A 56,392-nucleotide genomic window follows, 5' to 3' on the forward strand; every position below is an offset into this window, starting at 1 on the left:
GCCGTGCGCCCACTGCATCAGCGAGGGGATTTCCTCCTCGTTCATGTTCTTGAGCGCCACCGCGTTGATCTTCACGGCGAGGCCCGCGGCGCGCGCGGCTTCGATGCCGGCCAGCACCTTGTCGAGATCGCCCCAGCGGGTGATGGCGCGGAATTTTGCCGCGTCGAGCGTATCGAGCGAGACGTTGACGCGGCGCACGCCGCAGTCGCGCAGCTCGCCGGCGAAGCGCGCCAGTTGCGAGCCGTTGGTGGTCAGCGTCAGTTCATCGAGCGCGCCGGATCCGAGATGCCGCGACAGCGAGCGCACCAGCGTCATCACATTGCGCCGGACCAGCGGCTCGCCGCCGGTGAGGCGGATCTTGCGCACGCCCTTGGCGACGAAGGCCGTGCACAGCCGGTCGAGCTCTTCGAGCGTCAGCAGATCCGCCTTGGGCAGGAACGTCATGTCCTCGGACATGCAGTAGAAGCAGCGCAGATCGCAGCGATCGGTGACCGACACCCGCAGATAGCGGATGGTTCGGCCGAACGGATCGACCATGGGGCGGAACAACAGATCGGGAGAATTCAACACAGGTCCGCTCATCGATGGGTGCTTTGCTGGCGTGCCTTGTTCGGCGCGGGGGCCGCGACGTCGAGACTCCCGCTAGCACAATCTAGGCACGTTGCAAGGCAGCTACAACAAGCCGCACACGATGTGCAGCTTTTTGGTGCGGTGCGGCGCATCGGGCGATTTGGAAAACCGATCAGCGGGTTGCGGGCGCGGTTGCGGGGGCAGGAGCCTGGGCCGGGGCAGGTGTCGTATCCGGGAACGGCGACGCGGCGTCGGCGGGGGCCGCCTTCGGCTTCTTCGGTTTTTTCGGCCGCATCGGCTTTCGCACCTTCGGCGGCGGCGCGGCCGGCTTCAGTTCGGCAAATACCGGGCTCGGCTCGATGGTGGTGGAGGCGGGGTTGGCGAAATCGCCGGGGCTCCGGATCACTTGGACGGGAACCGTGACCGGCTGGAACCTGGGCAGCGCGAAGGTGACGGCGAAGCCGGCGTCGGGCGCCGGCACGGTGACCGAGCAGGGTGTCTTGCAGCCGGGTCCGAGCGAGGTGGTGGCATCGGCGCCCGGCGGCGTCGATTCGAGCTGGACCTGGACCGGTGGCGGCGTCGGCTTGAAGGAATCGAGGGAAAACGAGGAGCAGCCGGCGAGGCTGATCCCGGTAACGGCAATCGCGATAACACGACGCATGATCGGTCACTCTACTGTGGCAATCCGCCACAATCCCCTTTTGGGACCATAGGAGTGCCGGAACAGAGCTGCAACCGCGCCGGGCGAAATCGTTAAAGGATGGTTAACGCTGGAACCGGACGCTCGCATATCTGCGCATCGATTCAGAGGGTTAAAGCGTTTTCGAGCGAAGTGGACACCGGTTCGCGTGAAGAAAACGCGTCAAAACCTAGGGGCGGGACATGGCCCCGGTCAGGCTATGGACGGCCTCCGGCAGGTCGCGAAAGTGCCCGATCAGCCGGTCCGGCTTCAATTCGGCGATCGGGATATCGGTGTAGCCGAATTCGACCCCGATCACGGGGATTCCGGCCCGCCGGGCCACGCCGACATCGGGGCCGGCGTCCCCGACCATGATGGCCGACGACAACTGCCCGCCCGCCCGGGCCAGCGTCTGCTGCAGGATCACGGGGTCGGGTTTGGCGACGCCGAACGTGTCGGCGCCGCAGATCGCCGCAAATCGCTTGCTCATGCCGAGCTGGTCGAGCAGGCGTTTGGACAGCCATTCCAGCTTGTTGGTGCACACCGCGAACTGAAATCCCTGGCCCTGCAGGTGGTCGAGGGCGGCTTCCAGCCCCTCGAACGGACGCGATGCGTCGGCGATATGGTCGGCATAATAGTCGATGAAGTCCTTGGTCAGCCGGTCGAGTTCACCGACGCCGATGGTGCGGCCGTCGACCTCGAGCCCGCGTTCGAGCAGCTTGCGGGCGCCGGCGCCGATCATGTTGCGCGCCTTGTGCAGCGGTACCGGCGGCAGGCCTTCGCGGTCGAGTACGAAATTGAGCGCCGCGATCAGATCGGGCGCGGTGTCGACGAGGGTGCCGTCGAGATCGAATACCAGCGTGCGGGGAAGCGTCATCTGGAATTCGCTATCCGTGGCGGCGGCTTCATGCAAGTAGGGAAGTTCCAATCGCGGGAGGAACTGCCATGCGGGAGCTTGCCGGCAAGACGGCCTTCGTGACCGGCGGGGCCGGGGGAATCGGGCTTTCGATGGCGCAGGCGTTCGCGCAAGCCCGTATGAAGGTGATGATCGCCGACATCGAGACCGGTGCGCTCGGCACCGCCGTCGAGAGCCTGCGCCGGATCTCGCCCGACATCGCCGGCACCGTCTGCGACGTCTCTGACGCCGCCAGCGTCGAACGGGCCGCGCAGGCCACATTCGCCGCGTTCGGCAACGTCCATGTGGTCTGCAACAATGCCGGCGTCGCCGCCGGCGGCGGCATCGACCATATCTCGCTCGATAACTGGCGCTGGGTGATCGACGTCAACCTGATGGGCGTGCTGCACGGCATCCGAAGCTTTCTGCCGCATATCCGCGCGCATGGCGAAGGCGGCCACATCGTCAATACCGCCTCGATGGCGGGGATGCAGGGCGGCCTCGGATTCAGCCCCTACGGCGCCAACAAGTTCGCGGTCGTCAGCATGTCGGAGGGGCTGCACGCCCAGCTCAGGCCGCACGGCATCGGCGTCAGCGTGCTGTGCCCGAGTTATGTCCGCACCCGGATCGGCGAGAGCGGGCGCAACCGCCCGCCGCGTTACGGCGCGTCGCAGCCGCTCGATCCGGCGAGCCCCGCGGCGGCCATGGTCGCCGAAATCGCCAAAAATCTGCAGGCCGGGCTCGATCCCGCCGACGTCGCCGCCCGCGTCATCACGGCCATCCGCGACGACCAGCTCTACATCTTCACCCATCCCGGCATGCGCGCCGAGGTCGAGGACCGGTTTGCCGCGATTCTGGCCGCCATGGATGCGGTCACGGCCTCATAAATCGCCCAGCGCAAAATCCACCCGCGCAAAATCCACCTGTAGAAGGCTGTTCCCGGGGCCAAAACGACGCTAGAGAAGCCCCCACCGGCGGGGTTCCCCCCGCAGAGAGCCCAGTTTCTCGAGAGGCATTGTTTTCACGTGGATATGGACGCACTGAAACGGCAGGCGGCGGCTAAGGCGCTGGAGCATGTCCGCGACGGCATGCAGCTCGGGCTCGGCACCGGCTCGACCGCCAAACACTTCGTCGAACTGCTCGGCGAGAAGGTCGCCGCCGGCATGAAGGTGATCGGCGTGCCGACCTCGGAAGCGACGCGCATCGACGCCGAGCGCTGCAAAATTCCGCTGACCACGCTGGACAAGATCGACCGGCTCGATCTTACGGTCGACGGCGCCGACGAGATCGATGGCGCGCTCAACCTGATCAAGGGCGGCGGCGGCGCGCTGCTGCGCGAAAAGATCGTGGCCGCGGCCTCGGATCGCATGATCGTGATCGCCGACGAGACCAAATGGGTCGATGTCCTCGGCCGTTTCCCCCTGCCTGTCGAGGTGATCCCGTTCGGACTGGCGGCGACGCAGCGGGCGATGGCCAAAGCCTTTGCGGAAAGCGGCATTTCCGGGCAAATGGTGGTCCGGAAGGGCAAGGACGGCCACGTTTTTGTCACCGATGGCGGCCACTGGATTATCGACGCCCATCTCGGGCGGATCGCCGATGCGCCGCGCCTGGCGGGGCTGTTGAACCCGATCCCGGGCGTCGTCGAACACGGCCTGTTCATCGGCCTGGCCACCACGGCCGTGCTGGCGGGCGCGCAGGGAATTCGCGTGGTCGCAAGAACCTAGTTGCAGGAAATTCGCGTAGCTGAAGGCGGTAACGCCGCACATCGAGGAGAATTGGAATGAAGAGCTTTTCACGGATCTTGTCGGCTGCCGGCCTCGCGCTGGGACTGGCGCTGTCAGCTGCGCCGGCGAGCGCGCAGCAGAAGGATGCGCCCGCAGCGCAGCCGCTGAAGCCGGCGTCGCCGGCTGCCCTCGCGGCGGCCAAGGAAATCCTGACGATGAAGAACGCGGCCGCGATGTACGCCAACGCCGTTCCCAATCTCGTCGAGCAGACCAAGAACGGCCTGATCCAGAACAACCTCAACTACCAGAAGGACCTCGGCGAGGTCGCGGTGATTGTCGCCAAGTCTCTCGCCGGTAAGGAAAAGGAAATCGGCGACGGCATGGCGCAGATCTACGGCAACGAGTTCACCGAGCAGGAGCTGAAGGACCTGGTGACGTTCTACAAGTCGCCGCTGGGCACCAAGCTGCTGGTGACCGAGCCCCGCGCCATCCAGTTCAGCATGTCCTACATGAACCAGTGGGCGCAGCAGTTCGCGGCTACCGTCGATGCCGCGTTTCGTACCGAGATGAAGAAGCGCGGCAAGCCGATCTGAGCGAGCTATCGCGTGATCCAAACGATACTATATTAACTGGAGCCCGGTCCCTGGATCGGGCTTCATTTCTTGAGGGCAGAGCCATGGCTGAGTTCGACGTCGATCTGTTCGTCATCGGGGGCGGCTCGGGCGGCGTGCGCGCGGCGCGCATCGCGGCCGGCTACGGCGCCAGGGTCGTGGTCGCCGAGGAATACCGGATGGGCGGCACCTGCGTGATCCGCGGTTGCGTCCCGAAAAAGCTGTTCGTGATCGGCTCCCACGTCAGGCACGAGATCGAGGACGCCGCGGGCTTCGGCTGGACCATCGGCGAGGTCTCCTTCGACTGGCCGACGCTGGTCGCCAACAAGGACAAGGAGATCGCGCGGCTGGAGTCCATCTACACCACCAATGTGGAGAACAGCGGCGCCAAGGTGGTGAAGACCCGCGCGGTGCTGGAAGACGCCCACACGGTGCGGCTTGCGACCGGCGAGAAGGTCACCGCGAAGTACATCCTGATCGCGACCGGCGGCGCCCCCAACCACGGCGCGGCGTTTCCCGGCATCGAGCACGTGATCTCCTCCAACGAGGCGTTTCACCTGAAGCAACTGCCGAAGCGCATCGTGATCCAGGGCGGCGGCTATATCGCGCTGGAATTCGCCGGCATCTTTGCCGGCTACGGTTCCGACGTCACGGTGGTCTATCGCGGCGACAACATTTTGCGCGGTTTTGACGAGGACGTCCGCAGGCACGTGCGGGCGGAGATGGAAAAGCAGGGGATCACCATTCTCACCGGTTGCACCGTCAACAGGATCGACAAGCACGGCCAAGAGTTCACCAAAGAGTTCACCACGCACCTGTCGAACGGATCGAGCATCGCCTCCGACCAGGTGATGTTCGCGATCGGGCGGCATCCGAACGTCGGGCGTCTCGGGCTGGAAACCGCCGGCGTCGCCATCAACCCGAGAAACGGCGGCATCGCCGTCGACGGCTGGTCAAAGTCGTCGGTCGACAACATCTATGCGATCGGTGACGTCACCCACCGCCACAACCTGACGCCGGTGGCGATCCGCGAGGGCCATGCCTTCGCCGACACCGTGTTCGGCAAGCGCCCCGTGCAGGTCGACCACGCCACCATCCCGACCGCGGTGTTCTCGCAGCCCGAAGTCGGCACCGTCGGGCTGACCGAAGCCGAGGCCCGCGCGCAGTTCTCGCATGTCGATATCTACAAGACCGATTTCCGTCCGATCAAGGCGACGATGTCCGGTCGCGACACCCGCATGCTGATGAAGCTCGTGGTCGACGGCGCGACCGACCGCGTCGTCGGCTGCCACATCGTCGGCGAAGCCGCCGCCGAAATCACGCAGGCGGTCGCGATCGCGGTGAAGATGAAGGCGACCAAAGCCGATTTCGACGCGACGATCGCGGTGCACCCGACGGCGGCCGAGGAACTGGTGACGATGCGGACGCCAACGGCGAGGTATGTGCGGGAAGCGGCGGCGGAGTAGGAGGGCTAGCGGGTTTTCTTTTGGCGGGCGTCCTTTGCTTCTTTGGCCCGCTGCTGCTCCGGTGAAAGTTTCGGTGAGGAAGGTGGTCTCTGAGGCTGCGATGGTTTGGCGGTTTGGCGCACTTGAAGGAGAGCTTTATTCTGTCTTGCAATTGGTTTCAAAAATCGCTCCGGAAACGTCGAGGATTTTTTTCTGAGAAATTCACCAAGGGCTGAAAGCTCCTCTCGTATATATTGACAATCCTCGATAAAATTCGGGAAGTCGCGCTCTGTAAGAGTTTTGAATGGCCTTCCCGGTACGGGGTGTCCCAGTGCATGTGAGTAATAGGTCTTTTCCGGATCTGATTTGCTAAGGTACTAGGTCTATTTTTTCGCTCGTCACTCGTGTTGTCTTCGTTCTCGCAAGTGCCTCAGCATATTTTATTTTCTCTTCTCCTGAGAGCAGGTCGCTCACTTGGTCAAGGAGGCCGTCTATTATCTCTTCAACAATTCGTCTGTAATATGCGAAGGCGCCAATCCCGTACCCTTGGGATTCGCATATCAATCCCCGCTTGAAATAACTGGCATGCGTCCCCAGCAGTTTTTCGACTCCCGGATCGCCCTTGACGTCCCAAGCTGGATACTGTCCGATCTTAACAATCGACTGGCAACCTTCGTTGATCCGGATGACGAATACGCGCTCGAAATCTGAGCAGTGTTCGCATCGATATCTCAGCTGGACGGTGGTATTTTGCGCCGGATAGTTGATATAGCCGGCGGCAACTAAGTATTCGTTGTAGTACTCACTCGTCATATTGAAGGTCTGAGAGCTTCGGCAAACCGAGCAATTCATGTTTATTGAAACTTTGGGCCACTGATTGAGCGTGCTCGGGCCCTTAAAGGCGAACGATCGATAGAGCGGATATTCGATAAGGAATGTTCGATCAGGCATCGATCTACTACCCTTGTGGTTCGCCGACGCGGAGGGAATCTTTCTCGCCCGAGAGGGCAGTTAAGCCTTAACTTGTGAGATTAGCAATTTCAATCCTAAGATGTCGACGTGGCGATATGGCCGGGCGACATGCTTTGCGATGTTGCAGCTGCTATCGGTTATTGTGGAGAGGCAAGTTGGCTATGCTGAAATCGAAACCTATTCCGGCATTCAATGCGCGGTTTGCGGCGGCCCTCAATCACTTCGGTGCCGCGCTACTGGAGACCAGCGCTGTTGGCCACTCCGGTATCAAGGGAACGAAGCGCGAAGATGCTTTCCGACTCTTCTTAGAGCAGCGTCTTCCCAAGCGATATGGTGTGGCCAGTGGTGAAGTTGTAGACCAGCTCAACACGGTGGGGCCCCAACTCGACGTACTAGTGTTTGACCAGACACGAGATTTTTCATTCAGTGACGGTGCTATCCATATTCTTCCCGCTGAGGCCTTGCTGGTTAGTATCGAAGTGAAATCGAAGCTGAACGCAAATGAGGTAAAGAAGAGTTGTGATGCGGCGAGAAAATTACGGTCGCTGCGGCCGTTTAAGCTAGCTCTTGCAGGAATTGACATCGGTACAGGAAATGAAAGTAAGAATCTTGTGCGTTACTTGCACTGTGTGTTCGCCTATGAATCGGACCTCGTGGCGCCCACATGGCTGCAATCCGAAGCCAAACGCTTTCAGGCGAATTGCGACAAGGGCGAGCATCTGATCGACAATGTGTACGTGCTAAATCGTGGTTTTGTGAATCTAAACCACAATCGCGGTCGCCTTGAGGACTCCAACGGTAGCGCGATTACTAGTTTTTACTTCACAATCCTAAATTTCATAGAGCGGGAAGCCGGTCGGCGCAAAGAAACTCCGTATCAAGATTACGCGAGCCTATTAAGTGGCACTTGGACGTCTCTGTCCTAGGCTCGTGAACTGACAGTCGGTGCCGCGACTGCTCAGACAAAAAAAGCAATTTGGACTTTGCAATTCCAAACTGTCTTTCTCTCTGGTCTGGGAGTAGGCCGAAACACCGCATCACCGCTCCTCGCTCGGATGCACCCACTTGTACGGCGTGATTTCCAGCGACTCCGTCAGCTTGATCATGTGCACCGGCGGCGCGTAGCGGCAGTTGCGGCAGTTGCGGCATTTCAGCGAGGCCTCGAGTTTCCACAGCGGCGTGTTGCGCGGCCGGCGGAAGGCGTCGAGCAGCAGGCCCGCGCGGGTCTTGCAGCGGTTGCACTCCACTTCGAGCCAGCGCAGTCCGCCGTTGAGGCATTGGCCGATCGTGGGCGAGGGCTGCGCCGGGCCGCCATAGCCTTCCATCGGGGACCGACCAGGCATAGGCCTCCGCGTGGTCGGCCTCGCGGATCTCCTTCTTCGTGCTTGCAGGGTGCTTGCAATGGGCTACCGATCCCCGCCGCCCTCTGCTAACGCTATCCGCCAGCACAGGGATAACGGAGTTACCAAAACCATGATTGAGAAAATCGGTATCGTCGGCGCGGGCACGATGGGCAACGGGATCGCGCAGGTCTGCGCGGCGGCGGGGCTATCGGTGATCATGACCGATATTTCCGAGGCCGCGCTGGCGCGGGGCATGTCTGTCGTGACCGGCAGCCTGGAGCGGCTGGTCAACAAGCAGAAGATGACCGACGCCGACCGCCAGGCCGCGCTCAAGCGCATCGCCACCACCACGGACAGCGCCAAACTCGCCGATTGCGACCTGGTGATCGAGGCCGCAACCGAGAACGAGGATCTGAAGATCAAGATCCTGAAGGATCTCTGCACCAAGCTGCGGCCGTCGGCGCTGCTTGCCACCAACACCTCCTCGATCTCGATCACGAAGCTTGCCGCCGCGACCGACCGGCCGGATCGCTTCATCGGCATGCATTTCTTCAATCCGGTGCCGCTGATGGCGCTGTTGGAATTGATCCGGGGCCTGCAGACCTCCGACGACACCCACGCCAAGGCCGCCGAATTTGCAAAACGGGTCGGCAAGGTCGCGATCACCGCGAAGAACAGCCCGGGCTTTGCGGTCAACCGCATCCTGTGCCCGATGATCAACGAGGCGATCTTCGCGCTGCAGGAGGGCATCGCCACCGCCGAGGATCTCGACGCCGGCATGAAGCTCGGCTGCAACCACCCGATCGGGCCGCTGGCGCTGGCCGACATGATCGGGCTCGACACCATGCTGTCGGTGATGGAAGTCTTCTACGAAGGCTTCAACGATCCGAAATACCGCCCGGCGCCGCTCTTGAAGGAAATGGTCGCCGCCGGCCATCTCGGCCGCAAGACCGGGCAGGGGTTTTACAGTTACGGGAAATAACGGCTGCGGCCGCTGCGTAGGGTGGGTTAGCCGTAAGGCGTAACCCACCCTCTTCGCGCGGCAAGGCGGCCGGATTACGCTTTCCGCCGTCGTTCTTCGAGCTAAGGCGGACAAGTCGCTAATCCGCCTTGCGGACAAATGTTCATTGTAAAGCACTGCTTGACAGTTGTAAGGTGTTGCTTTACATTTGGTCATGATCCGCTCGTTCCGGAACAAAGCCCTTGAACGGTTTTTCGCGACCGGAGACGGGCGCCGGCTCAGCGTCCAGAATGTGAGTCGGATAGCAAATATTCTACGGGCTCTGGATGATGCCTCGCGCCCGGAGGACATGAATTTGCCGGGCTTCCGTTTTCACGCGCTTGTTGGTCGCGACAAGGGCCGTTACGCGGTCAACGCCAGCGGAAACTGGCGCATTACTTTCGGTTGGATCGAAGGCGATGCCATCGATGTCGATCTGGAAGACTATCACTGAGGACGGACTCATGACCAAGAAGCTCCCGAAGCGAGGCTTGCCACCCATGCATCCCGGTGAACTTCTTCGCGAGGAGATTTTGCCGGCGCTTGAGCGGCCCAAGACGGAAATCGCCAAACTGCTCGGCGTCTCGCGTCAGGCGCTTTATGACGTCTTGACGGAAAAGCAGCCGGTTACTCCTGTCATGGCGCTACGGCTTGGGAAACTGTGCGGAAACGGTCCTGACCTCTGGCTCAATCTGCAGAAGCGGTACGATTTGTATCAGGCTGAACAAGAGCTCGGAGACAAGATCAAGAACATTCCGACATTGGAAGTTGCCTGAAGGCACGCTCCAGCCATCCTACATAACGGCCATCCAAGGAACACGTCATGCGTATTGCGGTTGTCGGCGCCGGCGGCGTCGGAGGCGGATTTGGTGCGGCGCTGGCGAAAGCTGGCGCCGACGTCACCTTCATCGCGCGGGGCGCGCATCTCGCGGCCATGAAAAGCCAAGGCCTGAAAATTGAGGGCGGCCGCGGCGAGACCCATGTGGTGCCGACGCAGGCCACCGACGATCCCAAACGCGTCGGCGCGGTCGATGTGGTGCTGTTCTGCGTCAAGCTCTGGGACGTCGAGAGCGCGGGCGAGGCGATCAAGCCGCTGGTCGGTGCCGATACCGCGGTGATCCCGCTGCAGAACGGGATCGACGCCGCCGAGCGGCTGTTGCCGATCCTCGGCCCCAAGGCGGTGATGGGTGGCGTCGCCCAGATCAGCGCCTCGATCACCGCGCCCGGCGTCATCACCCAGGTCGGCACCTTCATGCGCATGATCTTCGGCGAGCTCGACGGCAGGCGCAGCCAACGGGCCATGGATTTCCTCGCGCTCTGTCAGAAGGCTAGCTTCGACGTCACCTTGAGCGAGCAGATTGTCACCGAACTCTGGATGAAGTTCGTGCTGCTCGCCAGCAATGCCGGCATCACCGCCTCGACGCGGCAGCCGATCGGCAGACTGCGCGACGATCCCGATATTCGCCCGGTGATTTTGGCCGCGTTCCAGGAAGTGATCGATGTCGGCCGCGCCAAGGGCGTGCCGCTGCCGCCGGATGCGCTGGCGAAGATCACCGACTTCATCGGCCACGCGCCGCCGGCCATGAAGGCCTCGATGGCGCTCGATCTCGACCGCGGCAACCGGCTGGAGCTGCCCTGGCTCAGCGGCAAGGTGGTCGAACTCGGCCGCCAGCTCGGCGTGCCCACCCCGACGCACGGCACGATGTATGCGATGCTGAAGCCGTACGTCATGGGCAAGCCGGCCTGAGTGTTTGCTGTCGTCACCCGCGTAAGCGGGTGATCCAGTATTCCAGAGGCGTTTATGATGAAGCCGATAGGCCGCGGCGTACTGGATCGCCCGGTCAAGCCGGGCGATGACACTCAGGTTGCGTCGTCACGGCGTGCGCGGATACCGAGTCGGGTCGCCGCGCAACGGCGAATTGAAGCCGCGTGGTGTGACAAAATAACCCGACGGGCAAATCACAAAAAGTATGTCCAGTCCTTCGCGCAAAAATATTTCGCTGGCCTCGTCGGGCAAATCAACTCCACAACTCCCGCCATCCTGTCCCACCAAGGGGCGTAGGCCATCGTCGCAAACGAGGGACAGGGAGCGGTGGACGCGAAGGTTGTGACTGACGAGCGCGACCACAAGCGTACGGTGAAGTCGTGTGGGCCTGACGCCCCGGTGCTGGCGTCAAGTCGTGTAGAGGCGAAAGCCTCTCACGGTGATGGTGGCAAGAAAGCCGGTCACCAGGGCGAACTCGTATAAGCCGTAAAGCCATTGCGCAGGGAAGGCCGGGTGTTCTCCGCTGAACCTGTATGCTCGTGTGCGCATTCTTCGATGCACATTGCACGCGAGACCGCGGGTGCAGCGCGCACCCGGTCTTCCCTGCGCCCTCTGATTTTCGGGAGGGTGAGGATTTCCAGCAAAACTCCGGGCGCATCGCGCCGCGAGACCAATTTCCGCTGTCATCGTCCGCGAAGGCGGACGATCCAGTATCCCAGAGGCGTCAGTGATAGAATCGATAGGCCGCGGCGTACTGGATCCCCCGCATGCGCGGGGGATGACGGTGTCGGGAGCTTCGCTCTCTCCTCTGTCATTGCAATGACGGTGTTAATCACCTTCAAAGAAAGTGGAGACCTACTCCCCCGCCTGAATCCATTCCGCGGCGCCACGCCACAGCGTGTCGCGGTGTTCGCTTCGGAAAAAACCCATGTGGCCGATCGAGGTGACGCCGGTGTCGGCGGGCGTTACGGTGATGATCTCGGGCTTGATCGAGGTGAAGCCCGAGCACAGCAATTCGACCGCCGGCCGTGTCGCCCAGGGATCGTCGGACAGGCACAGCGCGCGCAACGCGCCGTGGTAGTTCGGAAAATTCTGCAACGCCTCGAGTTTGGAATCGAAGAGATAGCGCGGGCTCATTACCCAGGAGACCCATTGCAGGAACGCATCCTTTGGCAGGTCCATGCCGAGCCCAGCCTTGCCCGGCATGTAGCCGAGCGCGCGGGTGAGCGGCAGGCCGATGAAATTCAGCAGCGCATAGACGCGATAGCGTTCCGGCGCCGTCATCAGCTTCCAGTAGCCGGCCTGCGCCGCGATCAACAGCGCGCGCGAAATCTCGGTATTGTTCGGCAGCAGCCCGAGCGCCTGGCCGCCGAAGGAGTGCCCGACATAGGCGAACGGCATGCCGTGATAGCGCTGGCGCATCCACGCCACAGCGGCGGTGATATCCTGCGCCGCCCAGTCCGACATCGAGGCCTTGAAGCCGACCAGCGACTTCGGCTGGTTGCCGGTCGGCGATTTCTGCCTGGAGTCCCCCGTGCCGCGATAGTCGTAGGTCAGAACCGCGCAGCCGCGCTTGGCGAGGTAGCCGGCAAAGCCGCGGTAGAGTTTGCGGGGTACGGCGGTTGCCGAATTGATCAGGACGGCGTTGCGCTTGGTGCCGCGCGGCAAAAACAGCGTCGCCGCCAGCGGATAGCCATCGGCCGCCGGCAGCGTGATATCATCGACAAAGACGTCGTCCAGACCCGGCTCGGCCACCGTGTCTCCTCCTTGGGGCATCTCGCGAGCGCCACAGCAAATGCGAATTCGGCTTTTCTCGCAAGGGCTTGACGAAACAGCCGGAAATCTGGCTGGCGGTTGGGTTGCGGCCTGTGTATAACGCGGCCCTTCGCGACTTTCCGGTAAGTAGCGGTTTTTGCTCAGGAGTTAACCCCCATGTCCGAGCGGTGGACACCCGACAGCTGGCGCACCAAGCCGGTGCTGCAAATGCCCAGTTATCCCGATGCCAAGGCATTGGCGGATGTCGAGGCCCAGTTGGCCACGTTTCCGCCGCTGGTGTTCGCCGGCGAGGCCCGCAATTTGAAGAAGGCGTTAGGCCGCGTCGCGGCCGGCGAGGCCTTCCTGCTGCAGGGCGGCGATTGCGCCGAGAGTTTTGCCGAGCACGGCGCCAACAACATCCGCGATTTTTTCCGCGTGCTGCTCCAGATGGCCGTGGTCCTGACCTATGCCGGCGCGCTGCCGGTGGTGAAGGTCGGCCGCATCGCCGGGCAATTTGCCAAACCGCGCTCGTCGAACACCGAAAAGATCGATGGTGTCGAACTGCCGAGCTATCGCGGCGACATCATCAACGACATCGCCTTCACCAAGGAAGCGCGGGTCCCGGATCCGCAGCGGCAGTTGAATGCCTACCGGCAGTCGGCGGCGACCTTGAACCTGCTGCGCGCGTTCGCCACCGGCGGCTTCGCCAATCTCGGCAGCGTGCATCAGTGGATGCTGGGCTTCCTCAAGGATTCGCCGCAGTCCCGTCGCTACAAGGAACTGGCCGACCGCATTTCGGATGCGCTGAACTTCATGCGCGCCTGCGGCCTCGACCTCGAAAGCCATCCCGAACTGCGCGCCACCGATTTCTACACCAGCCATGAAGCGCTGCTGCTCGGCTACGAGCAGGCCTTCACCCGGGTCGATTCCACCACCGGCGACTGGTACGCGACCTCGGGCCACATGATCTGGATCGGCGACCGCACCCGCCAGCTGGACCACGGCCATGTCGAATATTTCCGCGGCATCAAGAACCCGATCGGCCTGAAATGCGGCCCGTCGCTGAAGCCGGACGAGTTGCTGAAGCTGATCGACATCCTCAACCCCGACAACGAACCGGGACGGCTGACGCTGATCAACCGCTTCGGCGCCGACAAGGTCGGCGATCACTTAGGCCCGCTGATCCGTGCCGTGAAGCGGGAAGGGCGCGTGGTCGTGTGGTCGTGCGATCCGATGCACGGCAACACCATCACCTCCACCTCGGGCTACAAGACCCGCCCGTTCGACCGGGTGCTGTCGGAAGTGAAGTCGTTCTTCGCCATCCACGCCGCCGAAGGCACCCACGCCGGCGGCGTGCATCTGGAGATGACCGGTCAGGACGTCACCGAATGCATCGGCGGCGCGCGCGCCATCACCGACGAGGACCTCAACGACCGCTACCACACGGTCTGCGATCCCCGCCTCAACGCCGAACAATCGATCGATATGGCCTTCCTGATCGCCGAACTGCTCAAGCAGGAACGTGCGGGTAAGGAAAAGCCGATGCCGGCCGCAGCAGGGCTCTGATTTGCTGCGACTCTGGCGGGCCACGGTCAACACGCGTAACGGGCTCGCCTTTGCGATCCGGTCGGAGCAGGCTGTCCGCGAGGAGCTGTTTGCGCTGGCGCTGTCGTTGCCGCTGGCGTGGCTGGTCGGCGCCACGGCGATGCGCCGGTTCGAACTGGTCGCGGCGGTGGCGTTCGTCCTCGTCGTCGAGCTGCTCAATACCGCGATCGAAAAGCTCGCCGACCGCCTGACCACCGACCACGATCCGCAGATCGGCTGGGTCAAGGACATGGGATCGGCGGCCGTGGGCGTGGCGCTCCTGATGGCCGGCGGGTTCTGGCTGTTCGCCCTCGCCGAACGCATGGGCGCGATCTAAATCAATCGATTGAAGTCTGCTGCGCTGCAAGGCACCATCGACCCATGACCGAACCGACATTCACGATCACGCTGGCACAGTTGAACCCGACGGTCGGCGACGTCGCCGGCAACGCCGCCAAGGCGCGCGCCGCGCGCGACCAGGCCAAGGCCGACGGCGCCGACCTGCTGGTGCTGCCGGAATTGTTCATCACCGGCTACCCGCCGGAAGACCTGGTGCTGAAGCCCGCCTTCCAGGCCGCCTGCCGCGCCGCTATCGAGGAACTGGCGCGCGAGACCGCCGGCGGCGGCCCCGCCGTACTGATCGGCACGCCCTGGGTCGAGGACGGCAAGCTCTATAATGCCTGCGCGCTGCTCGACCAGGGCCGTATCGCCGCCCTTCGCTTCAAGGCCAACCTGCCGAACTACGGCGTGTTCGACGAGAAGCGCCTGTTCGCCCGCGGCCCGGCCGCGGGTCCGGTCACCGTCCGCGGCATCCGGGTCGGCGTTCCCATCTGCGAGGACATCTGGCTCGAAGAGTCAGAGGAATACGAGAACGTCGTCGAATGCCTCGCCGAAACCGGCGCGGAAATCCTGGTGGTGCCGAACGGCTCGCCCTATGCGCGCGACAAGAACGACCTGCGGCTGTCGATCGCGGTCGCCCGCGTCACCGAAAGCGGATTGCCGCTGGTCTATCTCAATCAGATCGGCGGTCAGGACGAATTGGTGTTCGATGGCGCCTCGTTCGCGCTGAACGCTGACCTGTCGGTCGCGGCGCAATTGCCGGCGTTCGAGGAAAACATCACCACCTTGCGCTGGACCAAGAGTGCGGATGGCTGGCGCTGCAAAGGCCCGGTGGCGCCGTTGCTCGACGGCGACAAGGGCGATTACGCGGCCTGCGTGCTCGGTTTGCGCGATTACGTCCGCAAGAACGGATTTCCGGGCGTGCTGCTCGGCGTCTCCGGCGGCATCGATTCCGCGCTGTGCGCGGCGATCGCGGTCGATGCGCTCGGCGCTGAAAAAGTACGCGGCGTGATGCTGCCGTTCCGATTTACCGCGCAGGTGTCGCTCGACGATGCCGCCAAGCTCGCCAAGGCACTCGGCTTCCCCTACGAGGTGCTGCCGATCGCCGATGCCGTCAACGGCTTCGAGAAGATTCTTTCGGTGCCGTTCGCGGGCCTGCCGCGCGATATCACCGAAGAAAACCTGCAGGCGCGTACCCGCGGCACGCTGCTGATGGCGATTTCGAACAAGACCGGCGCGATGGTGGTCACGACCGGCAACAAGTCGGAAATGTCGGTCGGCTACGCCACCATCTATGGCGACATGAACGGCGGCTTCAATCCGATCAAGGACATCTACAAGACCGAAGTGTTTCGGCTCTCGAGCCTGCGCAACGAATGGAAGCCGGACGGCGCGCTCGGGCCTTCTGGCGAGGTCATTCCGGTCAACATCATCATCCGGCCGCCGACCGCGGAATTGCGCGAGAACCAGACCGACCAGGATTCGCTGCCGCCCTACGACATGCTGGACGGCATTCTCGAACGTCTGGTCGAGCGTGAGGAGCCGTTGGCTGCGATCATCGCCGCCGGTTTCCCGGCCGACGTCGTGACGCGGATCGACCGGCTGCTCAACGTCGCCGAATACAAGCGCCGTCAGGCGGCACCCGGCGTGAAGGTGACGGAGAAGAATTTCGGCAGGGATCGCCGCTATCCCATCACCAACCGTTTTCGCGATAACGGCAAGGCATTGCCCGAGCCCGACGACAAGCTCGTCGCCCGCGCCGGGCGCGCGTCAATCGAAGCGCTCGAAGGCTAGCTTTCGAACGCTATTGTTTCGGCGGAATGAACGTCGGGCCGACGGTGCGGATCGGCTTTTTCTCATCCGCCGCGCCGCTTGGCTCGGCGGCAGGCGCCGGTGTTGCAGGCGGCGGGGCGGTAGCCGTGGTGGCAGCGGGCGCCGCGCCCTTTTTGGCCGGCGTGGTTTTAGCCGCCGGCTGTGCGCGCTGCTGCATCTTCCGCGCGCTTTCCTCGGTGACGATGATGTCACCCTGCTGTTCGGCCGCGGCCTTGTCCTCGACCGATTTCAGCGCGTCGGACCAGGTCTGGCCCGCGGCCTTGCAGGCGCAGGACGGGTTGAACTCGCTGCGGAACTTGAACGCGTTCGGAAGTGACGAGTAAGGCTGGCCGCTGACCGAGACCGCCTGGTTGATGTCTTCGCCGGGGTTGCGGTAGGTGAACAACGACGCCTCCGTCGCCGGGCACAGCGCCTTGCAGGTCTTCTCGTCGTCGGGAAACCGCGCCTGCACCGTCGCGAACGAGACCGGGAAATAGGCGCCGTCGCAGGTGCGGACGCAGACGGTGCGGAAGGTGCCGGACTGCGGACCGAACTCGGCAGCCGGCGGCGGGATCTGGTTGCCGTTGTTGCCGAACAGATTGTCGATGAAGTTGCCACCGCTGCGCGCGGCGGCGGCGTATTGCGGGCCGCAATTGTTCTGCGCCAGCGCCGTCAGCACCGAGCGGCGCTGGTTTTCACGATCGGCGCCGCCGATGCCACCGCTGCGTAGCCGTTCAAGGCTGGTGGTGATCTGGTCGAGATTGCCGCGCATCTGCTGGATCTGGTTGTTGACCGGTCCGCACTGCGCCGACTGGCCGTTGAACAGCGAGAAGAAGCCCGAACTTTCGCAGCCCATCCGCTTGGCCTGCATCGTGACGCGATCGAGTTCGGCCTGCTGCTTGGCGGCGGCATCCTGGTAGCGGCGGATCTGCTCGTCCTTGGCGGGATCGCCGCTGCCGGCGCCGCGGTCGATGGTCGCCAACTGGCCTTCGAGCCGGACGCACATCGGATTGGACTGCGGATTGGACTGCGCGGGACCCGCCTGCGGCGCGCCTTGCTGGGGCGGCGGGGCGCCCTGGCTCATCTGTGCAAACGCCGGCGCGCTCACGGCGATGAGGCCGAGCAGCATGGCGCCAGTCAATATCCAGCGGGAGGAGGCAGCGTCAGGTATTTCGAGCATATCCGGCCATCGAGAGGTTCCGCGCGGCTCGGGAGCCTTGAGGCGCGGCCATGGCGGCATGGTGCGGCCAAGGCCGCATCACATACCTGCTTCTCGGGGCAGCGTCACGTCGTTTCCGGGGCACCGGTGTGGCAAACCGCCCCTTGATTCGCAGCGGAAAGACCGTTTCAGCGCTGGCAGGTAATGGCGACGTATTCGTTGCAGCCGTTGCCGCTGCATTTCTCATTCCCGGCCTTGGGAACCGAGCCGGTAATTTCATCGGGATCGACGCGGCGATAGGCGGTGGCCTGTGCAAATTCCCGTGACTGGCAATAGGAGCGGGCCGCATGCGCTCCGCACTTGTCGCCTTTGGCGAGGCACTGATCGACGCCGTAGCCGTCGGCCTGGTTGGCGACGATGAAAACGCGGCTGTCGGCATGCGCGGCCGAGACGGCGAACAGCAGTCCGCAGACCAGGAGCGCATCGAAAATGAATGCTGACGAAATTCGCATGGGCAACACCAGTGAGGAGAATTAGGACCGCCCCAGAGGGATAAGCCCAAAGTGTTAATAATGATTAACCATGAAGGCCCGGGCGCGTCGGGAGGCGGCGGGGGCGGTCAATTCGGCCCCAAATCGGGCACAACCAAGGCCTTGACGCCGTGCCCCGGGCTGGGACATGGTGGAACCATGAACGGTCTCCTCGCCATCTGCAGCATTTGCCGCGAGATTATTAGCTAGCGATTCGCTGGCTGAGGCCGTCTTTTCTCAACATGAGATCACTCGACGCCCGGCCGCAACGGACGGGATATCCATGCAATTGCGCCTCTACGATACGTTGACCAAGGAGAAGCGGCCGTTCACGCCGCTCGATCCCTCGAATGTCCGCATGTATGTCTGCGGGCCGACGGTCTACGACTTCGCCCATATCGGCAATGCGCGCCCGGTCATCGTGTTCGACGTGCTGTTCCGGCTGCTGCGGCACCTCTACGGCACCGAGCACGTCACCTATGTTCGCAACATCACCGACGTCGACGACAAGATCAACGCGCGGGCGGTGCGGGATTTTCCGGGTCTGCCGCTGAACGAGGCGATCCGCAAGGTTACCGAAGTGACCGCTAACCAGTTTTACGCCGACGCTGCGGCATTGGGCTCACTGCCACCGACGTTCGAACCCCGCGCGACTGACTTCGTGCTGCCGCGCGCGGACGGCAAGACGGATATGGTGACGCTCATCAAGCAGTTGATCGCGCGTGGTCACGCTTATGAAGCGGGCGGCGAAGTTCTGTTCGATACGGCGTCGATGCTGGACTATGGCGCGCTTTCGGGCCGCAAGCTGGACGAGCAGCGACCGGGTGCGCGCGTCGCTGTCGATGCGCACAAGAAAAATCCGGGCGATTTTGTGTTGTGGAAGCAATCGTCCGGCGACGAGCCGGGATGGGAAAGCCCGTGGGGTAGGGGCCGCCCGGGATGGCACATCGAATGCTCGGCCATGAGTGCAGCCTATCTCGGCGACGTGTTCGACATCCACGGCGGCGGCCTGGATTTGATCTTTCCGCATCACGAGAACGAAATCGCGCAATCGCGTTGCGCGCATGGCACACCCGCGATGGCGAATTACTGGATGCACAATGAATTCGTGCAGATCGAAGACACCAAGATGTCGAAGTCGCTCGGCAACTTCGTCACCATCCGGGAACTGCTGGCCGATTGGCCGGGCGAAGTGCTTCGCCTCAATATGTTGAAGGCGCATTACCGCTCGCCGATGGACTGGACGTTGAAGGGATTGGAAGAAAGCGCAAAAACGCTCGACGACTGGTATTGGGTCGCCGCCGACATCAAGGGCGGACAGCCTTCCGATGCCGTCATCGCGGCGCTGTCGGACGACCTGAACACGCCGCAGATGGTCGCGTCGCTGCACGGTTTGCGGAATAGCGCTGCTTCCGGAAACGATGGGGATCGCGACCAGTTCGCCGCTTCCTTGCGCCTTCTCGGCTTCCTCTCCGAGAGTGCCGCCGCATGGAAGGGCCGAAAGCAGCAAGCCAGCGGCGTCGATGCGACGCAGGTCGATCGGCTGATCGCGGAGCGTGCCGCCGCGCGGGCGCGAAAGGACTTCAAGGAGTCCGATCGTATTCGCGACGAACTCGCCGCCATGGGCGTTGCCATCAAGGACGGCAAGGATGCCGAAGGGAAACCCGTGACCACCTGGGAGATCGCGTGATGGGACAGACCTTGCCCAAGCCCGCGCTGCGGCCGTTTTTGCCGGAGGATACGCCGATTCTCGCGGCGATCTTCGTGGCCGCGATCCAGGAATTGACCGGCGATGACTACAGCGAAGCGCAGCAGGAAGCCTGGGCCGCGACGGCCGAGGATGAGGAGCAATTCGGCAAACGTCTCGCAGGCCAGTTGACACTGATTGCGACGTTGCAGAATTCGCCGGTGGGTTTCGCCTCGCTGAAGGGGCCCGACCACATAGACATGCTGTATGTGCATCCGAGCGTGGCAGGGCAGGGCGTCGCTTCCATGTTGGTCGACGCGCTGGAGAAGCTCGCCGGCGCCCGCGGCGCAAAAATCCTCACGGTCGACGCCAGCGACACCGCGGAGAGGTTTTTCCAGAAGCGCGGCTATGTCGGCAAGCAGCGTAACACCGTCACCATCAACGGCGAATGGCTCGCCAACACCACGATGCAGAAGACGCTGGCTGCCAACGCCGCGCCGGGAGCGCCATCATGAGCCGCGAACGCCTTTATCTGTTCGACACCACGCTGCGCGATGGCGCGCAAACCAATGGCGTCGACTTCACCCTGCATGACAAGCAGATCATCGCCGGCATGCTCGACGAACTCGGCATCGACTATGTCGAGGGCGGCTATCCCGGCGCCAATCCGACCGATACTGAATTTTTTGCCAAGAAGCCGAAGCTCGACCACGCGAAGTTTACCGCGTTCGGGATGACGCGGCGTCCGGGCCGCTCGGCCTCGAACGACCCCGGCCTTGCCGCGCTGATCGAAGCCAAGGCCGATGCCATCTGTTTTGTCGCGAAATCCTCCGCCTACCAGGTGCGGGTGGCGCTCGAGACCACCAACGAGGAAAACATCGCCTCGATCCGCGACAGCGTTGCCGCTGCGAAAGCCGCCGGCCGCGAGGTGATGGTCGATTGCGAGCACTTCTTCGACGGCTACAAGGAAAACGCCGATTTCGCGCTGGCCTGCGCCAAGGCCGCCTACGAATCCGGCGCACGCTGGGTGGTGCTGTGCGACACCAATGGCGGCACCATGCCGCACGAGGTCGAGACCATCGTCGGCAATGTCATCAAACACATCCCCGGCGGACACGTCGGCATCCATGCCCATAACGACACCGAACAGGCGGTCGCCAATTCGCTGGCCGCGGTTCGCGCCGGCGCACGGCAGATCCAGGGCACGTTGAACGGGCTCGGCGAACGCTGCGGCAACGCCAACCTGTGTTCGCTGATCCCGACGCTGCGGCTGAAGCACGAATTCTCCGACGCCTTCGAGATCGGCGTGACGCCTGAGAAGATGGCGACCTTGATGACGGTGTCGCGCGCGCTCGACGACATGCTCAACCGCGCGCCGGACCGCCACGCAGCCTATGTCGGCGAAAGCGCGTTCGTGACCAAGACCGGCATTCATGCCTCCGCCGTGATGAAGGACCCGCACACCTACGAGCATGTGCTGCCGGAAACCGTCGGCAACCATCGCAAGGTGCTGGTGTCCGACCAGGCCGGCCGCTCCAATGTCATGGCCGAGCTCGACCGCGCCGGGATCCCCTATGAAAAGAGCGATCCGAAACTGGCGCGGCTGGTCGAGGAGTTGAAGGAGCGCGAGGCGGCCGGCTTTGCCTATGAGTCCGCCAATGCCTCGTTCGATCTGCTGGCGCGGCGCACGCTTGGCCGGGTGCCGGAGTATTTCCGGGTCGAGCAGTTCGACGTCAATGTCGAGCAGCGCTACAACGCCAACGGCCAACGTGTCACGGTGGCGCTCGCGGTGGTGAAGGTCGATGTGGCTGGCGAACACCTGATCTCGGCAGCCGAAGGCAACGGTCCCGTCAACGCGCTCGATGTCGCCCTGCGCAAGGATCTCGGCAAGTACCAGAAGTATATCGACGGCCTGAAGCTGATCGACTACCGCGTGCGTATCCTCAATGGCGGCACGGAAGCGGTGACGCGGGTGCTGATCGAGAGCGAGGACGAGCAGGGTGAGAGCTGGACCACGGTCGGCGTCTCGCCCAACATCATCGACGCCTCGTTCCAGGCGCTGATGGATTCGGTGATCTACAAGTTGGTGAAGTCCGGCGCGCCGGCGTGATGAACTGTCATTCCGGGGCGCGCAGCGAACCCGGAATCTCGAGATTCCGGGTCTGGTGCTCACGCACCATCCCGGAATGACGGAGACTGAGAGGCGCACCTTATGATCGACCACATCTCCGTCGGCGTCAGCGACCTCGAACGCTCCGCGCGGTTCTATGAAGCCACGCTGGCACCGCTCGGCCTCTTGCGTCTGGTGACGCGTCCCGCGACCATCGGTTTCGGCAAAAATTATCCGGAGTTCTGGATCAACCTTCGCGCCGGCATGGCGCCGGTCTCGCCCGAAAGCGGCACCCATATCTGCCTTCGCGCCAAATCCACCGGCGACGTCGATGCGTTTCACGCCGCAGCACTGGTCAGCGGCGGTCGCTCCGACGGCGCACCCGGGCTGCGCCCGCATGATCGTGTGCGGTATTACGCGGCGTTCGTGACCGATCCCGATGGCAACCGCATCGAGGCCGTGACATTTCCGGACGAGTGAAGACGAGCGCGCCTAAAGCCGTCGCGCCACTTCCGGCGCCATTTCCTGGGTGCCGGTGGGTGCGCGCGCGGCGGCGGCGCGCAGGCGCGGCAGGATATCCTCGACCCGTTCGGCCTTGAGAATGTCGATACTTAGCCCCGGGCGAATGAACTCGGTGGCGCGCATATGCGAGAGCAGCGACAGCAGCGGTTCCCAGAAATTGTCGATATTGGCAAGCAGGACCGGCTTGGTGTGGCGGCCGAGCTGCTGCCATGTCATCTGCTCGACCAGCTCCTCCAGCGTGCCGATCCCGCCCGGCAAGGCGACGAAAGCGTCGGAGCGTTCGAACATCAGCCGCTTGCGCTCGTGCATGTCGGGCGTAACGAGCATCTCTTGTACGCGCGCCAAGGCGTTTTCCTTGGCCCGGAGAAACTCCGGAATGATCCCGGTGACGGAGCCGCCGTGATCGAGGACGGACTTGGCGACCGCGCCCATCAACCCGACCGATCCGCCGCCATAGACGAGCCGGACATGGTTCTCGGCGAAGACCTTGCCAAGGGCCACGGCTGCTTCGACAAAGCGGGGATTGGATCCGGAGCCGGAGCCGCAATAGACGCAGACGGTTCTGATTTGGTTCATGCTATTTATGTGGCACTGCAGCGAAAAAAGCTCAAGTCTGGCGATGCCGGGGACCGGAGCGGAATTGGCCCGGAAATGCCTCCAAAACGGGAAAGTTTTATTTTTCAAGGCTGTACGCGGCATTCAAACGCTCTATATGACGGGCATATGCGAGCCCCTGAAAAACATCTGATTGCGAACCGGTGCGCCCTCCTGTTGCGGGCGCTGAACTGATGGCCCATACCGATTCGCACCCGCGGGCCCAAGAGGTCCCGTCGCCCGCCAGTCCTGCCGACAAGGCCACGCTGATCGGGACGCTGGTGCATTTGTGGCCCTTCATCTGGCCGGGTGATCGCGCCGACCTCAAAATGCGCGTGGTCTGGTCGGTGGTGTTGCTGCTGATCGCAAAAGTCGCGACGCTGTCGGTACCCTTCACCTTCAAATGGGCGATCGACGCGCTCAGCGGCACCGGCAGCGCGCCGGTCGAGCCGTCGAACTGGGCGCTGTGGCTGGTTGCGTCGCCGTTGCTGATGACCCTCAGCTATGGCGGCATCCGCGTGCTGATGGCGGTGCTGACGCAGTGGCGCGACGGCATCTTCGCGCGGGTGGCGATGCATGCGGTGCGCAAGCTCGCCTACATCACCTTCGTTCACATGCACGAATTGTCGCTGCGCTTCCATCTCGAGCGCAAGACCGGTGGATTGACGCGCGTGCTGGAGCGCGGCCGCTCCGGCATCGAGGTGATCGTGCGGATGGTGATCCTGCAACTGATCCCGACCGTCGTCGAGGTCGCGCTGCTGGCGGGCGTTCTGCTGTGGCAGTTCGACTGGCGCTACGTCGTTGCCGTCCTGCTCACGGTCGTCGTCTTCATGTATTTCACCTATGTCGCGACCGAGTGGCGGATCGAGATCCGCCGCAAGATGAACGATTCCGACACCGAGGCGAACACCAAGGCGATCGACTCGCTCCTGAACTACGAGACGGTGAAATATTTCAGCGCCGAGCAGCGCGAGGCCACGCGCTACGACCACTCGATGGAACGCTTCGAAAGAGCGAGCGTGAAGACCTATACGTCGCTGGCGGTTCTCAATACCGGGCAAGCCATCATTTTCACCGCCGGCCTTACCGCGACCATGCTGATGTGCGTATCCGGCATCCGCAACGGCACCCATACGGTCGGCGATTTCGTCATGATCAACGCCATGATGATCCAGCTTTATCAGCCGCTGAATTTCATGGGCATGGTCTATCGCGAGATCAAGCAGGCCATCATCGACATCGAGAAGATGTTCGAGGTGTTGTCGCGCAATCCCGAGGTCAAGGATATCAAGGGGGCCGTGCCCTTGATCGTGAGTTCGGGCAACGTGCGTTTCGACGACGTGCGTTTTGCCTATGATGCCGAGCGGCCGATCCTGAAAGGCCTCAGCTTCGAGGTGCCCGCCGGCAAGACGGTCGCGATCGTCGGCCCTTCCGGCGCCGGCAAGTCGACGATCTCGCGGCTGCTGTTCCGCCTCTATGACGTCTCCGGCGGCAGGATCCTGATCGACGGCCAGGATATCAGGAACGTCACGCAGGGCTCGTTGCGGGCTTCGATCGGCATGGTGCCGCAGGATACCGTGCTGTTCAACGACACCATCCGCTACAACATCCGCTACGGCCGCTGGGACGCCAGCGACGCGGAAGTGGAGGAAGCGGCGCAACTGGCGCAGATCGACAGTTTCATCAAGATGTCGCCGAAGGGCTATGAGACCCAGGTCGGCGAGCGCGGGCTGAAATTGTCGGGCGGCGAGAAGCAGCGGGTCGCGATCGCGCGCACGGTGCTCAAGGCGCCGCCGATCCTGGTGCTCGACGAGGCGACCTCGGCGCTCGACAGCCACACCGAGCACGAGATCCAGGAGTCGCTCGAACGCGTCTCGCGTGGCCGCACTTCGCTGGTGATCGCGCACCGGCTCTCGACCATCGTCGGTGCCGATGAAATCATCGTGCTCGATCAGGGCCGCATCGCCGAACGCGGCACCCACGCACGGCTTTTGGCTTCCGGCGGACTCTATGCCAGTATGTGGAACAGGCAGCGTGAGGCTGAGGAGGCGCGGGAGAAACTCGCGCAGATCGACGACGATAACGAGGCGCCGAACCGCGCTCCGCCACAGGTCGATGATCAACCCGGCGGTCCCGCGAAAGATCCGATAGCGACCGCCGCGGAATAATCGTAAGTAAGCGTCGCCTCCCGGTGCGGCATTGTGACAGACAACAGCGAGCCATCATGTCGATTGTGAATTCCATCCGCGCCCAGATCCCGCCGATTCATCCGGAGGGCTATCCCTTCATCGGCGGCTTTGCACTGGCCAGCCTGATCCTGTTCTGGATCTGGACCCCGCTGGGGTGGATTGGAACGGTCCTGACGATCTGGTGTGCGCTGTTCTTCCGCGATCCCGTTCGCGTGACGCCGGTGCGCGAAGGCATCGTGGTGGCGCCGGCCGACGGCCGCATCTCGATGATCGGGCAGGTGCTGCCGCCGGCTGAACTCGGTCTCGGCGACCGGCCGCTGCCGCGCATCTCGATCTTCATGAGCGTGTTCAACTGCCATGTGAACCGCAGCCCCGTTTCAGGCCGGATCGACCGCATCGCCTACCGTCCGGGCGCGTTCATCAATGCCGAACTCGACAAGGCCAGCGAAGACAATGAGCGCAATTCGCTGGTGATCTCCACCGCCAACGGGCGGATCGGTGTGGTCCAGATCGCCGGCCTGGTGGCGCGGCGGATCGTCTCATTCGTGCGGGAAGGGCAGTCGATCGGCGCCGGCGAGCGGTTCGGCCTGATCCGGTTCGGATCGCGTCTCGACGTCTATCTGCCGGAAGGCATGAAATCGCTGGTTTCCGAGGGCCAGACCGCGATTGCGGGCGAGACCATTTTGGCCGATTTCGGCTCCAGCGAACAGGGGCGGACGTTCCGCGCCGATTAACCATCCCCTTCGGCTGGAACCGCCGATAGCGGACCGCGCCCTGGCTTGCTATATAATGGCAAGCCATGACGCCCTTTGACCCCCAGTATCCGCACATGCGCCGCCGCCGGTTTCGCCCGATCCCGGTGCGAATGCTGGTGCCGAATTTCATCACCTTGCTGGCGATCTGCGCCGGGCTGACGGCGATCCGGCTGTCGACCGAGGGACGGATGGACCTTGCGGTCTACGCCATCGTGTTCGCGGCCGTGCTCGACGGGGTCGATGGCCGCGTCGCGCGCATGATCAAGGGCCAGTCGAAGTTCGGTGCCGAACTCGACAGCCTCGCCGACTTCGTCAATTTCGGCGTCGCGCCGGGTCTCATCCTGTACTTCTGGCAGTTGCACGAACTCAACAACGGCGGCTGGATCGCGGCGATGGTGTTCGCGATCTCGGGCGGCCTGCGGCTGGCGCGTTTCAACGCCTCGATCGACGATCCCGACAAGCCCGCCTTTGCGGCGAATTATTTCACCGGCGTGCCCGCGCCGATGGGTGCGATCCTCGCGCTGCTGCCGGTCTATCTGGCCTTCCTCGGCATTCCAAAGGCGCCGGCGACGCTGACCGCGGTCTATACGCTTGTGATTGCATTCCTGATGGTGTCGCGGCTGCCGGTATTTTCCGGCAAGACGGTGAAGATGCGCGTGCCGCCGGAAATGGTGCTGCCGGTGTTCGTCTCGGTGGTGTTCTTCATCGCGCTGTTGATCGGCTATCCCTGGCACATTCTGTCATGCGGTTCGGTGCTGTATCTCTTGAGCCTGCCGCTGGGTTGGAAGTCGTATCGCGATCATGAGCGCAATGCGGCGTCCGCGGTAGCTGCGACAGCCGATGCTGCTGCACCGACGACGGCGGCGGCTTCGACATTTGCGCCGGCGCCGAGCGATACCGAGGACGAACGGCCGACGCGGCTGAACTGAGGCCCGCGCGCAACTTCCGATATCTGCCATGAGCCACTGCCGAGTTGGGTTTGAGCCGCTCAATTTCGGCGCGCGATCGGACGCAAAACCGCACTCCACTTTTGCTGATCGCGCGCTTCTCCGCTATAGGCTATGGATGCACGGCTTTCGAAAAACAGCCGGCCCGACAATCAAGGAGAAAACGCCGTGAACAAAGCCGTTACAGCCCCGCTGCCCGCGTCCGTGCTCGAAGCGCTGGGGCGCTACGACACGCCGACGATCTGCAATGCGATGGAAATCGTCGCCCCCGAGCGCCGGCTGATCGGCTACACCACCAAACCGCTGGTTTGCCCGTTTCCCGATCTGCCGCCGATGGTCGGCTATGCCCGCACCGTGACGATCCGTTCGGTGCTGAAGTCGGGCCTGCCTGCCGAGGAGCAGGCGAAACGCCGCATCGAATATTACGAATATGTCGGCACCGGATTCGGCCCGCGCATCACCGTGATCCAGGACATCGACGGCGCTGATGTCGGCTACGGCGCGTTCTGGGGCGAGGTGCAGAGCAACGTGCACAAGGCGCTCGGCTGCCTCGGCGTCATCACCGACGGATCAATCCGCGACATCCCGCAATGGGCGCCTGGCTTTCAGGCGCTGGCCGGATCGATCGGACCGTCGCACGCCTGGGTGCATGCGGAGAATTTCGGCGGCGAAGTCCGTGTCGCCGGCATGACGGTGCGCTCCGACGATCTCATTCACGCCGACAGCCACGGCGCGATCGTGATCCCGCACGATATCGCCGCGAAAATTCCGGATGCCTGCGAACTCTGCGCCCGACGCGAGACGCCGATCCTGGAAATCGCCCGCAGCCCCGACTTCACGCTTGAAAAGCTGAAAGCAGCGCTGAAGAAATCGGCGGAGATTCACTGACGAATATCCACTGACGAAAAGTCAGGGCATCAACAGACGAGGGGCAACGTGATGCGAAGGCTGTGGGCGGCGCTGCCATTCCTGATCCTCGCCGGCGTCCCCGCTGCCGAGGCGCAGACCTATCCCTCGCGGCCCATCACGCTGGTGGTTCCGTTTCCGCCGGGCGGCTCGACCGATGCCGCCGCCCGGATCATGGCCGAGCGGATGCGCGTGCCGCTCGGGCAATCCGTGGTGATCGAAAATGTCGGCGGCGCCGGCGGCAGCATCGGCGTCGGCCGTGTCGCGCGCGCGGCGCCCGACGGTTATACGTTCGACATCGGCCAGTGGGACACCCATGTCGGCAGCATCATCTACAAGCTCGACTACGACCTCGAAAAGGACTTTGAGCCGATCGCGCTGATCTCCAACAATCCGCAGCTCATGGTCGCCAAGAACGACCTGCCGGCGAAGACGCTTGGCGAGCTCGTGAGCTGGATGAAGGCGAACCCCGGCAAGATCAACTTCGTCAACCAGAACGCGGCGGCCAACGTTACCGGCGTGCTGTTCGAGAACCTGACCAAGCAGAAAGTGCAGTTCATTCCGTATCGCGGCGCCGGGCCGGCGATGACCGACCTGATGTCGGGCACGGTGGACCTGCTGGTAGTGCAGGGGGCGGTGGCGCTGCCGCAAATTCGCGCCGGCAAGATCAAGGCGCTTGCCAACCTCTCGCCGCAGCGCTCGGCCTCGATGTCGGATATTCCGACCGCCGACGAGACCGGCGTGCCCGGGCTCTACATGTCGGGCTGGTTCGGCTTCTGGGCGCCGAAGGGAACGCCGAAGGAGATCATCGCGAGACTCAATGCCGCGACGGTCGAGGCGCTGGCGGACCCTGCGATCCAGAAGCGGTTCACGGAACTGGGTCTCGACGTCGCGCCGCGCGCCCAGCAGACGCCGGAAGGGCTTGCCGCGTTCCAGAAGACCGAGATCGGAAAATGGTGGCCGATCATCAAGGAAGCCGGTATCGGCGCGCAGGCGCCATAGCGCGCCGGCCCGGCGCGCCGCGATGTCCCGTTTCCGCAAAACCGCGTTGGCCGGATTCAGGCGATCGTCTTCAAGTACAGACCCGGATCGAAGTACTTGCTGGCGGGCGTAAAGTCCTTGACGCCGGCGTTGGCCATGAAGAAGTCGGTCGACTGCTGCAGCCAGTTGGTGACGGTGCCGTCCGAATACATCTTCTTCCATTCCTGCGACGTCAACATCTTCTGCGCCTTGAAGGACTCGTTGGCCGCGACGGCCGTATGGTTAGCAAAGGGTTGATATCCCGACCGGTACCGGCACACAGGGCCCGGTCCGGACGCCCGGTCGACCGCACGGCGCCGCATCAGCAATTGCCGCACTTAACCTTTACGGGTCTTTAATGGCAGGTCCGTAGGGTTGCCCTACGTGGCCCGATTTGGGCCGCGCACCGTCCAGGATAGGCGGGTGTCGCGTAGGAGTTTCCCATGGATATTATGACGAGCGTCGGGCTGCTGTCCGGTATCGCTGTTATCACCGTCATGGTGCTCATGGGCGGCGACCTCCACATGTTCGTCTCCGAACATGCGATGATCATCATCTTCGGCGGTTCGATCGCCGCCACCATGATCCGCTTTCCGCTCGGCGTGATGATGCACGGCCTGCCGCTCGGCGCCAAGTTCGCCTTCACCATGAGCCGGCTTTCCGCGCGCGACCTCGTCGACGAACTCGCCCGCATTGCCGAGATTGCCCGCAAGCAGGGACCGGTCGGCCTGGAAAAGGTCGAGACCAACGAGCCGTTCCTCGCCAAGGGAATCCGCTATGTCGCCGACGGCTACGACCTCGAATTCATCCGCGACAATCTCGAGCGCGACCGCGACAACTTCCTGATGCATCTCGACGAGGGCAGCAAGATCTACCGCGCCATCGGCGACTGCGCGCCGGCGTTCGGCATGATCGGAACGCTGATCGGCATGGTGCAGATGTTCGCCAACATGACCGACCCGTCGAAGCTCGGCCCGTTCATGGCGACCGCGCTGCTCGCGACACTGTACGGCGCGCTGGTGGCGAACCTGTTCTGTCTTCCGATCGCCGACAAGCTGCACGGCAAGCTTCTGGACGAGGAAACCAACCGCACGCTGATTATCGACGGCATTCTGATGATCCGCGACTCCAAGAGCCCGGCGCTGGTCAGGGAAATGCTGCTGGCCTACCTTCCGGAAAAACACCGCCACGAAGAGGGCGAACCGGTTCCGGCCTGAGGCGCGGGTACGGCAGTCCGGAGCTCAATCCATGGCCAAGAAAAAACGCGGCGATGCACACGGCGGAGGTCACGGCTGGTTCGTGACCTTTGCCGACCTGATGGGCCTGATGATGAGCTTCTTCGTGATGCTCGTCGCCTTCTCGACCATGGACAACAACAAGCTGAAGGTCGTCGCGGGCTCGATGCGCGAAGCGTTCGGCGTGCAGACCAACGTGCGCTATTCCGGCATCGTCGAATCCGACGGTCTGCCGACCCGGCCGAAGCTGAAGAACGTCGATCATATTGCGCCAGAGGATTCATCGGCGACGCCAACCCCGGACGACCAGGACCGCTCCAAGGAAAATGGCGCAAAGCTGAAGGTCGATCGCGAGTTCTCGCTCGCCTCGGCCTCGTTGCGCCAGGCGCTGCAGGACATGCCGGAACTGACCGAAATCTCCAAGCACATCATGTTCGAGGAGACCAAAGAGGGCCTCAATCTCGAAATCGTCGACCAGGAGGGCCGCTCGATGTTCGCCGATGGCTCCAAGGTGCCGTACGACCGTACCCGCCGTCTGATCCAGAAGCTGGCCGGTCCGCTCAAGGCGACGCCGCTGCGGGTCAACATTACCGGCCACACCGCGGCAGGCTTCGTGCCGGGCCGTGGCGATTACGGTGCATTCGATCTTTCCGCCGATCGCGCCAATGTGGTGCGCCAGATTCTCGAACGGGAAGGGCTGCCGCCGTCCCACATCTTCGCGGTCGCCGGCAAGGCCGACGGTCAGCCGCTGTTTCCCGACGATCCGACGCTGCCGGCCAACCGTCGCGTGACCATCACATTGATGCGCGAAGCTCCGCCGCTGCCGCCGGACTTGAAACCGTAAAAATACCCAACTACCATATTACCTCTATTGCGGTGTGATGCGTACCTGCTTTGGGTGCGCTCCGCGTCATCAGCGGTGCTATGCTCGATTGACAGGCAACGCGGAAGCGTCGATAGCCGCCCGGATCAAATCAACCGCAAGAGCGTTTTTCCCGCGTCATGACTGTCAGCGTCACATCCACCGAAGCCCATGAGGCGCCGGCCACGACCGGTTTTTGGGCCCTGACGCTGGGCGGTATCGGCGTGGTGTTCGGCGATATCGGCACGTCGCCGCTGTATGCTTTTCGCGAGGCCGTCGCGCACGCCGCCCACGGCGAGCCGGTATCGCGCGCGATCGTCCTCGGCGTGCTCAGTCTGATCCTGTGGGCGCTGTTTATTGTCGTCACCGCCAAATACGTGCTGCTGCTGCTGCGCGCCGACAACAACGGCGAGGGCGGTACGCTGTCGCTGATGGCGCTGGGGCAGCGCGCGCTGGGCCGCCGAAGTCTGCCGCTGCTGGCGCTCGGCGTCGTCGGCGCCTCGATGTTCATCGGCGATTCCATGATCACGCCGGCGATTTCGGTACTGTCGGCGGTCGAAGGCCTCAAGTTGGTCACGCCGGGGCTGGAACATTACGTCGTCCCGTTGACGATCTTCATCCTGGTCCTGCTGTTCTCGGTGCAGAGCAGCGGCACCGCGCGCGTCGCCTCGGCGTTCGGGCCGGTGATGGTGGTCTGGTTCACGGCGCTGGCGGCGATGGGGCTGTTTCACATCAAGGACGATCCCACCGTGCTCGCGGCGATCAATCCCTGGTACGCGATCCAGTTCGTGCTGTCGCACGGCACCATCGGTCTCGTGACGCTGGGCCTGGTATTCCTGGCGGTGACCGGCGGCGAGGCGCTCTATGCGGATCTCGGTCATTTCGGGCGCAAGCCGATCCAGGCAGGCTGGCTCTATTTCGTATTGCCCGCGCTACTGATCAATTATTTCGGGCAGGGCGCACTGGTGCTGTCCGATCCGTCAGCGATCGAAAACTCGTTCTACCGCATGGTTCCGGATGTGCTGCTGCTGCCGCTGGTGGTGCTGGCGACGGCGGCGACCGTGATCGCGAGCCAGGCCGTGATCACCGGCGCCTTTTCGCTGATCCGGCAGGCCGTGCAGCTCGGCCTGTTGCCGCGGTTCGAGGTTCGCTACACCTCGGAGACTCATGCCGGCCAGATCTATCTGCCGCGGGTCAACCGCCTTCTGCTGCTCGGCGTGCTGCTGCTGGTGCTGTTGTTCCGCACCTCGAGCGGACTGGCGTCGGCCTACGGCATCGCCGTCTCCACCACCATGGTCGCCGACGGCATCATGGGCTTTGTCGTGATCTGGAAATTGTGGAATTGGCGCGCGGCGACCGCGGCTGCCCTGATCCTGCCTTTCGTCGTCGTCGACATGGCCTTCTTCAGCGCCAACCTGTTGAAGCTGCTCGAAGGCGCCTGGGTGCCGCTGTTGTTCGGCGCGGCGGTGGCCGTGATGATCTGGACCTGGCGCCGTGGCGCCGCCATCCTGATCGCCAAGACGCGGCGCATCGAGGTGCCGCTGACCGACCTGATCCGGAGCCTCGAAAAGCGTCCGCCCCACATCGTCAAGGGCACCGCGGTGTTTCTAACCTCGGATCCGAGTTTTGTGCCGACCGCGCTGATGCACAATCTCAAGCACAACAAGGTGCTGCACGAGCACAATGTCATCCTGACCATCGAAACCGCACAGACGCCGCGCGTCGATCCGGCCGAACGGGTCAAGATGGAGACCATCAGCGACAAGTTCTCGATCGTGCGCCTGCGGTTCGGTTTCATGGAATCGCCGAACGTGCCGAAGGCGCTGGTGATTGCGCGCAAGCTCGGCTGGCAGTTCGACATCATGGCGACGTCGTTCTTCGTGTCGCGTCGCTCGCTGAAGCCGTCGGCGCAGTCCGGCATGCCGCTATGGCAGGATCATCTGTTCATTGCGATGAGCCGATCGGCCAACGATGCGACCGACTACTTCCAGATCCCGACCGGGCGCGTTGTCGAGGTCGGTACGCAGGTAACTATTTGATCGCTTGAGGGGATTCGCCCCGCAGGTAGGATCGCGACCCATGCGGGAATTGCATGTCTGAGGCCTGATTTCAGGCTAACCTATGCATTCCCGCCGGGAGTATACGGCTTCGCTTCTGCATTGTGCAGTGCGAGAGAACGGCTGAGGCCCATTTCCATGTCATCCGAAAGTGCGGTCACCGCGGCGGAAACGCCCGCGGCCAATGGACATGGGGCAGCGCATTCCACGGAGGGCTTCAAGGCCCTGATGCTCGGAAGCATCGGCGTCGTCTATGGTGACATCGGCACCAGCCCGCTCTACGCGCTGCGCGAGGCCATCGTCGCCGCCAGCGGCACCGCCGAGAACGTCACCTCGCTGGCTATTCTCGGCGTGCTGTCCTTGATCCTGTGGGCGCTGATCATCGTGGTGACGCTGAAATACGTCGTCATCCTGCTGCGCGCCGACAATCACGGCGAGGGTGGAACGCTGGCGCTAATGGCGCTGGCGCAGCGCGCCGTGACCAAGGGCGCCGGCGCCATCGTGCTGCTCGGCATCATTTCCGGCGCGCTGTTTTACGGCGACGCAGTCATCACGCCGGCGTTGTCGGTGCTGTCGGCGATCGAAGGCATCAAGCTCGTCACCGCGACCTTCGATCCCTATGTCGTGCCGCTCACCGTCATCATCCTGGTGGTGCTGTTTGCCGTTCAGTCGCGTGGCACCGCCAGCGTCGCGGCGTTCTTCGGGCCTGTCATGTGCGTCTGGTTCGTCGTCATCGCGGTCGCGGCGGTGCCGCCGATCGTGGGGCATCCCGAGGTGCTGCTGGCGCTCAATCCGCTTTACGCTGTTTCCTTCATGTTCCACCACGGCATTATCGGCTTCGTGACGCTGGGCGCGGTGTTCCTGGCGGTTACCGGCGCCGAAGCGCTCTATGCCGATTTGGGGCATTTCGGCAAACGGCCGATCCAGACCGCCTGGCTCTTTATCGTGCTGCCGTCGCTGGCGCTGAACTATATGGGACAGGGCGCGCTGCTGATGGCCGATCCCAAGGCGATCGAAAACCCGTTCTTCCTGATGTTCCCGGACTGGGCGCTGATCCCGATGGTCGGTCTGGCGACGGCGGCGACCGTGATCGCGAGCCAGGCCGTGATCACCGGCGCCTATTCGCTGACGCGGCAGGCGATCCAGCTCGGCCTGATGCCGCGGTTCGAAATTCGCCATACCTCGGAAGCGCATTCCGGCCAGATCTACATCCCGCGCATCAACATGCTGCTGTTCATCGCGGTCATGCTGCTGGTGCTGCTGTTCCGCTCGTCGAGCGCGCTGGCCTCGGCCTATGGAATCTCGGTGACCGGCACCATGGTGGTCACGGCGATGATGGGCTTTGTCGTGATCTGGCGGGTCTGGAGATGGTCGCCGATCGCGGCCGCCGCGCTGATCGCGCCGTTTCTGTTTCTCGATCTCACCTTCCTTGCGGCCAATCTGCTGAAGGTGCTCGAAGGCGGCTGGGTGCCGCTGGCGCTCGGCGGCATCGTGATGCTGCTGATGTATACCTGGCGGCGCGGCAGCCGGCTGTTGTTCGAGAAGTCGCGCAAGCTGGAATTCCCGCTGGCCGATCTGGTGGCGATGCTGGAAAAGCGCCCGCCGCAGCGCGTCTCCGGCACCGCCGTGTTCCTGACCTCCGATCCCGACAGCGCGCCGACCGCGCTGATGCACAGCCTGAAGCACTACAAGGTGCTGCACGAGAAGAACGTCATTCTCACCATCGAGACGGCGCCGACGCCGCGCATCGACCCCGCCGAGCGGGTGCGCATGGAGCAGCTCAGCGCCACCTTCTCCAGGGTGACCCTGAAGTTCGGTTTCATGGAATCGCCCAACGTACCGAAGACGCTGGCGATTGCCCGCAAGCTCGGCTGGCAGTTCGACATCATGTCGACGTCGTTTTTCCTGTCCCGGCGCGCGCTGAAACCGGCCGCGCATTCGGGCATGCCGCGCTGGCAGGACCTGCTGTTCATCCGCCTCAGCCGCTCCGCCAACGACGCCACCGATTATTTCCAAATCCCGACCGGGCGCGTCGTGGAAGTCGGCACCCAGGTGACGATCTAGCGCCTGGGCTGATGGCGCGGCCCGGCAACCTCAGGAGCGGGAACGATCCGAGGTCGCGATGGAAGATTTGTTGCGCGGCAGATACGTGCCATGGCCTCGCGTGCCGACAAGCTCACCGTCCCTCATCACGACCTGTCCCCTTACCATCGTGAGGATCGGCCAGCCGGTGACTTCGCGTCCTTCGTAAGGTGTATAGTCGGAGCCGTCGCGGAGCAGGTCATGGGTGATGGTGACGCGCTTGTCCGGATCCCAGATCGCGATGTCGGCATCTGCACCGACTGCAATCGTTCCCTTGCGGGGATAAAGACCGTAGGTCTTGGCATGGTTGGTGGATGTCAGGGCCACGAAGCGATTGAGATCGATGCGGCCCTTCACGACGCCTTCCGAAAACAGGATCGGCAGACGCGTGGCGACGCCCGGAATACCGTTCGGCACCCAGCGGAAGCTCGTGCGCCCTTTCGGGGCGAGCTTGCCTTGTGGATCGTCGTAGCGGAACGGGCAATGATCGGATGAGAATACCGAAAACACGCCGGTGCGCAGACCCTCCCAGCAGGCAGCCTGGCTGGCCTCATCGCGCGGCGGCGGCGAGCAGACATACTTGGCGCCCTCCATGTTGAGACCCTTCAGGTCGTCCGCCGTGAGCACGAGATATTGCGGGCAGGTCTCGCCAAAGACCTTCAGGCCCTTCTGCTGCGCGCGCCGGATTTCCTCCATCGACTCGCGGTTCGATACGTGAACGATCATGACCTGCACGTCGACCAGCTCGGCGAGCGAGATCGCGCGGTGCGTCGCCTCGCGCTCGACCACGATCGGACGTGAGACCGCGTGATAATAGGGTTCGGTCTTCGCGGCGCGCTCCAGGCGATCGGTCAGGAAGCGGATCGCATCGTAGTTCTCGGCGTGCACCATCACCAGCGCACCGGTTTCGCGCGCCACCGACATCACCTCGAGGATCTCGCGGTCCGAAAGCGCGAGATCCTCGTAGGTCATGAACACCTTGAAGGAGGTGTAGCCGTTCTGGATCAGCGCCGGCAGCTCCTGTCCCAGCACCTGCTCGGTCGGATCGGAAATGATCAGGTGAAAGGACACATCGACATAGCAATTGCCGTCCGCGAGCCGGTGATACTGCTTCACGGCCTCGCGCAGCGAATGCCCCTTTTCCTGAAGGCAGAACGGCAGCACCGTGGTGTTGCCGCCGAACGCCGCGGAGCGCGTTCCGCTTTCGAAATCATCGGCCATGACGACGTCGGGCCCGGAGGGCTGGGAGAAGTGGACATGGCTGTCGATGCCGCCGGGCAGAACGAGCTTGCCGGCCGCATCGATCACCTCGCGTGCCGCGCCCAAATCATGGCCCAGCACCGCGATGCGTCCGTCGCGGATTCCGACGTCGCACTGAAATGTGTCGGAAGCGGTGGCGACGGTGCCGCCGCGAATGATGATGTCGAGGGCGCTCATAGCTGCTTTGCCTTGCGTGAGACTCTTGGTTCGACCGCGTCGCGATGCTCGATGTGACGTCCGAGCGCGTCCGGCAATCCAATGGTCGGCTTCGGATCCGGCCGGCGAAACGTCCCGGCGGTCGCTTTCCTGGGTGCGAGCGCAACCAGCGTCTCCGCCTGCCTTACGGCGGCCGCGACCTGATCCACGACTGGAACGGGAATCTTGGACTTGATCTTGCTCGCGAGACCCGCGAGCGGAGCGCCGGCCAGGATGATCACGTCGGCCCCGTCCTCGCGCACCGCGCGGTTGGCGAGTTCGACCAGCAGCGCTTCCTTTTCGTCCTGGACGTTGGAGATCGAGCGGAAAGCGCCGTCGAGCATGCGGATGCCTGCGCAGCGCTCGCGCAGTCCGTGCATCTCGACGCACTCCTGGTACCAGGGTCCAAGCGCGCGCGCGAAGGTGACGATCGAGAAGCGACGGCCCAGCATGCAGGCCGTCAGCATCGCGCTTTCGGCCATGCCGACGATCGGGATGTCGAACAGTTCGCGTGCACCGAACAGGCCGGGATCGCCGAACGCAGCAATAATTGCCGCATCGACGTCATGCTGGTGCTCCGCGAGGAGTTCGAGCGCGATCGCGCCACCGATCTGCGCCTCGGCGCGGGTTGCGATGTAGGGCACCCCACGCGGCGCGGTGAGCGGAACAAGCTCGGTGCCGGGTGAAGCCGCCTCGCGCCCGGCCGACGCCAGGAGATCGGTTACGTCCTGGCTGGTGTTCGGGTTGAGCAGTAGGATCCTCATGGACGTTCCTCTTGTTGCGCGGAGCCGCCGCTGCGCGCGACCGCAGCCGGATCGTCGGGCTGCTTTGCCCCTTCCAGCCGGTCGTTGAGAATCTCCCTGACCACGATCCCGGTCCGGACCACGTGCCGCGCCAGCAGGCGGCCGGCGCGTTCGGCATCGCGCTGCTTCAGCGCTGCGAGCAACGCACGGTGCTCCTGCACGGATTCGTCCCACCGCTCCTGTGACGACAGAGCGAAGAAGCGGGCGCGCTCGGCGCGGCCGAGCAGCCAGTCGTGAGTAGCCTTCAGCGCCCTGTTGCGCGAGCAGGTGACGATAAAGCCGTGAATTTGCTGATTGAGCTCAAAATAGTCGCGAAGCTTGCCGGAATCGTGCAGGCGCTCCATCCGCTCCTGCAGATGGTCGAGCTTCTCCAGGTCGCGCTCGGTCATGCGAAGCGCGGCAAGCTCGGCCGCAACGCGTTCAATGCCACTGACGGCCTCGAAAAGTTCGTCGATCTCTTCCTTGCGCATCGGCGCGATCATTGCGCTGCGGTTGAGGCGCAGCTCGACCAGCCCTTCGGAAGCCAGGAGTTTCAGCGCCTCGCGCAGTGGCGTGCGGGAGATGCCGAGTGCCTCCGACAGATCCGCTTCCACCAGGGTTTCCCCCGGCGCGAGATCACCGCGAACGATCAGGCCTCTCAGCCGCCCCGTCGTCTCCTCGTGCAGACCCGTGCGCTGAAGCCGCAGACGCCTGTTGGCGATAGCCGGGCGACCGGGCCGGGCGCCTGTCTTTGCTTTCTTGCGTAGCGCCATCACGTTCTCCTCCGGGCACTTATAGCGTCCGCGCCCTGAGACGGTATCGAAATCGGATCACGAGCCGGTCAAATGTCTGTCCGCGTCAGCCGACGGCTGGCGTTCGCCCGAAACGGGCCCCACCGTTGCCAGCCGCTCATCCCTAAACAGACTGCCCCATCCTTTGACGCGCGAGGGCGAGACGCCGGCGACAGCCAGGCTCTTCCACAACGTCGCAGCGATCGAATCATAGACGGGGATGCCGAGCTCCCTCTCGAGCGGTTCGGCGAGGCCGGCGCCGCGCATATTCGTGCAAACGATCGCCACCGCATCGCAGCCGTCCCGCGCTACGGCGCGCACGAGATCGGCGATCTGTTCCTCACCGACCTCCGCGAAGGAGAAATTATCCTGCAGCCGCAGATGCCGTTCGGCGCTGCAGTGAAACCCCGACGCCTGCCAGTTCGCCATGATCCGGGACTGCACGTCGCTGCGGTACGGCGTGACGAGGCCGACCCGTCGGACCCCCGTTCGCTCGAAAATCTCGCGAAAGGCCAGCACGGAGGTGCAGGCGGCAATGCCGGTGGCGGCGCGAATGCGCGCGCATAGCTGCTCGTCGCGGTCGAAGCCGAGCCAGCTTGCCGAGGTGCCGTTCCAGGCGATCGTATCGACCTTGGCATGCGCGAGGAGTTCGGCCGCGCGCAGGATCTCGCTGTCGTCGAACTGGCCGAGCGCCTGCTCGGAGAGCGCGATTTCGGTAACCTTGAAGCGGGAGAAATGCGCGGAGATATCGGGCAGGCCGGCCAGCATCGACATCGTGACCGGCTCAAGCACGGTGTTGGACGAAGGGGTCAACATGCCGAGACGAATGCGTCGTGTCATCGTCGTTTTCCAGCTCTCTATGTCAGTGACAGCCTCCCCGGAGGTGATCCGGGGAGGCACGTGACGGCCGCAAATCGCTAGACTGGCAGCTTGCGGCTATAGTCGATCGACATCGAGCACGCGAGCAGCGCGAGCCCGGCGGCGGCAAAGAACATCAGTGCCAGGAAATATGATCCGGTCAGCTGGACGATGAAGCCGACGATGATCGGCACGGTGATGCCGGCGATGTTGCCGCCAAGGTTCATGCAGCCGCCGAGGAACCCGGCACGGTCCCGCGTCGCCAGCATCGAGGGGATCGCCCAGTACATGCCGCACCAGCGCAGGAAGAACAGCGTCGTCGACAGCAGCACCACGACGATGACGGGATCGCGAACATAGGCGACGGCAAAGACCGAGACCGTTGCGATCAGCGCCGCGACACCGAACAGCGTGCGGAACACGAGGTTCGGCGTGCCGCCGCGGGCGCGCCAGGCGTCGGCGATGAAGCCGCCGACGAGCTCGCCGATGAAGCCGGCGAAGAAGATGATGAAGGAAGCGCCGCCCAGCGTCTTGATGTCGAAGCCATGCACCTTGAACAGATAGTTCGGCATCCAGGTCAACAACCCGTAGAACACGGTGTTGAAGAACATCCAGCCGCAGCACATCAGCCAGACCGAGCGGTAGCGGAAATAGCCCGCTGCGCTGCCGCCGAGCGACGCCGGCGCCTGGGCATCTTCCTCGGCGTGCGCGGCCTCGATGAAACGCGCCTCGCTGTCGTCAACGGAGGGATGCTCGCGCGGCGCGTTGCGGATGTACCACCAGGCCAGAAGACCGCACAAAACCGTACCCACGCCGGCCACCAGGAACGCCGCGCGCCATGAATCGAATGCCGCGATCAGCCACGCGATGACGATCGCGCCAAGCGCAGCCCCGAGCGGCGCACCGCCGTCCAGCAGGGTGGCGCCACGGGCGCGCTCGTTCTGCGTCATCCAGATCGCATTGAGCTTGCCGCCCGCGGGATAGATCGGCGCCTCGGTAGCGCCGAGGCCAAGACGTGTCAGCAGCAGCATCACCCAGCTGGTGGACACGGCAGCGATCGCCTGGAAGAAGCCCCAGCCGATGGTCGCCGCAGCAATGACAATGCGGGGCTTGAAGCGGTCCGCGAGCATGCCGCCCGGGATCTGCATGAACGCATAGGTCCAGAAGAACGAGCTGAGGATAAAGCCCTGCGTCGCCGGATCGAGATTGAACTCCTTGGCGATGAGCGGCATCGCCACCGAGAGTGACGCGCGATCGATGTAGTTGATCGCGATCAGGAACAACATCAGGAGGAAAATCCTCCAGCGGACGTTGGTCCGCTTCAGTGCCAGAGCACCACCATCTGCCGTCGTCGTACGCCCGTCCATTCTCAGCCTCCGTCGGTTTGATCCCCATCCTTCTTTGCGCGTGACCCCGCTGTGGCGGCAGGCTTGGGCCATTTCCGATCTAGGGCAACTGCAAGACGGGGACAACCAGAAAATAGCATATTGCATGCAATATTTAGTAATACACTGATATATATAATCTTTTTGTTGTATAATTCAGGCGATGGCGCGCGGGATTCCCGCTCGAATGCGCTGTTTCGATGCGGTCACGGTAAAGTCTTGTCCCTGGATCGCGATCCGCACTGCGACGAAATAGCGATGAGGCTGGCCGTGGCTCGTCCTGTCCGGATGCATGTTTTCGCGGTAGCGATACCCGGCAAGCGCTCCGCTGCCGCGAACGCGATCGTCGTCGCGCGCGGCTATGCCTGGCAGTGGTACATCGCTTCATTTCGCGACGCCGCCGAATTTGGTTGTCCGGTTCTCAAACCCCCAACGGGGCTTGGCCGGTCACGAAGCAGTTTCGGTAATACGGGGGCTTGCGGAACAGCTTTCGGGCGGCCGCTTAAACCGTTTGCAGCGCTTGATTTTCGTCGCGCGAGAGGCGACGTTGCGCCCCGAATAACGGGCTGGCTGGCCCACTTGCAAATCGTTGGGAGGACAGGCGTGGCGGATCATCAGGTGCACGATTTAATGCCGGAGGAAGTGTCGAAGGGGATGGCGGAGGGACGCTATCTGCTGGTCGACGTCCGCGAGCCAAACGAGGTCGCGGTGGAGGCCTATCCGGACGGTGTGGTGGTTCCACTCTCGACCTTCGATCCCGCGGCCATTCCTGATCCAAAAGGCAAGACGGTGGTGTTTGCCTGCCGCTCGGGCAAGCGCTCGGTGACGGCGTCGCTGGCGGCGCAGGCGGCGGGCCTGGCGTATGACCACCATCTGGCCGGTGGCATTTTGGGCTGGAAGGCTGCGGGACTGCCGACCAGGACCGGCGGCTGAGCGCGCCTCAAGGATTTCTTTGCATGACTTCCATGAACAAGGTCTTCGCCGACCTTCCCGTCACCGTGTTCGAGGCGATGTCGCAGGCCGCGCGCGACAACAACGCGATCAATCTCGGCCAGGGTTTTCCCGACGATCCCGGCCCGGAGGATATCCGCCGCGCTGCCGCGGACGCGACGGTCAACGGCTACAACCAATACCCGTCGATGATGGGCATTCCGGAACTGCGGACCGCGATATCAGATCATTACCGGCGCTGGCACAACCTCAGCCTCGATCCGATGACCGAGGTGATGGTGACCTCCGGCGGTACCGAGGCGCTGACCGCGTCGATCCTCGCCGTGGTCGAGCCCGGCGACGAAGTCGTGGTGTTCCAGCCGGTCTATGACAGCTACCTGCCGATCATCCGCCAGGCCGGCGGCATTCCGCGCCTGTTGCGGCTGGAGCCGCCGGAGTGGCGGCTGAACGAGGAGATGCTGCGCAGCGTCTTCAACCACAAGACCAAGGCGGTACTGTTCAACAATCCGCTCAATCCGGCCGCCGTGGTCTATCCGCGCGAAGACCTCGAATTGCTGGCGCGGTTCTGCCAGGAGTTCGACACCGTTGCGATCTGTGACGAGGTCTGGGAGCACGTGGTGTTCGATGGCCGCGAGCATATTCCGCTGATCACGATCCCGGGCATGCGCGACCGCACCATCAAGGTCGGCAGCGCCGGCAAGATCTTCTCGCTGACCGGCTGGAAGATCGGCTTTGTCTGCGCCGCGCCGCCGCTGCTCAGGGTCGCAGCCAAGGTACATCAGTTTCTCACCTTCACCACCGCGCCCAACCTGCAGGCCGCCGTCGCCTATGGCCTCAACAAGCCGGCGGAATATTTCTACGACATGCGCAACGATCTGGCGCGAAGCAGGGACCGCCTCACCAGGGGATTGGAGCGTATCGGTTTCCCGGTGCTGAAATCGCAGGGCACGTATTTCCTCACCGTCGACCTGTCGCCGCTCGGATTGAACGAAACCGATGTGGCATTCTGCCAGCGCATCGTCAGCGACTACAAGGTCGCCGCGATCCCGGTGTCGGCGTTCTACGAGCAGGATGCGGTGACGTCGGTGGTGCGATTCTGTTTCTCCAAGAAGGATGCCACGCTGGATACCGCGCTGGAGCGTTTGTCGGACGCGGTCCATCGCCGCAAAAGGTAGAAGAGATGCGCGACCGGACCCGGATCAAACGTCGTTTGCAGGTTTATTTGCTGGCCGCGACGGCGGTGGTTCTGCTGGCCGCGCCCGCCGGCGCCGAGGAGCGCACGGTCAATTTCTACAATTGGTCGAACTACATGGCGCCGGACGTGCTGGAGAACTTCACCAGGGAAACTGGCATCAAGGTGGTCTACGACACCTTCGACGCCAACGAGACGCTGGAGACGCGGCTGCTGGCGGGAAAATCCGGCTACGACGTCGTGGTGCCGACCGGCTATTTCCTGCAGCGCCAGATCACGGCAAAAGTTTTCCTGAAACTCGACAAGGCGAAGCTGCCGAACCTTGCCAACGCCTGGCCGGTGGTGACGCAGCAACTCGCCATCTACGATCCCGGCAACAATTACGGCGCCAACTACATGTGGGGCACCACCGGCATCGGCTACAACGTCAAGATGGCGGAAAAAATCCTCGGGCCGGATGCCAGGATCGACAGCTGGGACATGGTGTTCAAGCCGGAGAACCTTGCCAAATTCAAGGATTGCGGTATCCACATGCTGGATTCCGCCGATGACATTCTCCCGGCGGCGCTGAGCTATCTCGGCATCGACCCGAATTCGACCAAGCAGGCTGATCTCGAAAAGGCCGCCGATCTTGTCCTCAAGATCAGGCCCTATGTCCGCAAGTTTCACTCGTCCGAATATCTCGGCGCGCTGGCCTCCGGCGAGATCTGCTTCGTGGTTGGCTGGTCGGGCGACATCATGCAGGCGCGCAGCCGCGCGGCGGAAGCCAAAAACGGCATCGACATCGGCTACACCATCCCGAAGGAGGGCGCGCAGATGTTCTTCGACAATCTGGCGATACCGTCGGATGCGAAGAATGTCGCGGAAGCCTATGAGCTGATCAACTATCTCTACCGTCCCGAGGTCGCGGCCAAGAATTCGGATTTTCTGTCCTACGCCAACGGCAATCTGGCGAGCCAGAAGCTGATCGACCCCAAAATCCTGAACGACAAGAATATCTATCCGGACGAAGCGATGCAGAAGAAGCTGTTCGTGATCCAGGCCCGCGACGCCGCCACCCAGCGCATCATCAACCGGTTGTGGACCCGGGTGAAGACGGGGAAATGACTGCCCTCATCCTGAGGAGGCGCGAAGCGCCGTCTCGAAGGATGGCCACAGCGGGGCTCTATGGTTCGAGACGCGCGAAGACGCGCTCCTCACCATGAGGTCGAGCCCCTACCGCCAGCGGCGGTGCAGCCACAGCCACTGGTCGGGATATTCGCGCACCCAGCCTTCGATCACCGATGTGACCGCCTGCATCGTGCCCTGAATATCGATTTGTCCGGCGGCGTCGCGCACCGGCTTGACCTCTTCGGACAGTTCGGCGCGGAAGCGGTGGTTGGGCAGGCGGATGATGCGGACGCCGTGGACCGGGCATTCGACCTGCCGCAACAGCCTGGCCAGCGTCGGGTTGGCCTTGGTCTTGCGGCCGAAGAACGTCACCTCGACGCCGTTGCCCATGTACTGATCGACGAGCATCGCGACGTGCTGGCCGTTCTGCAGGGCTTCGGCGAGCTTGAGCGGCGCGTCGCGGCCGGCAGGTACCAGCGTGCCCATCTTGATCGCGCGGATCCGCTCGATCGCGCGATCGGCCGACTCGATGTTCGGCCGCCGGAACAGGATGGCGCAATCGAGCCCGTGGGCGACGGCGCCGAGCGCCGGGATTTCCCAGTTGCCGAGGTGGCTGGCGAAGATGATCGCTGGCTTGCCGTCATCGCGCAGCGCATCGAACAGTTGCTTGGTCCGCGCACTGAACTCGATGCGGCTTGGTTTCTCGGGATGGTCGAGGTCGTAATCCCAGATGTGGTCGAGATGGGCGAATTCAGCACCGATGCGGCCGAGATTGTCCCAGACGCCGGCCAGGATGGTTTCGATCTCCTCGGGCGATTTCTCGGGGAAGGCGGCGGTGAGATTTTCGCGGCCGATGCGATCCTCGCGCAGCCTTCGGCCGATGAAACGGGTGACCCGGCCAAAGAAGTTCGCGGTCTTGTCCGGGTCGAAATAGCGCGTCGAGCGCAACAGGCCGATCGTCAGCGCGCCGACGGCTGCTTCCGAAACCGGCTTGGCGGCGTCGCGCAGGCGTGCCTTGGTACGAAGGAGCAGGCGGTTCATGATGATAGCGTTTTCAAGCGAAGTGGATACCGGTTCGCGTTAAGAAAACGCGTCAAACGAAAGAGGCTGATAACGCGCTACACGGGTTCGCGCGTCAGGATCAGCGAGGCATTTTGCCCGCCGAAACCGAACGAGTTCGACATCACCGCGGTGACGCGGGCGTCGCGCGCCTTGTTGCCGACAACGTCGAACAGGATTGCCGGATCCGGCACCTCGTAATTGATGGTCGGCGGGATCCGCTGATGCTCAAGCGTCAAGAGCGAGAACACCGCCTCGACCGCACCGGCGGCCGAGATGGTATGTCCGACCATCGACTTGTTCGACGACACCGGGATCTTCGACAGGTGCTCGCCGAACACGACCGCCGTGGTGTTGTACTCCATCTTGTCGTTTTCGGGCGTCGCGGTGCCGTGCGCGTTGATGTGGTCGATCTGTTCCGGCTCGAGGCCGGCGTCGGCGAGCGTCTTGCGCATGCAGCCGATGATCGGCTTGCCGTCCGGGCTGGAGCGCGTGCGGTGGAACGAGTCGGTCAGCTCGCCGCAGCCGGCGACGACGCCGAGAATGGTGGCGCCGCGCGCCATCGCGGAATCATAGCTCTCCAGCACCATCGCGCCGGCACCCTCGGCCATGACGAAGCCGTCGCGGTTCTTCGAGAACGGCTTTGAAGCGGCCTGCGGCGGGTTGTTCTGCGTCGACAGCGCCGACAGCAGCGAGAAGCGCACCAGCGCTTCCGGATTGACCGAGCCGTCGGTGCCGACGCACAACGCGGCGTCGGCCTCGCCGCGGCGGATCGCTTCGACGCCGAGCTGGATCGCGGTGGCGCCGGAGGCACAGGCGGTCGATAGCGAGATCGGCGAGCCTTTGGTACCGAAGGTTTCGGCGAGATGGCTGGCCACCGAACCGAACATGAAGCGGTGATGAAATTCGCTGAACCTGCCGCCGCCGCTGACGCGCAGCATGTCACCATAATCGAACTGCGTCATTCCGGTCGCGCGCCCGAGCGCGAGCCGCTGCGGCCACTCGACCTCGACCGGGGCGACCGCGAGAAACAGCGGCCCGGGGAAATTCGCCTTGCTGCCGATGGCGGCCTGTTCGAGCGCTTCCTCGGTCGCAATTTCGGCCAGGCGCTCGGTGAGACCGGTCGACGTGGCTGGATCGACGGTGAGGAAATCGACAGTGCCGGCCATGGTGGTTTTCAGGCCGTCGACCGGAAACCGCGTCACGGTCCGGATCCCGGACTCGCCCGCGGTCAGCCGGGTCCAGTTGTCCCGCTTGCCGGCGCCGAGCGAGGTCACAACACCCATGCCGGTAACGACGACGATCGGCCTGCCAAGTTTATCGCGTGGTGCTGACATGGTTTCCCCGTCGATGCTGCGTCGGTTTCAAAAGCGCCTGCGCGCCGTATTTCCAACAGCGCGCTAGCGCGCCGTATTTCTGAGAGCGCGCATGCGCGCGCTTTATTTGATCGCTTCCACCAGCGCCATGCCTTCGCCCTGCCAGTGACCGGTCCCCAGCACGACAATCTGGGTCGGCGCATCAGGTTTTTCAACCTCGAGGCCGGTCGGATCGTTGGGCGGAAACAGGGCGCCGCGCGAGATTGAAAGTGCAGCCAGGGCCAGCCCAAGCGGAAACTGGGTTTCCAGTGTGTGGCCGAACATCGTCCCGGTCGCGCGCACCGCAAAGCCGGGGTGCTGGGCCAGGAACGTCTTTTCTTCCGACGTCACCGGTTCCGCGCCGGTAGCACCCGTGATCAGGTTGCCGTTGTCGGTGAGCACGCCGAGCTTCGGCCACATCGCTTCCAGCGATTTGGTCACCGCGCCCGGTTGCTGGCGCTGCGCGAGGTCGGCGACCACCTTGGTCAGTTTCGCGTAAGGCCTGGCACCGCGCGCTTCGGCGTGCTCGCGGGATTCCAGCACCAGGAAACAGCCGGCGGAACCGAGCGCGAAGCCGCTGTTGTCCTTGCGCGCCCATACCGGTGCGAAGTCGCCGGTCAGGTTGAAATCGTCGAATTCGTAGAGCACCAGCAGATCGGAACGCTCGCCATTGTGCGCCGCGCCGACCAGGGCGATGTCGCTCTGGCCGGATTCGATCCTGGCGAGCGCGATCCGGGCCGCGTCGATCGAGGCGGCTTCCTCGCCCATGAAGGTCCGCGACGTCCCGCAGACGCCATGGACGATGGCGATGTTGCCGGCGAGCAGGTTGGAGAGCTGGGCCAGAAACAGCGTCGGCCGCAGATCGTTCATCAGCCGCTCGTTGAGAAAGCCGGGCCCGGAATTGCCGTTGGCGTCGGCGTTCATGATCGCGAGGTCGACCGCGAGGTCGCGTTCGCCGCCGCCGGCGGCGACGATCATGTCGGTCCGGCCAAGAATTTCCGCGTTGCCCTTGATCCCGGCGGAATCCAGCGCCAGCCCCGCGGCATAGGTGCCGATGCGCTGCCAGGCTTCCATCTGACGCTGATCGCCCTTTTTCGGAATCTGGGCGTCGAACGAAACCGGGGCGAGCGGATGCACGATGTAGGGCGCGAAGCGCTGGGCTTCGGTATTGATCCGCTTTTGGTTCAGCGCATCCCAATGCGCGTCCAGTCCTTCGCCGAGCGAGGACACGATGCCGATGCCGGTGATCCAGACTTCCTTGGGCGGCGGGGATTTGGATTCAGTCATGCGTCATCGCCTGCAGGGGAAAGCCGATCTTGGTGGCCATTGCGTCCATGTGGACGCGCAAGTCCGGATGCGGGAAGGGGATCTGGCGGAAGGTCAGGTCGGCGCTGCATTTCAGTTCCTTGCCGACGCGCACCTTGGCCGAGGTCACCGCAAAGCCCGAGCCTTCGTGCTCGACCTTGGCCTCGATCGTCAAGAGGTCGCCCGGATTGACGAAACCGCGCATCTTGGCTTCCTTCACCATGGCAAGGAACGGCATGCGCTCGAACTTCGTGATGCCGAGCAGCAGCCAGCCGGAACTTTGCGCCATCGCCTCGGTCAGCAGCACGCCGGGCATGATCGGGTAGCCCGGGAAGTGCCCCTCGAAAATGGTGTGCTTTTCCGGAACCTGTGCCTCGACCGTAATCTTCTTCTCGTCGACGTTGAGGTCGACGATGCGATCGATCAGCCTGAAATAATCGAGTTCCATGGCGGGGCGACTACGCGCCCGTTCCTGCGTTCTTGGCGGCGACCAGTTCGTCGATGCGATCGGCGAGATTCTGCAGCACGAAATACTGTTCGGTCGTGGCCTTGCCGTCGTTGACTTCCTGGGTCCACTTTTCGAGCGGCATCTTGATGCCGAACGCCTTGTCGATTGCAAAGGCGATGTCGAGAAAGTCGAGGCTGTCGATTCCAAGATCGTCGATGGCGTGGCTCTCAGGCTTGATCGTGTCGCGGGGAATGTCGCAGGTCTCGGCGATAATGTTGGCGATCTGATCGTATGTAGAGGACATCATTAAGCCTTTGATATATTGGAGATAATCCGGATTGGCTGGAGGAGGCGGGCGGAGGCCCCGGAATGCCCTGTTTCCCCGGCCGGAGTCGAGAGCCCGTATATCGGAGCGGGGCCTTGAGTTCAATGGAGGCGGGCGGCCCAAGCGGGGACGGATTTGCCAGAAAAAATGGCTGTTTCCGGGGTCAGGTGCGCGGCATCTCGGAAATCCGGGCGCAGTCGCGCCGGCCCATCAGGACGCAGTCCTGGGTTCTGCGGAGATCGGCGATGCTGATGGCGAGCCAGATGCCGATCGCGGTCAGCGCGATGGTGAACGCCAGCGCTGCGACATTGGCGAGCATGCGGTGACGGAAGTCGTCGGGCTCGTCGCGGGCGCGTTCGTAACGGGACAGGTCGTTCGCCGTCGACAGCGCATGGGGCGGAGTGGGCTGTTCGTGCCGGCCGGGTGGATGCGCCGAGGTGCGCGGCCGGAATTTGAGCACGACGTGCTCGTCATTCCCTGATATCGGCCGCTGGCTCTTCACAATCGTCATCGTCGGTCCGCGACAAATCGTGGTCCTTTTTAGCACCGCCTGTGCGGCTTCCAACATCAAATCTTGGCGTGCATGACTGTCGCGCCGGCCTTGCAACGCCTTCGCTGGAAAGCACTCTAGTCCGGCAGCGTCTCGTGGAACCGGCCGTAGTCGACCCGCAGGCGGCCGTCCTCCGTGGTATCGAGGATTTCCGCATAGTGGTGCCCGATGCGGATGTCGGGATAGTCATAGGCTTTGCGGGCATGGACGGTTTGCGCTGCAACCACGTCGTATCCGGACACCACCACCACGAGCGAGATATTGTTGGCTTCGAGATCGTCGGCGTTGAGGCCGTATAACGGGCTGGCCTCGTCGATGACGTGAAACAGCGTCCAGCTCAGCGCCAGCGCCGGGCTTTCGTTGCGCGACAGCGGCAGTTCATAGAACCGTCGAAACGACCGGCCCTCCTTGCTGACGATATTCTTGAACAGCCATAGCCGCGCGTTGGCGTTGCTGATGATGTTGTGGCGCTCGTTGGCGAGGCGGATCATCAGCGTCGGCTCGCCCTCATGATCCGATATCACCGGGTTCTCGACGAACAGCAACCGGGCGCTCGGACGCGAGAAGCGCGCAAACACCAGCCCGGTCATGACCGACATCGAGAAGATGCCGGTGAACAGTTCGACGGTGGCGATGAAGTGGCCGTAATGGGTTTGCGGGTGCATGTCGCCGTAGCCGGCGGTCGAGAGCGTCTCGATGCTGAAATAGAGATAATCGATGTAGGCGCCGCCGGGCACGTTGGCGATCGGCTGGTTACCGATCCAGTAGAAGAACGCGAAGAAGGCGTTGAAGGCGATGAACACTACCGCGGCGCCGCCGATGAAGGCCGGCCAGGAAGCCGTCATGCACCGGTGGCTGATGTCGGCCCAGAAATTCAGATTCAGGCCTTCGGTGACGAACTCGCGGCCGCCAAGCCGCACCACCCGGGCTTTTGGCGTTCGTTCAGTCGGGCTTTTGGCCATTATTCGGTTCTCTCGCAGGCGCTTGCGGGCATTTTACCGGCCGCGCCATCATGGCATATTGGAACCGGTTTCAGAGCGATTTTTGCCGGTCAGGCCAGGGTCTAAATCTGGGTCTAAATAGAGGGTTCAAGCATGGCCAATACACGCGAACCAATTCTCAAACCGATCCCGATCCTGTCGCTGCGTCCGACCCAGATGACGGTCGGAATGCGCGAGGTGAAGGAAAAGAGCAAGCGCTGGCGCGAGCACAAGTCGGAAAAGAAGCGCGCCGAGTTGCTCGGCAAACACATGATCCCGGTCGTGCTCGGGCCGGACCAACGCCACTACGTGGTCGACCACCATCATCTGGCGTGCGCGTTGCACGCGGAAGGCGTCAAGGACATCCTCGTGACCGTGATCGGCGACCTCACCATGGTCCAACGCGACGCGTTCTGGGGTGTGATGGACAACAAACGGTGGGTCTATCCTTACGACGCCAAAGGCCAACGCCGGCATTTCAAGGACCTGCCGAAATCGATAGTCGATCTCAAGAACGATCCGTTCCGCAGCCTCGCCGGCGAACTGCGCCGCGCCGGCGGGTTTGCCAAGGACACCACCCCGTTCAGCGAATTCCTGTGGGCTGACTTCCTGCGCCGGAAGATGTCGCGCAAGAGCGTGGACGAGGACTTCGCCAAGGCGGTCGAGAAAGGCCTCGCCTTCGCCAAAAGCAAGGACGCGGTCTATCTGCCCGGCTGGTGCGGGCCGACGACGGACGATTGATCGCCGTGTTGAGGCGGCTCTTGTTTGACGCGTTTTCTGCCGCAGATAAGTCTACGCAATCTGCGTAAACTTGATTGCTACGTGAACCGGTATCCGTTTCACTCGAAAACGCGATGTCTTATTTCGGCAGCCGCCCCATCAGGTAGAACTCGTCGTTCGGGCGCATCGCGGTGACGTTGGCCATCCGGTTCGACAGCGCAAAGAACGCCGCGATCGCCGTGATGTCCCAGATGTCGTCGTCGGAAAAGCCGTGGCTGGCGAGCTCGGCAAAGTCCGCTTCCGAAACCTTGTTGGCCTCCTGGCTGACCTTCATGGCGAAATCGAGCATGGCGCGCTGCCGCGGCGTGATGTCGGCCTTGCGGTAGTTGACCGCGATCTGGTCGGCAATCTGCGGATTCTTGGCGCGGATGCGCAGGATCGCGCCATGCGCGATCACGCAGTAAAGGCACTGGTTGGCGCTCGAGGTCGCGACCACGATCATCTCGCGTTCGGCCTTGGTCAGGCCGCCTTCCTTTTCCATCAGCGCATCGTGATAGGCAAAGAACGCGCGAAACTCGTCGGGACGACAGGCCAGCGACAGGAACACGTTCGGCACGAATCCGGACTTCTCCTGCACCGCCAGAATGCGGGTGCGGATATCGTCCGGCAATTTGTCGATGGCGGGCGTCGGAAATCGTTTTGCGGCAGGCTGCGTCATGAAGTGGTTCCGGCTGGGGCCGTGTGAGACGGCGATCCCGGAACCATATCGCGATTTTGGACGGTGTGGATACCCTAGGCTCAGCGTAGCTGATGCCCGGGTCTCAGCGCAGCTGATGCCCGGGTCTCAGCGCAGCGGCTTTTTCAGCAGCGAGAAGCGATCGGGATCGAGCCCCATCGAGGGCTGCAGCATCGGCGCTTCCACCGGCGTCATGATCCGTGCGCCCGGACGGTCGCCGATCGAGGGATCGTTGGGGGTGTCGCGATTCGAGGTCGCGCCGCGCCAGCGTTCCAGCACGGCGCCGACGAAATGCATGTCATGTCCAGCGGCAACCGACGGCGCGGTGGCGATGGTGGCCTCGCTGCGCGGCAACTGATGCACCGGGACTTCCTTGAAGCGCAGCCGCGTCGGCAGCGCCACGCCTTCGCCGAACGCCAGCACTTCGCGGGTGCCGAGCGAGGGCACGAACGACAGCAGGTTTGCCGCGGCGTCCGATACCGCCGAGCGCAGCAGCGCCTGGTCGCGGTCGTTGGCCAGCCGCATCGCGAACAGCGTGTTGCACTGGGAGATGATGGTGGCGTCGAGTTCCGCCGGGCGCTGGGTGATGAGGCCGAGATAGACGCCGTATTTGCGGCCTTCCTTGGCGATGCGGGAGACCGCCTTTCGCGTCGGGCCGAAGCCGATGCTGCGGTCGGCGGCGGCGTAACGATGCGCTTCTTCGCAGACGAACAGCAGCGGCGACACGCCGTCGCTCCAGAGGCCGAAATCGAACGCCATCCGGCAACACACCGACACCACGGAATCGACGACTTCGGCGGGGAAACCGGCGAGTTGCATGATGGTCATCGGCCGGCCATTGGCGGGCAGGCGGAACAGATGGCTGATGACTTCGGCCATGGTGTCGCCGCCGACATTGGCGTTGTCGAACATGAACGTGTAGCGCGGATCGTTGCGGACGGTCTCGATGCGCGAGATCAGCTTGTGATAGATGATGCGCGACGAGCGGTTCTCCAGCTTGCCCATGCGTTCGTCGATCTGCGAAATCAGGTCGACCAGGCGGTAGGGCACCGGTGTATCGACGGTGTAGCCGACCGTTTTGGGGTCGACACGCTTCAGCCCGAGCCGATCTGAATTCTGGTACTGGGTATAGAGGCCCTTGGCCATCGGAATGACCTCGGCGAGAATATCGAGTTCCTCCGGTACGCCGGGGCGCCCGGCGAACAGCACGTCGACGATTTCCTCGAAATTGAACAGCCAGAACGGCAGTTTCAGGTTGCGCGGGTTGAGCACCAGCGAGCGGTCGCCGAAGCAGCGGCCATATTCGTTATGGACGTCGAGCAGGAAGATGCGCAGGTTCGGCCGCGCCCGCAGGATTTCGTTCAGCAGCAGCGAGACGCTGGTCGATTTACCGACGCCGGTCGAACCCAGGATCGCGAAGTGCTTCGAGAGCATTTCCTCGACGTCGACATAGGCGATGACGGACTTGTCCTGCTGCAGGGTGCCGATATTGATCTGGTCGGATCCGCTTGGCGCATAGACGGTGCGCAGATCCTGATTGGTGATCAGGTCGACATTGTCGCCGATGGTCGGATAGTTGGTGACGCCGCGCTGGAACTTGGGACGGTCGTCGCCGAGGATTTCGCCGAGCAGGTCGACCGAGGCGGTCGCGATATACTCGTCAGAGGCCGGCAAGGTCTCGCAACTCACCTCGGTGATCATGGCGACGATGGTGGAGGAGGAGGCGCAGCGAATGCTGATGAAGCGGCCGACGGTGGCGCGGACCTCCGAAACCGGCGTCTGACTTGTCGCCAGAAGCCCGACCCGGGCGAGGGAGCCGCGCACCGAAATTACACGTCCGAAGGATGTCACGGGTTTTGACCTGGCATGTCATGAATTTGGATCTGGCCCCATTATGAACAGCCCGGCTAGCGAAACGGTTAAGCCCGCGGGGTTCCGCATTCGCTAAATCTGCCGCATCTTGGTCAGAAACCGTTTTGCAACCGCGTCCCGTTCAGCGCATCGGCGGTCCGTTACGCTACAAAAGGGCCGTTTTCCCGCATCTGCGCAGGTTGCGCGACATCGGCCCTGTTTAATCATTCATTTACCACTTCGAAGAAGAGCGCCGGCCGTGCAGTCGCGCGCCGTTAACATCCGGCCAGGTACGGTGGATCCGGCGCCGACAACAGCCGCGGTAACCGCCTGCTAACCGCAACTTGTAACGGGCCTTCCATTTGTCTTGCGTAGAAGTGCTGCAGAGCGCGGCCGGCGGCCATGGATTGCTGTTGTGCGTCTGGCCGCGTTCCCGACCGTTCGCCGCCGCGGCGGATCGTGCGCGTGCCAGGGAACACCAGGGTGACCATCGACGACGGCCATCAATTGCCGGGAGCGGGTCCTGTCTATCCTGCCGATAAGGCCGGGATCGTCAGGCGGATCGCCGTTGGCGGCGTGTTGCTTGCGATGGCTATTTCGGTCGGCATCGCGATTTCGGCGTGGAGCCTTCGCGAACATATCCTGTTCGCGCTTGTCGCGGTTCTCGCGGTCATGGTCGGCCTGTTGCAGCGGCGCCATCGGCTGACCGACCGGAAGCTGGCTGCGGAGCGGCGCCAGCTTGCAATCGCCATGAACAACATCCCGCAAGGCCTTATTCTCTATGACGCATCGGCGCGGATCATCATCTGCAACCAGCCCTACATCGAGATGTTCGGGCTTTCGCCCGAAGTGGTCAAACCCGGCTGCACCATGCAGCGCCTGATCGCTCACCGGAAGGAGACCGGATCCTTTGACGGCGATGTCGACGCCTTCTGCGATGCCATCATCCACAAGGTCTCGCTCGGCAAGGCCACGCGTCAGCTCACCGAAGCGCCGGGCGGCCGGGCGATCGAGATCATCAACCGGCCGCTGAAGGCGGGCGGCTGGGTGGCCACGATCGAGGACATTACCGAGCGGACCCGCGCCGATGAGAAGATCGCGCATCTGGCGCATTACGATGCCTTGACCGACCTGCCGAACCGGGTGCTGTTCCGCGAACGGCTCGAGCAGGCACTGAAGGCGGTGCTGCCGGGCGAGCAACTCGCCGTGCTGTATATCGACATCGACGAGTTCAAGGGCGTCAACGATGCGCTCGGACATCCGATCGGCGATGAACTTCTGATGGGCGTCGCCGGGCGGCTGCGCGGTTGTCTCAAGGCATCCGACCTGGCGGCTCGCCTCGGCGGCGACGAATTCGCGGTGATTCAGACCGCTATCAAGAGCCAGTCGGAAGCCACTCAACTCGTTGATAAAATCCATTCGGCGATCAGGCAGCCGTTCGAGTGCACAGGGCACCTGATCACCACCGATGCCAGTATCGGCGTGGCGCTCGCGCCCGGCGACGGGATTGACCTCGACCAGTTGTTGAGGAACGCCGACCTCGCATTGTACGGGGCCAAAGGCGACGGACGGCGGACCTACCGCTTCTTCGAGGTCGGCATGGATGCGCGCGCCAAGGCGCGGCGATGCCTGGAGCTCGAACTGCGTCAGGCCATCAGCGATGGCAGCCTCGAGGCCTGGTATCAACCGGTGCTCAATCTGGAGGACAACCGGGTCTCCTCCTGCGAGGCGCTGTTGCGGTGGCGGCATCCGGAGCGCGGCATGATCTCGCCCGCGGAATTCATCCCGATCGCCGAAGAGACCGGCCTGATCAATCAGCTGGGCCACTGGGTGCTCAACACGGCCTGCGCCGAGGCGGCCAATTGGCCGGACGAGGTGCGCGTGGCGGTCAACGTCTCGCCCATTCAGTTCAGAAGCCAGTCGCTGGCGCTCAACGTCGCCGCGGCTCTCGCGGCCTCGGGCCTCTCGGCCGGCCGGCTCGAGCTCGAGATTACGGAAGCCGTCCTGATCCGCGATGACGAAGCCGCTCTCGAGGTGCTGCACCAGTTGCGCAAGCTCGGCGTCCGCATCGCGCTCGACGACTTCGGCACCGGTTATTCCTCGCTCAGCTACCTGCAGCGTTTTCCGTTCGACAAGATCAAGATCGATCGCTCCTTTATCCGGGACCTGGCCGGCGCCGGGGCCTCGTCGTCAATCGTCCAGGCCGTCGTCAACATCGCGGCCGCCAGCGACATGACGACGACCGCCGAGGGCGTCGAAACCGAACAGCAGCGCAACCTGCTCCATATCCTCGGCTGTACCGAGATGCAGGGCTTCCTGTTCAGCCCGGCGATACCGGCGGTGGAGATCAGGCGGCTGCTGCTTTCGCACCGCGGCAAGGCGGTATCGGCGGCTTGAACCGCCGGGCGCGGCTTGCTATCCACGACCTACAATAAGAAACAGGGCAGGGTGGAACGCGATGAACCGCGACAGCGCGTCTTGAGCGACTTCGCGCGGCCTTCCGCGCTCGCACCATTCCGGATCCGGAACTATCGTTTTCAGTGGCCTGCCGATCTGCTCACCTCGTGGGCTTTCGAGATGGAGACGCTGATCCTCGGCTGGTACGTGCTGGTCGAGACCGGGTCGGTCCTCCTGCTCACTCTGTTTGCCTCCCTCAGCTATGTCGGGACCCTGGTTGCGCCGATGTTCGGCGTGGTCGGCGACCGTATCGGCCATCGCGATCTCCTGGCGATGATGCGTGCGACTTACGCGGTACTGGCGTCGGTGCTGATGACGCTGGCGCTGACGGGTCATCTCAGTCCGCTCGTTGTCTGCGTCATTGCCGCGCTGATGGGCGTGGTCCGGCCGTCCGACCTCGGGGTACGCGGCGCGTTGGTCGCGACCATCATGCCGCACGACCAGTTGATCGGGGCGATCAGCATCTCCAGAACCACGATGGATACCGCGCGCATCGCCGGCGCGCTGAGCGGCGCCGGCCTGTTCGCGGCGCTCGGGATGGGACCGGCCTATGTCGCGATCGTCGGCCTCTATATGGTCGCCACCGCCCTGACGCTGTGCGTCGTGGCGCCCGCCAGACCGCACGCCGCGGGCGAGGCCGTCAGCGAGGCGCTGCGGCGTTCGCCCTTGCGCGACCTCAAAGAGGGGGTGGCCTATTGCTGGACCACGCCCCGGATGCAGGCCACGCTCTGGATCGCGTTCCTGGCCAATCTGACCGCATACCCGCTGACCAACGGCCTGCTGCCGTTCATTGCGCGTACGATCTACGGCACCAACCAGACCGGGCTCGGCTATCTGTCGGCCAGTTTCGCCATCGGCTCGCTGGTCGGATCGATCGTGTTGAGCCTGATCGGCGGCATCCGGGTGGCGCGGCTGATGATCGCCTCGACCGTG

At 63.3% G+C, this 56,392-nt stretch carries 54 protein-coding genes and 1 pseudogene (2 of these 55 only partly in view); 31 read left to right on the forward strand and 24 right to left on the reverse strand.

What is annotated here, in order from left to right:
- The 3 genes from moaA to FFI89_RS13340 all read right to left on the reverse strand — a co-directional run.
- Positions 1-582 carry the 5' portion of a GTP 3',8-cyclase MoaA gene (gene moaA, locus FFI89_RS13330; protein WP_210249113.1) on the reverse strand. Its footprint begins 453 nt before the window's first position, so the window shows 582 of its 1,035 coding nt (coding positions 1-582); it begins with the start codon at positions 580-582; its stop codon lies off the left edge, out of view.
- Positions 583-742: 160 nt separating this feature from the next.
- Positions 743-1,231, reverse strand: coding sequence for a hypothetical protein (locus FFI89_RS13335; RefSeq protein WP_138837213.1), 489 nt, complete (start codon positions 1,229-1,231; stop codon positions 743-745).
- Positions 1,232-1,439: 208 nt separating this feature from the next.
- Positions 1,440-2,126, reverse strand: a complete 687-nt coding sequence (locus FFI89_RS13340; protein WP_138837214.1) for an HAD hydrolase-like protein — start codon at positions 2,124-2,126, stop codon at positions 1,440-1,442.
- A gap of 68 nt (positions 2,127-2,194) precedes the next feature.
- Here FFI89_RS13340 and FFI89_RS13345 point away from each other — a divergent pair, with 68 nt between their 5' ends.
- The 4 genes from FFI89_RS13345 (at position 2,195) to gor (ending at position 5,945) form a co-directional block, all read left to right on the forward strand.
- Positions 2,195-3,031: an SDR family NAD(P)-dependent oxidoreductase gene (locus tag FFI89_RS13345; RefSeq protein WP_138837216.1), complete on the forward strand. Its 837-nt coding sequence runs from the start codon at positions 2,195-2,197 to the stop codon at positions 3,029-3,031.
- Between the two features lie 138 nt (positions 3,032-3,169).
- Positions 3,170-3,868, forward strand: coding sequence for a ribose-5-phosphate isomerase RpiA (rpiA, locus tag FFI89_RS13350; RefSeq protein WP_138837218.1), 699 nt, complete (start codon positions 3,170-3,172; stop codon positions 3,866-3,868).
- Positions 3,869-3,924: 56 nt separating this feature from the next.
- Entirely contained in the window at positions 3,925-4,461 is a 537-nt protein-coding gene (locus tag FFI89_RS13355) for a DUF2059 domain-containing protein (RefSeq protein WP_138837221.1), read from the forward strand.
- Positions 4,462-4,544: 83 nt separating this feature from the next.
- Positions 4,545-5,945 (forward strand): glutathione-disulfide reductase, encoded by a 1,401-nt coding sequence (gor, locus tag FFI89_RS13360; RefSeq protein ID WP_138837222.1) that lies wholly within the window; start codon positions 4,545-4,547, stop codon positions 5,943-5,945.
- A 348-nt stretch (positions 5,946-6,293) separates the two neighbouring features.
- Here gor and FFI89_RS13365 read toward each other — a convergent pair whose 3' ends face one another.
- Positions 6,294-6,875: a hypothetical protein gene (locus tag FFI89_RS13365; RefSeq protein ID WP_138837224.1), complete on the reverse strand. Its 582-nt coding sequence runs from the start codon at positions 6,873-6,875 to the stop codon at positions 6,294-6,296.
- A 182-nt stretch (positions 6,876-7,057) separates the two neighbouring features.
- On the opposite strand from FFI89_RS13365, the gene FFI89_RS13370 reads away from it, so the two are divergent.
- On the forward strand, positions 7,058-7,822 hold the full coding sequence (locus tag FFI89_RS13370; protein ID WP_371722513.1) for a DUF6602 domain-containing protein: 765 nt from the start codon (positions 7,058-7,060) through the stop codon (positions 7,820-7,822).
- Between the two features lie 111 nt (positions 7,823-7,933).
- Here FFI89_RS13370 and FFI89_RS13375 read toward each other — a convergent pair.
- Positions 7,934-8,267, reverse strand: a pseudogene (locus FFI89_RS13375) (hypothetical protein).
- 102 nt (positions 8,268-8,369) lie between these two features.
- Between FFI89_RS13375 and FFI89_RS13380 the strand changes: the two are divergent.
- The 4 genes from FFI89_RS13380 to FFI89_RS13395 all read left to right on the forward strand — a co-directional run bounded on the left by FFI89_RS13380 (position 8,370) and on the right by FFI89_RS13395 (position 10,986).
- Entirely contained in the window at positions 8,370-9,221 is an 852-nt protein-coding gene (locus tag FFI89_RS13380) for a 3-hydroxybutyryl-CoA dehydrogenase (protein WP_138837228.1), read from the forward strand.
- Positions 9,222-9,414: 193 nt separating this feature from the next.
- A complete protein-coding gene (locus FFI89_RS13385; protein ID WP_138837230.1) occupies positions 9,415-9,693 on the forward strand; it encodes a type II toxin-antitoxin system RelE/ParE family toxin in 279 nt (92 codons plus the stop codon).
- 10 nt (positions 9,694-9,703) lie between these two features.
- Complete coding sequence (locus tag FFI89_RS13390) at positions 9,704-10,015, forward strand: HigA family addiction module antitoxin (protein WP_138837232.1); 312 nt, start codon at positions 9,704-9,706, stop codon at positions 10,013-10,015.
- 47 nt (positions 10,016-10,062) lie between these two features.
- Entirely contained in the window at positions 10,063-10,986 is a 924-nt protein-coding gene (locus tag FFI89_RS13395; protein ID WP_138837233.1) for a ketopantoate reductase family protein, read from the forward strand.
- A gap of 873 nt (positions 10,987-11,859) precedes the next feature.
- On the opposite strand, the gene FFI89_RS13400 is transcribed toward FFI89_RS13395, so the two are convergent.
- Positions 11,860-12,759, reverse strand: coding sequence for an alpha/beta fold hydrolase (locus tag FFI89_RS13400; protein WP_246669447.1), 900 nt, complete (start codon positions 12,757-12,759; stop codon positions 11,860-11,862).
- 177 nt (positions 12,760-12,936) lie between these two features.
- Here FFI89_RS13400 and FFI89_RS13405 point away from each other — a divergent pair, with 177 nt between their 5' ends.
- The 3 genes from FFI89_RS13405 to FFI89_RS13415 are packed head-to-tail and all read left to right on the forward strand — an operon-like array spanning position 12,937 to position 16,476.
- Positions 12,937-14,325 carry a class II 3-deoxy-7-phosphoheptulonate synthase gene (locus FFI89_RS13405; RefSeq protein WP_138837237.1) on the forward strand — a complete coding sequence of 463 codons (1,389 nt, stop codon included), beginning with the start codon at positions 12,937-12,939 and terminating at the stop codon, positions 14,323-14,325.
- 1 nt (position 14,326) lies between these two features.
- Complete coding sequence (locus FFI89_RS13410; protein WP_138837239.1) at positions 14,327-14,680, forward strand: diacylglycerol kinase; 354 nt, start codon at positions 14,327-14,329, stop codon at positions 14,678-14,680.
- A 44-nt stretch (positions 14,681-14,724) separates the two neighbouring features.
- Positions 14,725-16,476 carry an NAD+ synthase gene (locus FFI89_RS13415; protein WP_138837241.1) on the forward strand — a complete coding sequence of 584 codons (1,752 nt, stop codon included), beginning with the start codon at positions 14,725-14,727 and terminating at the stop codon, positions 16,474-16,476.
- A 10-nt stretch (positions 16,477-16,486) separates the two neighbouring features.
- Here the strand turns inward: FFI89_RS13415 and FFI89_RS13420 are convergent, their stop codons facing one another.
- Complete coding sequence (locus FFI89_RS13420; protein WP_246669448.1) at positions 16,487-17,674, reverse strand: DUF2865 domain-containing protein; 1,188 nt, start codon at positions 17,672-17,674, stop codon at positions 16,487-16,489.
- 167 nt (positions 17,675-17,841) lie between these two features.
- On the reverse strand, positions 17,842-18,165 hold the full coding sequence (locus tag FFI89_RS13425; protein WP_138837243.1) for a hypothetical protein: 324 nt from the start codon (positions 18,163-18,165) through the stop codon (positions 17,842-17,844).
- 301 nt (positions 18,166-18,466) lie between these two features.
- Here FFI89_RS13425 and cysS point away from each other — a divergent pair, with 301 nt between their 5' ends.
- The 4 genes from cysS (at position 18,467) to FFI89_RS13445 (ending at position 22,460) form a co-directional block, all read left to right on the forward strand.
- Entirely contained in the window at positions 18,467-19,873 is a 1,407-nt protein-coding gene (gene cysS / locus FFI89_RS13430) for a cysteine--tRNA ligase (protein WP_138837245.1), read from the forward strand.
- Positions 19,873-20,385, forward strand: a complete 513-nt coding sequence (locus tag FFI89_RS13435) for a GNAT family N-acetyltransferase (RefSeq protein ID WP_138837247.1) — start codon at positions 19,873-19,875, stop codon at positions 20,383-20,385. The genes cysS and FFI89_RS13435 overlap by 1 nt, the downstream gene beginning before the upstream one ends.
- A complete protein-coding gene (gene cimA / locus FFI89_RS13440; RefSeq protein WP_138837249.1) occupies positions 20,382-21,980 on the forward strand; it encodes a citramalate synthase in 1,599 nt (532 codons plus the stop codon). The genes FFI89_RS13435 and cimA overlap by 4 nt, the downstream gene beginning before the upstream one ends.
- Before the next feature lie 102 nt (positions 21,981-22,082).
- The gene (locus FFI89_RS13445) at positions 22,083-22,460 is read left to right on the forward strand and encodes a VOC family protein (protein WP_138837251.1); all 378 of its coding nucleotides are present in this window, start codon (positions 22,083-22,085) and stop codon (positions 22,458-22,460) included.
- A gap of 12 nt (positions 22,461-22,472) precedes the next feature.
- On the opposite strand, the gene FFI89_RS13450 is transcribed toward FFI89_RS13445, so the two are convergent.
- A complete protein-coding gene (locus FFI89_RS13450; protein ID WP_168212884.1) occupies positions 22,473-23,078 on the reverse strand; it encodes a TIGR00730 family Rossman fold protein in 606 nt (201 codons plus the stop codon).
- 212 nt (positions 23,079-23,290) lie between these two features.
- Here FFI89_RS13450 and FFI89_RS13455 point away from each other — a divergent pair, with 212 nt between their 5' ends.
- The 5 genes from FFI89_RS13455 (at position 23,291) to FFI89_RS13475 (ending at position 28,895) form a co-directional block, all read left to right on the forward strand.
- Positions 23,291-25,264, forward strand: coding sequence for an ABC transporter ATP-binding protein/permease (locus tag FFI89_RS13455; RefSeq protein ID WP_138837253.1), 1,974 nt, complete (start codon positions 23,291-23,293; stop codon positions 25,262-25,264).
- Between the two features lie 56 nt (positions 25,265-25,320).
- Entirely contained in the window at positions 25,321-26,019 is a 699-nt protein-coding gene (locus FFI89_RS13460) for a phosphatidylserine decarboxylase (RefSeq protein ID WP_138837255.1), read from the forward strand.
- 65 nt (positions 26,020-26,084) lie between these two features.
- Positions 26,085-26,969, forward strand: coding sequence for a phosphatidylcholine/phosphatidylserine synthase (locus tag FFI89_RS13465; protein WP_138837257.1), 885 nt, complete (start codon positions 26,085-26,087; stop codon positions 26,967-26,969).
- Positions 26,970-27,203: 234 nt separating this feature from the next.
- Positions 27,204-27,875: an RraA family protein gene (locus FFI89_RS13470; protein ID WP_371722514.1), complete on the forward strand. Its 672-nt coding sequence runs from the start codon at positions 27,204-27,206 to the stop codon at positions 27,873-27,875.
- A gap of 51 nt (positions 27,876-27,926) precedes the next feature.
- The gene (locus tag FFI89_RS13475) at positions 27,927-28,895 is read left to right on the forward strand and encodes a tripartite tricarboxylate transporter substrate binding protein (protein WP_138837261.1); all 969 of its coding nucleotides are present in this window, start codon (positions 27,927-27,929) and stop codon (positions 28,893-28,895) included.
- Between the two features lie 56 nt (positions 28,896-28,951).
- Here FFI89_RS13475 and FFI89_RS13480 read toward each other — a convergent pair whose 3' ends face one another.
- Positions 28,952-29,113, reverse strand: a complete 162-nt coding sequence (locus FFI89_RS13480; RefSeq protein WP_246669449.1) for a hypothetical protein — start codon at positions 29,111-29,113, stop codon at positions 28,952-28,954.
- Between the two features lie 243 nt (positions 29,114-29,356).
- Between FFI89_RS13480 and FFI89_RS13485 the strand changes: the two genes are divergently transcribed.
- From FFI89_RS13485 to FFI89_RS13500, 4 genes are all read left to right on the forward strand, one after another.
- On the forward strand, positions 29,357-30,130 hold the full coding sequence (locus tag FFI89_RS13485) for a motility protein A (RefSeq protein WP_074828079.1): 774 nt from the start codon (positions 29,357-29,359) through the stop codon (positions 30,128-30,130).
- Positions 30,131-30,161: 31 nt separating this feature from the next.
- Positions 30,162-30,992, forward strand: a complete 831-nt coding sequence (locus tag FFI89_RS13490) for a flagellar motor protein MotB (RefSeq protein WP_138837263.1) — start codon at positions 30,162-30,164, stop codon at positions 30,990-30,992.
- A 158-nt stretch (positions 30,993-31,150) separates the two neighbouring features.
- Positions 31,151-33,049 carry a potassium transporter Kup gene (locus tag FFI89_RS13495; RefSeq protein WP_138837265.1) on the forward strand — a complete coding sequence of 633 codons (1,899 nt, stop codon included), beginning with the start codon at positions 31,151-31,153 and terminating at the stop codon, positions 33,047-33,049.
- Positions 33,050-33,205: 156 nt separating this feature from the next.
- Positions 33,206-35,131 (forward strand): potassium transporter Kup, encoded by a 1,926-nt coding sequence (locus FFI89_RS13500; RefSeq protein ID WP_138837268.1) that lies wholly within the window; start codon positions 33,206-33,208, stop codon positions 35,129-35,131.
- 30 nt (positions 35,132-35,161) lie between these two features.
- Here the strand turns inward: FFI89_RS13500 and hydA are convergent, their stop codons facing one another.
- From hydA to FFI89_RS13525, 5 genes are all read right to left on the reverse strand, one after another.
- Positions 35,162-36,586: a dihydropyrimidinase gene (gene hydA / locus FFI89_RS13505; RefSeq protein ID WP_138837270.1), complete on the reverse strand. Its 1,425-nt coding sequence runs from the start codon at positions 36,584-36,586 to the stop codon at positions 35,162-35,164.
- The gene (locus FFI89_RS13510; protein WP_138837272.1) at positions 36,583-37,368 is read right to left on the reverse strand and encodes an aspartate/glutamate racemase family protein; all 786 of its coding nucleotides are present in this window, start codon (positions 37,366-37,368) and stop codon (positions 36,583-36,585) included. Before FFI89_RS13510 ends, hydA begins: the two co-directional genes overlap by 4 nt.
- Entirely contained in the window at positions 37,365-38,159 is a 795-nt protein-coding gene (locus FFI89_RS13515; protein WP_138837273.1) for a GntR family transcriptional regulator, read from the reverse strand. Before FFI89_RS13515 ends, FFI89_RS13510 begins: the two co-directional genes overlap by 4 nt.
- A gap of 57 nt (positions 38,160-38,216) precedes the next feature.
- Positions 38,217-39,017 carry an aspartate/glutamate racemase family protein gene (locus FFI89_RS13520; protein WP_210249114.1) on the reverse strand — a complete coding sequence of 267 codons (801 nt, stop codon included), beginning with the start codon at positions 39,015-39,017 and terminating at the stop codon, positions 38,217-38,219.
- 77 nt (positions 39,018-39,094) lie between these two features.
- Entirely contained in the window at positions 39,095-40,402 is a 1,308-nt protein-coding gene (locus FFI89_RS13525) for an MFS transporter (RefSeq protein ID WP_138837275.1), read from the reverse strand.
- Positions 40,403-41,050: 648 nt separating this feature from the next.
- On the opposite strand from FFI89_RS13525, the gene FFI89_RS13530 reads away from it, so the two are divergent.
- The 3 genes from FFI89_RS13530 to FFI89_RS13540 are packed head-to-tail and all read left to right on the forward strand — an operon-like array spanning position 41,051 to position 43,670.
- Complete coding sequence (locus FFI89_RS13530) at positions 41,051-41,353, forward strand: rhodanese-like domain-containing protein (protein ID WP_138839242.1); 303 nt, start codon at positions 41,051-41,053, stop codon at positions 41,351-41,353.
- A 23-nt stretch (positions 41,354-41,376) separates the two neighbouring features.
- A complete protein-coding gene (locus tag FFI89_RS13535) occupies positions 41,377-42,546 on the forward strand; it encodes an aminotransferase (RefSeq protein ID WP_138837277.1) in 1,170 nt (389 codons plus the stop codon).
- A 5-nt stretch (positions 42,547-42,551) separates the two neighbouring features.
- Complete coding sequence (locus tag FFI89_RS13540; protein ID WP_138837279.1) at positions 42,552-43,670, forward strand: polyamine ABC transporter substrate-binding protein; 1,119 nt, start codon at positions 42,552-42,554, stop codon at positions 43,668-43,670.
- A gap of 108 nt (positions 43,671-43,778) precedes the next feature.
- On the opposite strand, the gene FFI89_RS13545 is transcribed toward FFI89_RS13540, so the two are convergent.
- From FFI89_RS13545 to FFI89_RS13575, 7 genes are all read right to left on the reverse strand, one after another.
- A complete protein-coding gene (locus FFI89_RS13545; RefSeq protein WP_138837281.1) occupies positions 43,779-44,714 on the reverse strand; it encodes a lipid A biosynthesis lauroyl acyltransferase in 936 nt (311 codons plus the stop codon).
- A 77-nt stretch (positions 44,715-44,791) separates the two neighbouring features.
- Positions 44,792-46,069: a beta-ketoacyl-ACP synthase gene (locus tag FFI89_RS13550; protein ID WP_138837283.1), complete on the reverse strand. Its 1,278-nt coding sequence runs from the start codon at positions 46,067-46,069 to the stop codon at positions 44,792-44,794.
- Between the two features lie 102 nt (positions 46,070-46,171).
- Positions 46,172-47,374 carry a beta-ketoacyl-ACP synthase gene (locus tag FFI89_RS13555; protein WP_138837285.1) on the reverse strand — a complete coding sequence of 401 codons (1,203 nt, stop codon included), beginning with the start codon at positions 47,372-47,374 and terminating at the stop codon, positions 46,172-46,174.
- Positions 47,367-47,840, reverse strand: a complete 474-nt coding sequence (locus FFI89_RS13560) for a 3-hydroxyacyl-ACP dehydratase FabZ family protein (protein ID WP_138837287.1) — start codon at positions 47,838-47,840, stop codon at positions 47,367-47,369. The genes FFI89_RS13555 and FFI89_RS13560 overlap by 8 nt, the downstream gene beginning before the upstream one ends.
- A gap of 10 nt (positions 47,841-47,850) precedes the next feature.
- Entirely contained in the window at positions 47,851-48,144 is a 294-nt protein-coding gene (locus FFI89_RS13565) for an acyl carrier protein (RefSeq protein ID WP_074832091.1), read from the reverse strand.
- A gap of 184 nt (positions 48,145-48,328) precedes the next feature.
- Positions 48,329-48,667, reverse strand: a complete 339-nt coding sequence (locus FFI89_RS13570; RefSeq protein WP_138839244.1) for a hypothetical protein — start codon at positions 48,665-48,667, stop codon at positions 48,329-48,331.
- Positions 48,668-48,792: 125 nt separating this feature from the next.
- Positions 48,793-49,677 carry an ion channel gene (locus FFI89_RS13575; RefSeq protein WP_138837289.1) on the reverse strand — a complete coding sequence of 295 codons (885 nt, stop codon included), beginning with the start codon at positions 49,675-49,677 and terminating at the stop codon, positions 48,793-48,795.
- A 132-nt stretch (positions 49,678-49,809) separates the two neighbouring features.
- On the opposite strand from FFI89_RS13575, the gene FFI89_RS13580 reads away from it, so the two are divergent.
- Entirely contained in the window at positions 49,810-50,436 is a 627-nt protein-coding gene (locus FFI89_RS13580; protein ID WP_138837291.1) for a ParB-like protein, read from the forward strand.
- A gap of 118 nt (positions 50,437-50,554) precedes the next feature.
- Here FFI89_RS13580 and FFI89_RS13585 read toward each other — a convergent pair whose 3' ends face one another.
- Together FFI89_RS13585 and FFI89_RS13590 are read right to left on the reverse strand one after the other, a co-directional pair.
- A complete protein-coding gene (locus FFI89_RS13585) occupies positions 50,555-51,133 on the reverse strand; it encodes a peroxidase-related enzyme (protein ID WP_138837293.1) in 579 nt (192 codons plus the stop codon).
- A 126-nt stretch (positions 51,134-51,259) separates the two neighbouring features.
- A complete protein-coding gene (locus tag FFI89_RS13590; RefSeq protein ID WP_138837295.1) occupies positions 51,260-53,002 on the reverse strand; it encodes an ATP-binding protein in 1,743 nt (580 codons plus the stop codon).
- 483 nt (positions 53,003-53,485) lie between these two features.
- On the opposite strand from FFI89_RS13590, the gene FFI89_RS13595 reads away from it, so the two are divergent.
- Positions 53,486-55,399, forward strand: coding sequence for a putative bifunctional diguanylate cyclase/phosphodiesterase (locus tag FFI89_RS13595; RefSeq protein ID WP_371722486.1), 1,914 nt, complete (start codon positions 53,486-53,488; stop codon positions 55,397-55,399).
- 81 nt (positions 55,400-55,480) lie between these two features.
- On the forward strand, positions 55,481-56,392 hold the 5' portion of the coding sequence (locus FFI89_RS13600; RefSeq protein ID WP_138837299.1) for an MFS transporter. Its footprint extends 348 nt past the window's final position; the window shows 912 of its 1,260 coding nt (coding positions 1-912); its start codon is at positions 55,481-55,483; its stop codon lies off the right edge, out of view.

The organism is Bradyrhizobium sp. KBS0727 (genome assembly GCF_005937885.2).
Lineage (GTDB): Bacteria > Pseudomonadota > Alphaproteobacteria > Rhizobiales > Xanthobacteraceae > Bradyrhizobium.

Coding starts and splice junctions, on each gene's coding strand:
- FFI89_RS13335 (WP_138837213.1), bottom strand. CDS start 1,231: ATGCGTCGTGTTATCGCGATTGCCGTTACCGGGATCAGCCTCGCCGGC.
- FFI89_RS13340 (WP_138837214.1), bottom strand. CDS start 2,126: ATGACGCTTCCCCGCACGCTGGTATTCGATCTCGACGGCACCCTCGTC.
- FFI89_RS13345 (WP_138837216.1), top strand. CDS start 2,195: ATGCGGGAGCTTGCCGGCAAGACGGCCTTCGTGACCGGCGGGGCCGGG.
- FFI89_RS13355 (WP_138837221.1), top strand. CDS start 3,925: ATGAAGAGCTTTTCACGGATCTTGTCGGCTGCCGGCCTCGCGCTGGGA.
- gor (WP_138837222.1), top strand. CDS start 4,545: ATGGCTGAGTTCGACGTCGATCTGTTCGTCATCGGGGGCGGCTCGGGC.
- FFI89_RS13365 (WP_138837224.1), bottom strand. CDS start 6,875: ATGCCTGATCGAACATTCCTTATCGAATATCCGCTCTATCGATCGTTC.
- FFI89_RS13370 (WP_371722513.1), top strand. CDS start 7,058: ATGCTGAAATCGAAACCTATTCCGGCATTCAATGCGCGGTTTGCGGCG.
- FFI89_RS13380 (WP_138837228.1), top strand. CDS start 8,370: ATGATTGAGAAAATCGGTATCGTCGGCGCGGGCACGATGGGCAACGGG.
- FFI89_RS13385 (WP_138837230.1), top strand. CDS start 9,415: ATGATCCGCTCGTTCCGGAACAAAGCCCTTGAACGGTTTTTCGCGACC.
- FFI89_RS13390 (WP_138837232.1), top strand. CDS start 9,704: ATGACCAAGAAGCTCCCGAAGCGAGGCTTGCCACCCATGCATCCCGGT.
- FFI89_RS13395 (WP_138837233.1), top strand. CDS start 10,063: ATGCGTATTGCGGTTGTCGGCGCCGGCGGCGTCGGAGGCGGATTTGGT.
- FFI89_RS13405 (WP_138837237.1), top strand. CDS start 12,937: ATGTCCGAGCGGTGGACACCCGACAGCTGGCGCACCAAGCCGGTGCTG.
- FFI89_RS13415 (WP_138837241.1), top strand. CDS start 14,725: ATGACCGAACCGACATTCACGATCACGCTGGCACAGTTGAACCCGACG.
- FFI89_RS13420 (WP_246669448.1), bottom strand. CDS start 17,674: ATGCTCGAAATACCTGACGCTGCCTCCTCCCGCTGGATATTGACTGGC.
- FFI89_RS13425 (WP_138837243.1), bottom strand. CDS start 18,165: ATGCGAATTTCGTCAGCATTCATTTTCGATGCGCTCCTGGTCTGCGGA.
- cysS (WP_138837245.1), top strand. CDS start 18,467: ATGCAATTGCGCCTCTACGATACGTTGACCAAGGAGAAGCGGCCGTTC.
- FFI89_RS13435 (WP_138837247.1), top strand. CDS start 19,873: ATGGGACAGACCTTGCCCAAGCCCGCGCTGCGGCCGTTTTTGCCGGAG.
- cimA (WP_138837249.1), top strand. CDS start 20,382: ATGAGCCGCGAACGCCTTTATCTGTTCGACACCACGCTGCGCGATGGC.
- FFI89_RS13445 (WP_138837251.1), top strand. CDS start 22,083: ATGATCGACCACATCTCCGTCGGCGTCAGCGACCTCGAACGCTCCGCG.
- FFI89_RS13450 (WP_168212884.1), bottom strand. CDS start 23,078: ATGAACCAAATCAGAACCGTCTGCGTCTATTGCGGCTCCGGCTCCGGA.
- FFI89_RS13455 (WP_138837253.1), top strand. CDS start 23,291: ATGGCCCATACCGATTCGCACCCGCGGGCCCAAGAGGTCCCGTCGCCC.
- FFI89_RS13460 (WP_138837255.1), top strand. CDS start 25,321: ATGTCGATTGTGAATTCCATCCGCGCCCAGATCCCGCCGATTCATCCG.
- FFI89_RS13465 (WP_138837257.1), top strand. CDS start 26,085: ATGACGCCCTTTGACCCCCAGTATCCGCACATGCGCCGCCGCCGGTTT.
- FFI89_RS13475 (WP_138837261.1), top strand. CDS start 27,927: ATGCGAAGGCTGTGGGCGGCGCTGCCATTCCTGATCCTCGCCGGCGTC.
- FFI89_RS13480 (WP_246669449.1), bottom strand. CDS start 29,113: ATGTTGACGTCGCAGGAATGGAAGAAGATGTATTCGGACGGCACCGTC.
- FFI89_RS13485 (WP_074828079.1), top strand. CDS start 29,357: ATGGATATTATGACGAGCGTCGGGCTGCTGTCCGGTATCGCTGTTATC.
- FFI89_RS13490 (WP_138837263.1), top strand. CDS start 30,162: ATGGCCAAGAAAAAACGCGGCGATGCACACGGCGGAGGTCACGGCTGG.
- FFI89_RS13495 (WP_138837265.1), top strand. CDS start 31,151: ATGACTGTCAGCGTCACATCCACCGAAGCCCATGAGGCGCCGGCCACG.
- FFI89_RS13500 (WP_138837268.1), top strand. CDS start 33,206: ATGTCATCCGAAAGTGCGGTCACCGCGGCGGAAACGCCCGCGGCCAAT.
- hydA (WP_138837270.1), bottom strand. CDS start 36,586: ATGAGCGCCCTCGACATCATCATTCGCGGCGGCACCGTCGCCACCGCT.
- FFI89_RS13510 (WP_138837272.1), bottom strand. CDS start 37,368: ATGAGGATCCTACTGCTCAACCCGAACACCAGCCAGGACGTAACCGAT.
- FFI89_RS13515 (WP_138837273.1), bottom strand. CDS start 38,159: ATGGCGCTACGCAAGAAAGCAAAGACAGGCGCCCGGCCCGGTCGCCCG.
- FFI89_RS13520 (WP_210249114.1), bottom strand. CDS start 39,017: ATGACACGACGCATTCGTCTCGGCATGTTGACCCCTTCGTCCAACACC.
- FFI89_RS13525 (WP_138837275.1), bottom strand. CDS start 40,402: ATGGACGGGCGTACGACGACGGCAGATGGTGGTGCTCTGGCACTGAAG.
- FFI89_RS13530 (WP_138839242.1), top strand. CDS start 41,051: ATGCCGGAGGAAGTGTCGAAGGGGATGGCGGAGGGACGCTATCTGCTG.
- FFI89_RS13535 (WP_138837277.1), top strand. CDS start 41,377: ATGACTTCCATGAACAAGGTCTTCGCCGACCTTCCCGTCACCGTGTTC.
- FFI89_RS13540 (WP_138837279.1), top strand. CDS start 42,552: ATGCGCGACCGGACCCGGATCAAACGTCGTTTGCAGGTTTATTTGCTG.
- FFI89_RS13545 (WP_138837281.1), bottom strand. CDS start 44,714: ATGAACCGCCTGCTCCTTCGTACCAAGGCACGCCTGCGCGACGCCGCC.
- FFI89_RS13550 (WP_138837283.1), bottom strand. CDS start 46,069: ATGTCAGCACCACGCGATAAACTTGGCAGGCCGATCGTCGTCGTTACC.
- FFI89_RS13555 (WP_138837285.1), bottom strand. CDS start 47,374: ATGACTGAATCCAAATCCCCGCCGCCCAAGGAAGTCTGGATCACCGGC.
- FFI89_RS13560 (WP_138837287.1), bottom strand. CDS start 47,840: ATGGAACTCGATTATTTCAGGCTGATCGATCGCATCGTCGACCTCAAC.
- FFI89_RS13565 (WP_074832091.1), bottom strand. CDS start 48,144: ATGTCCTCTACATACGATCAGATCGCCAACATTATCGCCGAGACCTGC.
- FFI89_RS13575 (WP_138837289.1), bottom strand. CDS start 49,677: ATGGCCAAAAGCCCGACTGAACGAACGCCAAAAGCCCGGGTGGTGCGG.
- FFI89_RS13580 (WP_138837291.1), top strand. CDS start 49,810: ATGGCCAATACACGCGAACCAATTCTCAAACCGATCCCGATCCTGTCG.
- FFI89_RS13585 (WP_138837293.1), bottom strand. CDS start 51,133: ATGACGCAGCCTGCCGCAAAACGATTTCCGACGCCCGCCATCGACAAA.